General features: G+C 61.8%; 55 protein-coding genes (1 of these 55 only partly in view). 23 read left to right on the top strand and 32 right to left on the bottom strand.

Features of this window, described 5'->3' with window-relative positions; all coding sequences use genetic code 11:
- The 3 genes from EFD56_RS21835 to EFD56_RS21855 form a co-directional block, all read left to right on the top strand.
- A partial coding sequence (locus EFD56_RS21835; RefSeq protein ID WP_164736854.1) for an integrase core domain-containing protein occupies positions 1-343 on the top strand: 343 nt, incomplete at its 5' end.
- 420 nt (positions 344-763) lie between these two features.
- Positions 764-1108, top strand: a complete 345-nt coding sequence (locus EFD56_RS21850) for a DUF883 family protein (protein WP_012484945.1) — start codon at positions 764-766, stop codon at positions 1106-1108.
- A gap of 9 nt (positions 1109-1117) precedes the next feature.
- Positions 1118-1516, top strand: coding sequence for a hypothetical protein (locus EFD56_RS21855; protein WP_004677122.1), 399 nt, complete (start codon positions 1118-1120; stop codon positions 1514-1516).
- Positions 1517-1715: 199 nt separating this feature from the next.
- Here the strand turns inward: EFD56_RS21855 and EFD56_RS21860 are convergent, their stop codons facing one another.
- Positions 1716-2273, bottom strand: coding sequence for an RNA polymerase sigma factor (locus tag EFD56_RS21860; RefSeq protein WP_004677121.1), 558 nt, complete (start codon positions 2271-2273; stop codon positions 1716-1718).
- 10 nt (positions 2274-2283) lie between these two features.
- Positions 2284-2490: a NepR family anti-sigma factor gene (locus EFD56_RS21865; protein WP_012484947.1), complete on the bottom strand. Its 207-nt coding sequence runs from the start codon at positions 2488-2490 to the stop codon at positions 2284-2286.
- 256 nt (positions 2491-2746) lie between these two features.
- On the opposite strand from EFD56_RS21865, the gene EFD56_RS21870 reads away from it, so the two are divergent.
- The 5 genes from EFD56_RS21870 to EFD56_RS21890 all read left to right on the top strand — a co-directional run bounded on the left by EFD56_RS21870 (position 2747) and on the right by EFD56_RS21890 (position 8252).
- Positions 2747-3541, top strand: coding sequence for a response regulator (locus EFD56_RS21870; RefSeq protein ID WP_004677120.1), 795 nt, complete (start codon positions 2747-2749; stop codon positions 3539-3541).
- Between the two features lie 192 nt (positions 3542-3733).
- On the top strand, positions 3734-4729 hold the full coding sequence (locus EFD56_RS21875) for a sensor histidine kinase (RefSeq protein ID WP_037117032.1): 996 nt from the start codon (positions 3734-3736) through the stop codon (positions 4727-4729).
- Between the two features lie 513 nt (positions 4730-5242).
- Positions 5243-6604, top strand: coding sequence for an NAD(P)-dependent oxidoreductase (locus EFD56_RS21880; protein ID WP_126906262.1), 1362 nt, complete (start codon positions 5243-5245; stop codon positions 6602-6604).
- 14 nt (positions 6605-6618) lie between these two features.
- Positions 6619-7932 (top strand): NAD-dependent dihydropyrimidine dehydrogenase subunit PreA, encoded by a 1314-nt coding sequence (gene preA / locus EFD56_RS21885; protein WP_012484950.1) that lies wholly within the window; start codon positions 6619-6621, stop codon positions 7930-7932.
- Positions 7933-8003: 71 nt separating this feature from the next.
- On the top strand, positions 8004-8252 hold the full coding sequence (locus EFD56_RS21890) for an SEC-C metal-binding domain-containing protein (RefSeq protein WP_126906263.1): 249 nt from the start codon (positions 8004-8006) through the stop codon (positions 8250-8252).
- Positions 8253-8353: 101 nt separating this feature from the next.
- On the opposite strand, the gene prfH is transcribed toward EFD56_RS21890, so the two are convergent.
- The 3 genes from prfH to ftrA all read right to left on the bottom strand — a co-directional run bounded on the left by prfH (position 8354) and on the right by ftrA (position 11378).
- Positions 8354-8968, bottom strand: coding sequence for a peptide chain release factor H (gene prfH, locus EFD56_RS21895; RefSeq protein WP_064828274.1), 615 nt, complete (start codon positions 8966-8968; stop codon positions 8354-8356).
- Positions 8955-10178 carry an RNA ligase RtcB family protein gene (locus EFD56_RS21900; protein WP_126906264.1) on the bottom strand — a complete coding sequence of 408 codons (1224 nt, stop codon included), beginning with the start codon at positions 10176-10178 and terminating at the stop codon, positions 8955-8957. Before EFD56_RS21900 ends, prfH begins: the two co-directional genes overlap by 14 nt.
- A gap of 198 nt (positions 10179-10376) precedes the next feature.
- Entirely contained in the window at positions 10377-11378 is a 1002-nt protein-coding gene (gene ftrA, locus EFD56_RS21905; protein WP_064828275.1) for a transcriptional regulator FtrA, read from the bottom strand.
- Between the two features lie 71 nt (positions 11379-11449).
- Between ftrA and EFD56_RS21910 the strand changes: the two genes are divergently transcribed.
- Entirely contained in the window at positions 11450-11860 is a 411-nt protein-coding gene (locus tag EFD56_RS21910; protein ID WP_064828276.1) for a rhodanese-like domain-containing protein, read from the top strand.
- A 39-nt stretch (positions 11861-11899) separates the two neighbouring features.
- On the opposite strand, the gene EFD56_RS21915 is transcribed toward EFD56_RS21910, so the two are convergent.
- Complete coding sequence (locus EFD56_RS21915) at positions 11900-12922, bottom strand: zinc-dependent alcohol dehydrogenase family protein (protein ID WP_126906265.1); 1023 nt, start codon at positions 12920-12922, stop codon at positions 11900-11902.
- A 102-nt stretch (positions 12923-13024) separates the two neighbouring features.
- On the opposite strand from EFD56_RS21915, the gene EFD56_RS21920 reads away from it, so the two are divergent.
- The 3 genes from EFD56_RS21920 (at position 13025) to EFD56_RS21930 (ending at position 17195) form a co-directional block, all read left to right on the top strand.
- Complete coding sequence (locus EFD56_RS21920) at positions 13025-13924, top strand: LysR family transcriptional regulator (RefSeq protein ID WP_004673049.1); 900 nt, start codon at positions 13025-13027, stop codon at positions 13922-13924.
- A gap of 173 nt (positions 13925-14097) precedes the next feature.
- The gene (locus EFD56_RS21925; RefSeq protein WP_183820010.1) at positions 14098-14634 is read left to right on the top strand and encodes a biliverdin-producing heme oxygenase; all 537 of its coding nucleotides are present in this window, start codon (positions 14098-14100) and stop codon (positions 14632-14634) included.
- Positions 14631-17195, top strand: coding sequence for an HWE histidine kinase domain-containing protein (locus EFD56_RS21930; protein WP_126906267.1), 2565 nt, complete (start codon positions 14631-14633; stop codon positions 17193-17195). Before EFD56_RS21925 ends, EFD56_RS21930 begins: the two co-directional genes overlap by 4 nt.
- Positions 17196-17198: 3 nt before the next feature.
- Here the strand turns inward: EFD56_RS21930 and EFD56_RS21935 are convergent, their stop codons facing one another.
- Positions 17199-17849 (bottom strand): TetR family transcriptional regulator C-terminal domain-containing protein, encoded by a 651-nt coding sequence (locus EFD56_RS21935; RefSeq protein ID WP_004673044.1) that lies wholly within the window; start codon positions 17847-17849, stop codon positions 17199-17201.
- Between the two features lie 301 nt (positions 17850-18150).
- Between EFD56_RS21935 and EFD56_RS21940 the strand changes: the two genes are divergently transcribed.
- Genes EFD56_RS21940 through hydA form a run of 3 tightly spaced genes read left to right on the top strand, consistent with a single transcriptional unit; the run spans position 18151 to position 21324 of the window.
- Positions 18151-19407 (top strand): Zn-dependent hydrolase, encoded by a 1257-nt coding sequence (locus EFD56_RS21940; protein WP_037140964.1) that lies wholly within the window; start codon positions 18151-18153, stop codon positions 19405-19407.
- Positions 19404-19862 (top strand): hypothetical protein, encoded by a 459-nt coding sequence (locus EFD56_RS21945; RefSeq protein WP_126906268.1) that lies wholly within the window; start codon positions 19404-19406, stop codon positions 19860-19862. The genes EFD56_RS21940 and EFD56_RS21945 overlap by 4 nt, the downstream gene beginning before the upstream one ends.
- A 4-nt stretch (positions 19863-19866) precedes the next feature.
- Positions 19867-21324, top strand: coding sequence for a dihydropyrimidinase (gene hydA, locus EFD56_RS21950; protein ID WP_126906269.1), 1458 nt, complete (start codon positions 19867-19869; stop codon positions 21322-21324).
- A gap of 57 nt (positions 21325-21381) precedes the next feature.
- Here the strand turns inward: hydA and EFD56_RS21955 are convergent, their stop codons facing one another.
- Positions 21382-21795, bottom strand: a complete 414-nt coding sequence (locus EFD56_RS21955; RefSeq protein ID WP_010004408.1) for a cupin domain-containing protein — start codon at positions 21793-21795, stop codon at positions 21382-21384.
- 94 nt (positions 21796-21889) lie between these two features.
- Between EFD56_RS21955 and EFD56_RS21960 the strand changes: the two genes are divergently transcribed.
- The 6 genes from EFD56_RS21960 to EFD56_RS21990 all read left to right on the top strand — a co-directional run bounded on the left by EFD56_RS21960 (position 21890) and on the right by EFD56_RS21990 (position 30925).
- Positions 21890-22675: an ABC transporter ATP-binding protein gene (locus EFD56_RS21960; protein WP_004673032.1), complete on the top strand. Its 786-nt coding sequence runs from the start codon at positions 21890-21892 to the stop codon at positions 22673-22675.
- Positions 22676-22909: 234 nt separating this feature from the next.
- A complete protein-coding gene (locus tag EFD56_RS21970; protein ID WP_004674000.1) occupies positions 22910-23839 on the top strand; it encodes an ABC transporter permease in 930 nt (309 codons plus the stop codon).
- The gene (locus EFD56_RS21975) at positions 23836-24963 is read left to right on the top strand and encodes an ABC transporter permease (protein WP_064828280.1); all 1128 of its coding nucleotides are present in this window, start codon (positions 23836-23838) and stop codon (positions 24961-24963) included. Before EFD56_RS21970 ends, EFD56_RS21975 begins: the two co-directional genes overlap by 4 nt.
- A gap of 59 nt (positions 24964-25022) precedes the next feature.
- Positions 25023-25994 carry an ABC transporter substrate-binding protein gene (locus EFD56_RS21980; RefSeq protein ID WP_126906271.1) on the top strand — a complete coding sequence of 324 codons (972 nt, stop codon included), beginning with the start codon at positions 25023-25025 and terminating at the stop codon, positions 25992-25994.
- A gap of 398 nt (positions 25995-26392) precedes the next feature.
- The gene (locus EFD56_RS21985) at positions 26393-27583 is read left to right on the top strand and encodes an efflux RND transporter periplasmic adaptor subunit (RefSeq protein ID WP_126906272.1); all 1191 of its coding nucleotides are present in this window, start codon (positions 26393-26395) and stop codon (positions 27581-27583) included.
- A gap of 12 nt (positions 27584-27595) precedes the next feature.
- Entirely contained in the window at positions 27596-30925 is a 3330-nt protein-coding gene (locus tag EFD56_RS21990; protein ID WP_004673996.1) for an efflux RND transporter permease subunit, read from the top strand.
- 101 nt (positions 30926-31026) lie between these two features.
- On the opposite strand, the gene ureG is transcribed toward EFD56_RS21990, so the two are convergent.
- The 19 genes from ureG to EFD56_RS22085 form a co-directional block, all read right to left on the bottom strand.
- Complete coding sequence (gene ureG, locus EFD56_RS21995) at positions 31027-31638, bottom strand: urease accessory protein UreG (RefSeq protein WP_064828281.1); 612 nt, start codon at positions 31636-31638, stop codon at positions 31027-31029.
- Between the two features lie 89 nt (positions 31639-31727).
- A complete protein-coding gene (locus tag EFD56_RS22000) occupies positions 31728-32399 on the bottom strand; it encodes an urease accessory protein UreF (protein ID WP_126906273.1) in 672 nt (223 codons plus the stop codon).
- Positions 32400-32405: 6 nt separating this feature from the next.
- On the bottom strand, positions 32406-32993 hold the full coding sequence (locus tag EFD56_RS22005) for an urease accessory protein UreE (RefSeq protein WP_126906274.1): 588 nt from the start codon (positions 32991-32993) through the stop codon (positions 32406-32408).
- Between the two features lie 84 nt (positions 32994-33077).
- Positions 33078-33938, bottom strand: coding sequence for a GGDEF domain-containing protein (locus EFD56_RS22010; RefSeq protein ID WP_126906275.1), 861 nt, complete (start codon positions 33936-33938; stop codon positions 33078-33080).
- A 325-nt stretch (positions 33939-34263) separates the two neighbouring features.
- The gene (locus tag EFD56_RS22015; protein ID WP_126906276.1) at positions 34264-34935 is read right to left on the bottom strand and encodes a TIGR02117 family protein; all 672 of its coding nucleotides are present in this window, start codon (positions 34933-34935) and stop codon (positions 34264-34266) included.
- Between the two features lie 32 nt (positions 34936-34967).
- Complete coding sequence (gene ureC, locus EFD56_RS22020) at positions 34968-36680, bottom strand: urease subunit alpha (protein ID WP_126906277.1); 1713 nt, start codon at positions 36678-36680, stop codon at positions 34968-34970.
- Positions 36681-36683: 3 nt separating this feature from the next.
- Complete coding sequence (locus EFD56_RS22025) at positions 36684-37307, bottom strand: Urease operon accessory protein (protein WP_183820009.1); 624 nt, start codon at positions 37305-37307, stop codon at positions 36684-36686.
- Positions 37308-37323: 16 nt separating this feature from the next.
- Positions 37324-37731, bottom strand: a complete 408-nt coding sequence (locus EFD56_RS22030; RefSeq protein WP_126906279.1) for a lysozyme inhibitor LprI family protein — start codon at positions 37729-37731, stop codon at positions 37324-37326.
- An 11-nt stretch (positions 37732-37742) separates the two neighbouring features.
- Positions 37743-38048: an urease subunit beta gene (locus tag EFD56_RS22035; protein ID WP_004675639.1), complete on the bottom strand. Its 306-nt coding sequence runs from the start codon at positions 38046-38048 to the stop codon at positions 37743-37745.
- 10 nt (positions 38049-38058) lie between these two features.
- Positions 38059-38310 carry a DUF1272 domain-containing protein gene (locus EFD56_RS22040; RefSeq protein ID WP_012484973.1) on the bottom strand — a complete coding sequence of 84 codons (252 nt, stop codon included), beginning with the start codon at positions 38308-38310 and terminating at the stop codon, positions 38059-38061.
- 9 nt (positions 38311-38319) lie between these two features.
- Positions 38320-38622: an urease subunit gamma gene (locus EFD56_RS22045; RefSeq protein ID WP_007816043.1), complete on the bottom strand. Its 303-nt coding sequence runs from the start codon at positions 38620-38622 to the stop codon at positions 38320-38322.
- 28 nt (positions 38623-38650) lie between these two features.
- The gene (locus EFD56_RS22050) at positions 38651-39472 is read right to left on the bottom strand and encodes an urease accessory protein UreD (RefSeq protein WP_126906280.1); all 822 of its coding nucleotides are present in this window, start codon (positions 39470-39472) and stop codon (positions 38651-38653) included.
- A 150-nt stretch (positions 39473-39622) separates the two neighbouring features.
- Positions 39623-40318: an urea ABC transporter ATP-binding subunit UrtE gene (gene urtE / locus EFD56_RS22055; RefSeq protein ID WP_012484975.1), complete on the bottom strand. Its 696-nt coding sequence runs from the start codon at positions 40316-40318 to the stop codon at positions 39623-39625.
- A gap of 18 nt (positions 40319-40336) precedes the next feature.
- Entirely contained in the window at positions 40337-40855 is a 519-nt protein-coding gene (locus tag EFD56_RS22060; protein WP_012484976.1) for a hypothetical protein, read from the bottom strand.
- A 76-nt stretch (positions 40856-40931) separates the two neighbouring features.
- Positions 40932-41687 carry an urea ABC transporter ATP-binding protein UrtD gene (gene urtD, locus EFD56_RS22065; protein WP_004675649.1) on the bottom strand — a complete coding sequence of 252 codons (756 nt, stop codon included), beginning with the start codon at positions 41685-41687 and terminating at the stop codon, positions 40932-40934.
- Between the two features lie 5 nt (positions 41688-41692).
- Positions 41693-42856 carry an urea ABC transporter permease subunit UrtC gene (urtC, locus tag EFD56_RS22070; RefSeq protein ID WP_126906281.1) on the bottom strand — a complete coding sequence of 388 codons (1164 nt, stop codon included), beginning with the start codon at positions 42854-42856 and terminating at the stop codon, positions 41693-41695.
- A complete protein-coding gene (urtB, locus tag EFD56_RS22075; protein ID WP_126906282.1) occupies positions 42853-44478 on the bottom strand; it encodes an urea ABC transporter permease subunit UrtB in 1626 nt (541 codons plus the stop codon). The genes urtC and urtB overlap by 4 nt, the downstream gene beginning before the upstream one ends.
- A gap of 105 nt (positions 44479-44583) precedes the next feature.
- Entirely contained in the window at positions 44584-45876 is a 1293-nt protein-coding gene (gene urtA / locus EFD56_RS22080; RefSeq protein ID WP_126906283.1) for an urea ABC transporter substrate-binding protein, read from the bottom strand.
- 190 nt (positions 45877-46066) lie between these two features.
- Entirely contained in the window at positions 46067-47971 is a 1905-nt protein-coding gene (locus tag EFD56_RS22085) for an acid phosphatase (RefSeq protein ID WP_126906284.1), read from the bottom strand.
- Positions 47972-48149: 178 nt separating this feature from the next.
- Here EFD56_RS22085 and EFD56_RS22090 point away from each other — a divergent pair, with 178 nt between their 5' ends.
- Positions 48150-51533 carry a hybrid sensor histidine kinase/response regulator gene (locus EFD56_RS22090; protein WP_126906285.1) on the top strand — a complete coding sequence of 1128 codons (3384 nt, stop codon included), beginning with the start codon at positions 48150-48152 and terminating at the stop codon, positions 51531-51533.
- Positions 51526-52443 carry a response regulator transcription factor gene (locus tag EFD56_RS22095; protein WP_126906286.1) on the top strand — a complete coding sequence of 306 codons (918 nt, stop codon included), beginning with the start codon at positions 51526-51528 and terminating at the stop codon, positions 52441-52443. Before EFD56_RS22090 ends, EFD56_RS22095 begins: the two co-directional genes overlap by 8 nt.
- A 297-nt stretch (positions 52444-52740) precedes the next feature.
- On the opposite strand, the gene EFD56_RS22100 is transcribed toward EFD56_RS22095, so the two are convergent.
- From EFD56_RS22100 to livM, 5 genes are all read right to left on the bottom strand, one after another.
- Positions 52741-53862 (bottom strand): branched-chain amino acid ABC transporter substrate-binding protein, encoded by a 1122-nt coding sequence (locus tag EFD56_RS22100; RefSeq protein WP_004675671.1) that lies wholly within the window; start codon positions 53860-53862, stop codon positions 52741-52743.
- Positions 53863-53982: 120 nt separating this feature from the next.
- The gene (locus tag EFD56_RS22105) at positions 53983-54336 is read right to left on the bottom strand and encodes a DUF6867 family protein (protein WP_037141013.1); all 354 of its coding nucleotides are present in this window, start codon (positions 54334-54336) and stop codon (positions 53983-53985) included.
- A gap of 19 nt (positions 54337-54355) precedes the next feature.
- Complete coding sequence (locus EFD56_RS22110; RefSeq protein WP_012484984.1) at positions 54356-55099, bottom strand: ABC transporter ATP-binding protein; 744 nt, start codon at positions 55097-55099, stop codon at positions 54356-54358.
- A complete protein-coding gene (locus EFD56_RS22115; RefSeq protein ID WP_004675679.1) occupies positions 55099-55974 on the bottom strand; it encodes an ABC transporter ATP-binding protein in 876 nt (291 codons plus the stop codon). The genes EFD56_RS22110 and EFD56_RS22115 overlap by 1 nt, the downstream gene beginning before the upstream one ends.
- Positions 55974-56259: the 3' portion of a high-affinity branched-chain amino acid ABC transporter permease LivM gene (livM, locus tag EFD56_RS22120; protein ID WP_004675681.1), read on the bottom strand. The gene runs 1106 nt beyond the window's last position; the window shows 286 of its 1392 coding nt (coding positions 1107-1392); its start codon lies beyond the right edge, outside the window — the gene reads right to left on this strand; its stop codon occupies positions 55974-55976. The genes EFD56_RS22115 and livM overlap by 1 nt, the downstream gene beginning before the upstream one ends.

Below are 56259 nucleotides of genomic sequence, written 5' to 3' on the forward strand. Positions count from 1 at the left end.
CCGAGCTTGTGATCGAAATGCCTTCCAGCACATCTTCGATTGGGTCTGCGACGATCACAGCATCGAGCATCGCCTGACCAAGGTGAAGCATCCCTGGACTAACGGACAGGTCGAACGGATGAACCGAGCGATCAAGGAGGCGACCGTCAAGCGCTTCCACTACGACGATCATGCGCAGTTGAAAAAACATCTGGCCGACTTTATCGACGCCTACAATTTCGGGCACCGGCTCAAGACGTTAAAGGGCCTTACGCCTTACGAGTTCATCTGTAGACGATGGACTTTGGAGCCGGATCGATTCATCATCGACCCCATCCATCAAATGCCGGGACTAAACACCTAGAGCCTTTCCTGGTTAGATTGAAGCATTCTGTTGGCTCAAACGGAGTCGGATGGTCGACCGGCCGGCGCGCGTCGTAGCCCAGCTCTACGGCCAAGCCGGCCGGTCGATCAGCCGGCCCGTTTCAGCCAACCTGAAAGGCCGGGCATCTTTTCGCCAGGATCAGAGGCGATCGGCTCGGACGTACCAGGGGGTACGCCCATCGCCAATCGCCTCTGCCCTGACGAAAACCTGCTCCGGCAGAATGCTTCAATCTAACCAGGAAAGGCTCTAGCTGGCCTGCGCGGCGGAACTTTTGACCGCCCGGCACGTTTTCGGCAGTGATTTGAGTCAATGCCGGGCGGTCTCATCTATGCAACGTACGGTCATGACCCCCGTGCAAAACAGGCGGGCTTGCGCGCGCCCCAGCCAATGGAGACAGCCATGACCTATTCCATTTTTCACTCCGGCCGCAGCCGCCGCAACGGCACCTTCCACAGCTTCGAATCCGGCATCGAGGAACAGATCGAGGCGCTGCGCGACGAGTTGGCGGAACTGACGCGCCTCGTCGGCAAGAGTTCCCGCCATCAGGGCGATAAAATCCGCGGCCAGGCAAGCGCCGGTTATGAGGAACTGCTCGCCCGCAGCGAGGATCTCTTACGCGAATTGCAGCACGGCTACGAGCGCGGCGCGACCGAGATGCGCGAGACCGTGCGCAAACATCCGCTGGCAACGATCGGCGCCGCAGCCGCCTTCGGCCTGGCCATAGCCTTCCTCGCCCGGCGCTGAGGAAGCGCGATGCTGTCGATCCTCAGCCTGCTGACGGGCGCAAGCGTACACCGGACCGTGGCGCGCGCCAAACGCACCAGCATTTTCATTGTGCTCGCCCTGCTCTTCCTCCTCACCGCCTATGCGCTCGCAGTCGCCGCCGGCGCGATCTGGCTCGCCGGCATCTACGGCGCGGTCGGCGCCGCCCTCTTCCTGGCCGCTTGCGCGCTACTGATCGCCATCATCCTGGTGGTGGTGATGGCGATCATCAACGCCCAGGAGAAACGCCGCGCCCGCGAGCGCCGCGCAGCCCTGGAATCACTGGCGGCAGTCGGGCTCGGGCTCGTGCGCGCCCAGCCGCTCCTGACCGCCGGCGTGCTGGCGGCAATCGTCGCGGCCAATCTGGTGGGGTCGAAGCGCGAGGATTGAGGAAGAGGAAAGAAACGGCTCGGAGCTTCTACACCCACATAACTGGACGACTGGGCACGGACGCCCGCGCCACCCACCTCATTCCCGTGCCTGTCACAGGAATGAGGGCCGAGAAGTTGATGGCCGCAACATACCCGCAGCGCACCCCGCTCCGACTCTGCCACACCCGAAGGGCCGCCGGCTCTTCTCAATCATTTTCTCAAAACGCAAACGCCTTCGACGTCAGCGGCGCCGAGGTGGCGTCGGGGCCGAAATCGGCTTCGCCCGAGATCTGCAGCAATTCCTGCAGCCGTTGGCGGGCGCGGTTGACGCGGCTCTTGATGGTGCCGACGGCGCAGCCGCAGATTTCGGCCGCCTCCTCGTAGGAAAAGCCCGAGGCGCCGACGAGGATGATCGCTTCGCGCTGGTCCGGCGGCAGCTGGTCTAGCGCCTTCTTGAAATCCTGCAGATCGAGCGCGCCATATTGCGAGGGGTGCATCGCCATCGATTCGGTAAACAGGCCGTCGCTATCCTGCACCTCGCGGCCGCTCTTACGCATCTGGCTGTAGAGTTCGTTGCGCAGGATCGTAAAGAGCCAGGCCTTCATGTTGGTGCCCATCTCGAAATGATCCTGTTTGGCCCAGGCCTTCATGATGGTGTCTTGAACGAGATCGTCGGCACGATCATGCCGTCCGATCAGAGAAATAGCAAATGCGCGAAGGCTTGGGAGGGCCGCCAGCAGTTCCCGCTTGAAGCTGGGTTGCACTTTATCTTCCATGCGGGCGGTCCTATTCGGCCATCTTGGCGGAAGCCATCATCTCGGCATGGTCGAGCTTTTCGAGAAGATCGAGAAAACGATCGGGGATCGCTTCACCCTGTGCGGCCGCATAAAGCGACCGCAATTTGACACCGATCTGATTGTTCGGGTCCAGGATATCGCTTGCCCGCAGCTCCAGCTTTCGCTGATCGGCTGCTTCCTTCTTGCGTGTGGTCATCAATTCGTCTTCTCGCCGGTTGTCTTGTTGCAGAGGCGTGCACAGCATAATCACGACTTCAACCAGCGACACCGAGGTTTTCGATTATCGATGGTGCCAATGTTTGCCGCGGCGTAGGTCAAAATGCTCGCCCTTTCTTTGTCGGCTGGAATAATGCGGCCCGACGAAAAAAGTTCCTGCCGTTCCGGAACTTTTTTATCAAGATGACGTTAATTGCTCATTGAAGCCAATGCCGGCCTGTATACAGGAGCCATTTATGACACTTTCTACTCGAATTGCGCCGCACCTGCCTTATCTGCGTCGCTATTCCCGCGCGCTGACCGGTACCCAGACTTCAGGTGACGCCTACGTCGCCGCCGTTCTTGAAGCCATCATTGCCGATCTATCGATTTTTCCGGATACGGCGAATGACCGGGTCGCCCTCTACAAACTGTTTACGCAACTATTTGGTTCCACTGCCGTCCAGATTCCGGAACCGACCTCGCCATATGCCTGGGAACAGCGCGCCACCCTCAACCTGTCCAAGGTCTCGCCCGGCGCCCGCCAGGCTTTTCTGCTTGCTTCCGTGGAGAATTTCCGCGTCGCCGAAATCGCAGACATTCTTGAGCTCGATGAACAGGATGTCATGCAGCTGCTCGACAAGGCTTCGCAGGAGATTTCCCGTCAGGTGGCAACCGATATCATGATCATCGAGGACGAGCCGTTGATCGCCATGGATATCGAGCAGATGGTCGAAAGTCTCGGCCACCGCGTTACCGGCATCGCCCGCACCCATGCCGAAGCCGTCGCGCTCTATAACAAGACGAAGCCAAGCATGGTGCTCGCCGATATCCAGCTTGCCGACGGCAGTTCCGGCATCGACGCGGTCAACGACATTCTCAAGACGTCGAGCGTGCCGGTGATCTTCATCACCGCTTTCCCGGAACGGCTTCTGACGGGCGAGCGTCCAGAACCCACTTTCCTTGTCACGAAACCTTTCAACCCCGACATGGTCAAGGCACTGATCAGCCAAGCGCTTTTCTTCAATGAATCGACCAAAGTAGCCGCCTGAGACGCAATTTTCCGCCCTTCGGAACCAAACCATCGAAACAGGCGTTCCGGTGCTGCCGGGACGCGTCGATGGCCTTAACGGTTTTTGCAGCGCTTTGTTCTAGAGTTGGCAGGCAGTTTCTGGAAGGGCGTTCCCTTCAGCGACGTTCACAATGTCACAAGGAAAGGCGGCCGAGTGAATACGACTGAAACATTGTCGGGCACGCCTTTCACCTTCGAAGGCAAAGCCGCAATGATGGAACGGGCGCTCGGCAGCGCCGGTATTTCAATTCTCTGCCAGGACTCCCGGCTTTCGATTTTCTACGCCGAAAATCTGCCGCCTTATTTCGCGGCGCTCTTCATGCCCGGCGGCACTGATGCCGGCCTTTTCGGCGACACCCATGGGCAGTATCTGACAGCGCTGAAACACAAGGTGCTGGAGACCGGTATCCCCAACAATGCCGAAGTCGAGATCGACATCGACGGCGAAATGCGCACTTACGAACTGAAAATCCAGCGCACCGGCGACCGTGGCACGCACGGGCTTCTGTCCGTCATGACTGAGGTCACCGAAAGCCGGCATCGTGAAAAAGTACTGAAATCGCTGCTGCGCGAACTCTCGCACCGCTCGAAGAACCTTCTCGCCATCATTCAGGGCATTGCCACGCAGACGGCGCGAAACACGTTGTCTCTCGACAGCTTCCTCCTGAAATTCCGCGGGCGGCTGCAATCGCTTTCCAATTCCCAGGACCTGATCACGGATTCGAGCTGGCGCGGCGCCTATCTCTTCGAACTCGCCGAAAAGCAGTTCGCCCCCTACTGGCCGGAGACATCGGGCTCCATGCCAATCTACGGCATCAACGCGCATCTGACGCCGAATGCCGCCGTACATCTGGGGCTCGCCCTCCACGAACTCATCGTGAACTCCGCCTCCTATGGCGCAATTGCCGGCGGCGCTGCCTCCATCACGCTCAACTGCCGGGAAGCTGCGATTGGCGACCGAAGGGCGATCGAAATCGCCTGGGCGGAAGTGCTGCAGGATCAGTCGGAGGTCCATGAATTCAGCGACAACAGCTTCGGCCGCACCGTGCTGGAGCGTGTCGTGCCCTCGTCGGTCAACGGCAAAGCGGAACTAAACCTTGTGCCCGGCCGCATCGAATATCGACTGACCATTCCGGAAACCGAATTCGAAATCTTCAAGCGTGTGTGAACAGCGCTAAAGCGCGTCGCGATCTTTCAGATTCGCTCTTTGCGCTTTAGCTCTTTGTTCTGGCGCATGTCGTTTCCGCAAAACCGCTGCACACTTTTGCGCGACATGCTTTAACGACAAACCGCAAAAGAAAAACAGCCGGTGCGAGGGCGGCGCACCGGCTGTCTTCACTCACCGGGAGGGGACCGTGAGTACGTCCGGATAGTGGGTTGGGGGCGCGCATGTTGGGTCGATGCGATCACCATCCGGATATCGCAATAACGACGACATCCAAGTTTGGTTCCCTGCGATCGTAAAAAAATTCCACTTTTTTGAATCTTTTTTCGGAGGCGCTTTCTGGAGCGAACGCGCGAATAGTTCGCAGACCCAAGGTGAGAAAATTTATCATGAGAAAACAGTGATTTGCGCGGGCTCACAAAAGAGCGGCCTTTCAAAATTTTACCGTTTGATAAATTTTTAAACCTGAGTTACGCTTTCCCTCACAGGCCGTTTACCGATAATGAGGGAACTTCAATGGAACGACTGGAAACTGGGATTCATGCTGGTCGGCTTTCGCCCGCCGAGTATGAAGCTAATTTTTCCGATCTTCATCCGCGCCTCGACAATCACGAGGCGCTGGTCGCCGCCGACCGCTGCTACTTCTGTTATGACGCGCCGTGCATGACGGCCTGTCCTACCTCGATCGACATTCCGCTGTTCATCCGGCAGATTTCGACTGGCAATCCGCTCGGCTCGGCAAAGACGATCTTCGACCAGAACATCCTCGGCGGCATGTGTGCCCGCGTCTGTCCCACCGAAGAGCTCTGCGAAAAGGCCTGCGTGCGCAACACCGCCGAAGAGCGGCCCGTCGAGATCGGCCGCCTGCAGCGTTACGCGACCGACGCCGCCATGCAGGCCGGTAAACAGTTCTATGTCAGAGCCGAAGCATCAGGAAAGAGGATCGCCATCGTCGGCGCCGGGCCGGCAGGTCTTGCCGCGGCTCACCGCCTGGCGGTGAAAGGCCATTCCGTCACCATCTACGACGCCAGGGAAAAATCCGGCGGCCTCAACGAATATGGCATCGCCACCTATAAGACGGTCGACGATTTTGCGCAGGCGGAAGTCGATTATGTGCTTTCGGTCGGCGGCATCGATGTCCGCCACGGCGCTCTTCTCGGCCGCGATTTTTCGCTTGCCGACCTGCAGGCGCAATATGATGCCGTCTTCCTCGGTATCGGCCTTGCCGGCGTCAACGCGCTGCGCATCGAGGGCGAGAGCCTTGCGGGCGTCGACGATGCCGTCGATTTCATCGCCGCACTCCGCCAAGCCGAGGACAAGAGCGACATCGCCATCGGCCGCCGCGTCGTCGTTCTCGGCGGCGGCATGACCGCGATCGACGCTGCCGTGCAGGCAAAGCTGCTCGGCGCCGAAGAGGTGACGATCTGTTACCGCCGCGGCAAGGAGCACATGAACGCCTCCGAGTATGAGCAGGATCTGGCAAGCTCCAAAGGCGTCATCATCCGCCATTGGCTGGCGCCGAAATCGATCCTGGCGCAGGACGGCAAGGTCGCCGCGATCGAAGTGGAATACACCAAGCTCGTCGAAGGCCGCCTTGTTGGCACCGGTGAGACCGGCGTGATTGCCGCCGACCAGATCTTCAAGGCGATCGGCCAGACCTTTGAAGCCTCCGGCCTTGGTTCGCTGCGCATGGAATCCGGCCGCATCGCCGTCGACGTCGAAGGTCGCACGTCGCTCGACGGCGTCTGGGCCGGCGGCGACTGCGTCTTCGGCGGCGAGGATCTCACGGTTTCCGCCGTTGCCCACGGCCGCGACGCGGCCGAATCCATCCATCGCACCCTTTCCGCAGCAGCCGCTCCGGCTGTCGCGGTTGCTTGAGGGGAGAGAGAACCATGGCTGATCTCCGCAATAATTTCGTCGGCATCAAATCCCCGAACCCGTTCTGGCTGGCGTCTGCGCCGCCGACTGACAAGGCCTATAACGTCGAGCGCGCCTTCAAGGCCGGCTGGGGCGGCGTGGTCTGGAAAACGCTCGGCGAGGAAGGCCCGCCCGTCGTCAACGTCAACGGCCCCCGCTACGGCGCGATCTGGGGCGCCGACCGCCGCCTGCTCGGCCTCAACAATATCGAGCTCATCACCGACCGCGATCTCTACACCAACCTGCGGGAAATGAAGCAGGTCAAGATGAACTGGCCGGACCGGGCGCTGATCGCCTCGATCATGGTGCCCTGCGAGGAACAGGCCTGGAAGGCGATCCTGCCGCTCGTCGAAGAGACCGGCGCCGATGGCATCGAACTCAATTTCGGCTGTCCGCACGGCATGTCGGAACGCGGCATGGGCTCGGCCGTCGGCCAGGTGCCGGAATATATCGAAATGGTCGTGCGCTGGTGCAAGCAGTACACCCGCATGCCCGTCATCACCAAGCTCACGCCCAACATCACCGATATCCGCCGCCCTGCGCGTGCCGCCAAGGCGGGCGGCACCGACGCCGTCTCGCTGATCAACACGATCAATTCGATCGTCTCCGTCGATCTCGACAATTTCGCCCCCAACCCGACGGTCGGCGGCAAGGGCAGCCATGGCGGCTATTGCGGCCCGGCAGTCAAGCCGATCGCCCTCAATATGGTGGCCGAGATCGCCCGCGATCCTGAGACCTACGGCCTGCCGATCTCGGGCATCGGCGGCATCACCACCTGGCGCGATGCGGCCGAATTCCTCGCGCTCGGCGCCGGCAACGTGCAGGTCTGCACCGCCGCCATGACCTACGGCTTCAAGATCGTGCAGGAAATGATCACGGGCCTCAGCGACTGGATGGACGAAAAGGGTCACAAGACCCTCGACGACATCACCGGCCGCGCCGTGCAGAACGTCACCGACTGGCAATACCTGAACCTCAACTACATCGCCAAGGCGAAGATCGACCAGGACGCCTGCATCAAATGCGGTCGCTGCTACATCGCCTGCGAGGACACCTCGCATCAGGCGATCACCAACGTCGTCAATGGCCTGCGCCACTTCGAGGTGATGGACGAGGAATGCGTCGGCTGCAATCTCTGCGTCAGCGTCTGCCCGGTCGAGAACTGCATCACCATGGAGCAGCTCCCCGCTGGCAGCCTCGACAAGCGCACCGGCAAGGTGGTCGACCCGAACTACGCCAACTGGACGACGCACCCGAACAACCCGATGGCCCGCCAGGCCGCGGAGTGATGGGCCTGCAACGCCGCGGAGAAGTTTAATCCGCGGCGTTGCACTGGGCCCGCAATGGATCTAGGGGGATCATGCTGCGCCATCGCAGCGTGCAACCGAAGAGGAGGCAGCCATGGCTCGCAAATACCTCACCGACTTCAGCTTTTGAGGTCACGTCGAAACGGCGTAAATCCTTCCCATCCGAAGCCCGGGTCAAAAGCGGTTCGCAGATCGTCCATGGCGGTGTCGAACTGATCGAAAAACTCGGCCGCAACGATCCCTGCCCCTGCGGCTCCAGGAGGCGGTTTCAAGAATTGCTGCCTGCAATCCGGCCGCTATGACGGCATCGAACGGGATTACTATTTTTAGAGACCGTGACTGAAGGTGGTGGCGCCCTTACAGAAGGGCGCCGTTTATTATGCGGTTAGAGCGACATATCGGATCACAGCTTGAAAGCCTTGACCTCGTTGCCTCGCTCGATCGTCCGGTTGGCGATAAAGCGTCCGGATTTGGCCGCCTCCTGCTTTTCAGCCTCGATTTGATGCAACATTGCCTCAAGACGCCGAAGCGCCAGCGCCTTGTTGCGATGCTGCGAGCGCTCGTCGCGCGCCGTCACCACGAGACCAGTCGGCCGATGCAGGACGCGCACCGCACTGTCGGTCGTATTCTGGTGCTGGCCGCCGGGTCCGCCGGCCCTCAGCGTCTCGAAACGCAGGTCGGCGGGATCGATCGTCACCTCGCCGCCTTCCGGCCCAGGCTCGATACGCTGAACGGCGACGTACCAGTTCTGTCGCTTGTGACCGGACCGCACCGGACTCTTGAAGGTGAACCTGATCGTGCCGGAATAACCGGCAGCAATCCGCCCCGCCTCCATACCATCGAGGCTGACGATCGCCGACTTCGCGCCATGCTGGTCGGGCATCGGACCGAGGCTGACCTCGAAAGAGCAGCCAAGCCCGATCGCCTCACGTTCGAGGATGCCGAGCAGTGCAGAAAGCGCGATGCGGCACTCGGCCGGACCGTTGCCCGATGTAAGAAGAAGATCAATAGCGCTCATGGCCGCGCCCTCCTTCCCGGCGATGGTCGGGCTTTCGCCGGCGCTGTTCGACCTCCGCCTCATCGACCGCCTTCTTGAAGGTGACGAGCGGCCGCAGGCTGGCAAGCATGGTGATCAGCCCCTCCCTTTCGAGATCGCTCACCACCTGCCCGGCATCCTTATAGGCCGGCGCCGCTTCCTCGACGACGAGGCCGCGGTCGTCGCAGATGGCGATACCACCCCAGGGATTGCGCAGCAGCTGCTCCCTTTCGGACCGATTGCGACCGACACGCCCATGCATGGTGGCGCGATCATATTTGCGGCCGGCGCCATGAGAGATGCTACCAAGCGAACGGCTGACGCCGGCGCTTGCAACAACCAAATGGCTCAGGCTTGCACGCGATCCCGCAATCGGCGCGAGTTCACCGGGGGCCACGGCCGCAGCACCTTTGTAATGCACAAACCCGCGCTCTGAACGACGAACGAGATTGTGCGGGATATCGGCGATGAGACGCAGATCGGCGCGAAGCGACGCAGCCGCCCGAACTGCGACCAGCCGCCGGTTCAGCGATGCCCAGGCAACGCAGCGATCATGGCGCGCAAGCCACGCGGCCCCGGTCTCCGAGCCGGGATCGAGGCCGGCTGCGAGCCCCGAATGAGCAGTCACCGTCTGCGAGAAGACGGCGGCGCCAAGGGAGCGTGAGCCGGAATGGACGAGGAGATAAAGCCCGTAATCGTCGAGACCGGCAGAGCGTCCGCCCTCAGCAAGATCTTCCACCGCCTGCAGCTCGCAGAAATGGTTGCCGCCGCCGATCGTGCCCAAGGCATCGGGCGCGAGGTCGGCGGGCAGACCGGCTTCGGCGAGTCGTTCGCCAGTGTCGCCGATCGCCTGCATCTCAAGCCGGCGAAGCCGCTCGACCGCCTTGTCGATCTTCAGTTTGCGCAACGGCAGATCCAGCCCGAAGAGCGACATGCCGCAGCCGATATCGTTGCCGATCAGCAGCGGGTGCAGCCTCGACGACAGCACGGCGACGCCGGTCGCACCGTATTTGCCGGGGTGCAGATCCGGAAAGGCGGCTATTTCCGATACACCCGGCAGTCGCGACATCTCGTCGAGCTGGTCCAAGGCAGCGCCTTCGTTCCAGGCGGAACTGGAAAAGAAACGATTGATGATCGCCGGATCTGACGCCGGGGTCATCGGGGAGCTTCCGCTCCCGATAGAATTGCCCATGATAATGAACTCTGGATATGAGTAGTCTTCATCGCCGGAAACGGCGATGTTCAACCGGCATCATCAGCCCTTTGGCTGACTTAGGCCGAAACCCTCTCGGGGCGTGCGGAGATATTCGTCATCGTGGCGCTCCCTTTTCCAGAACAATAGAGAGGTCCCCTTAGGCGAAGTGAGACGTAATTGCAAGCATGAGGCGCGCTAACCGCAGAATGATTTCCGATAGGCGCTTGGGCTCGTCCCCAGCCGCCGACGAAAATGATGGCGCATGGTCGCGAGCGTGCCGAAGCCGCTTGATGTCGCGATGTCGTCGAGCGACACGGCAAGCTCCTTCTCCAGGAGATCGCGCGCGTGCCGCAGCCGCTCCTTCAGCAGCCATTCGCCGACACTCTCACCGGTTGTGGCTTCGAAGCGGCGCTGAAAGGTGCGCATGCTCATGCCCGCTCTTTTGGCGAGCAGATTGATCGGCTGCTCCTCGGACAGGCTTTCCCGCATCCACTCGATCAGCGGCCCGAGACGGATGCCCTCGCGCTCTTCCGGCACGGGAGCCGCGATGAACTGCGCCTGCCCGCCCTCACGATGCGGCGGAACGACGAGCCGTCGCGCCACGCTGTTGGCGGCATCCGCGCCGAAATCGCCGCGCACCACATGCAGGCAGAGATCGATGCCGGCGGCACTGCCCGCCGCCGTCAGCAGGCTGCCCTCGTCGATGTAGAGAACGTCGGCATCGAGGCTGATGTCGGGATAACGCGCGGCGATCGAGGCGACGTAGCGCCAGTGCGTGGTCGCCCGCCGTCCGGCCAGCAGACCGGCCGCAGCAAGCACGGCAACGCCGGAGCAGAGCGACATCACCCGCGCACCCCGTCCGTGCGCAGCCCGCAAGGCAGCGATCAGCGGCGCAGGCACCGGCGCGTCGATCGCCCGCCAGCCCGGCACGACGATCAGGTCCGCCTCCTCGAGCACCTCCAGCCCCTTGTCGACGGCAACCGTCAACCCGCCGGCGGCGCGAAGCGGCCCCGGTTCGATGCCGCAGACCGAGAAGCGATACCAGCCCTCGCCCATCTCCGGACGTGGCAGGCCGAAGACCTCGTAGGCGATGCCGAATTCGAAGGTGCAAAGTCCGTCATAGGCAAGGGCTGCGACCAGCGGTGCTTTCGTCTGATGCGGCGATGTGTTTGGCATGATCTTTACGCTGTCGGTCATGATGGCCAATTTCGCAAAGCTCTACCATCGGCGATACCAGGCTGCAATTCCAACACGCAAAGGAAAGACAGATGCCAAGCCCCGTCTCCGAAATACCAGCCGCCGCGCCCGATCTCGCCGCCGCTCACTATGCCGCCAAGCTCGCCTTCGAGACCGATTGCTCCGATGTCCATGCCGCCTTTGCCGGCGCCAAGGTCGATTTCGTTCTCCTCGACGTGCGCTCGCCGGGCCTGTTTGCGCAATCCCACCTGCCGGGCGCGATCAACCTGCCGCACGGCAAGATGACCGCGCACCGCATGTCGGAATGGGCAAGGGACACGCTGTTCGTCGTTTATTGCGCCGGACCCCACTGCAACGGCGCGGATAAGGCCGCTCTCCGCCTCGCCAGGCTCGGCCTGAGGGCGAAGCTGATGATCGGCGGCATGACCGGCTGGGCCGACGAAGGCCTCGCCTTCGAAAGCGGGGCCGTCGCTGCCGAATAGCCGCAAGCTCCCCTCCACGACGCGAGGGGAGCGCATGTTTCAAAACTCGATGACGACCTTGCCGAACGGGCCGCGATAGAGATGATCGAGCGCCTGCGGCAATTCCTCGAAGGCATAACGCTTGTCGATGACAGGCTTCAGCCCGGTCCGGTCGACGGCGCGCACCAGATCTTCCAGCGCCCGACGGTGACCGACCGAAATTCCCTGTACGATGGGCGCCTTCAGAAGGAAGGGCGCCGCCGGCCCCGAGATGTCGAACCCCTCGAACACGCCGATCACCGAGATGCGGCCGTTGACCGCCACGGCCTTCAGCGCCTGGCCGAGATGCGGCCCGCCGACGATCTCAAGCACATGGTCGGCGCCGTAGTCCCCCGTCAGGTGATAGAGCCGCTCCACCCAGTCGCCGTCGTGCCTGTTGATCAGATGATCGGCGCCGAGCGCCGACGCCCGCTCGAGCTTTTCGGTACTGCCTGACGTAATGAAGACCTCGGCGCCATGCGCCTTGGCGATCTGCAGGCCGAAGAGCGCGACGCCGCCGGTTCCCTGCACCAACACCTTGTCGCCGGCTTTCAGCCTGCCGCATTCAATGAGGGCGAACCACGCGGTCAGGCCGGCGCAGGGCAGCGTGCTTGCTTCGGCGGCATCGAGTGTATCAGGCGCACGCGTGAACCACTGCTCGGAAAGCACGGTATGTTCGGACAGCACGCCCGGATAGAAGCCGCCGCGTGTCCGGTAATGTGGAGTGCGGGCCGTGCCCGGCCCCCGGCCCTCGATCCAGTCCGGCGAAAAGGTGGAGATCACCCGGTCTCCGGGTTTGAAGCGCGTCACGTCAGGCCCGACGGCCTCGACCACGCCCGCCATGTCCGAGGCCGGCACGAAGGGAAACTTCAACGGCAGTCCCATGCCGCTCTCCAGCACCAGCCTGTCGCGGAAGTTGAGAGAAACCGCCTGCGTCCGCACCCGGACCATCGTGCCCGACACCTCGGGAATTCGGGCTTCACCGATCTTCAGATCGGCGTCCGGTCCGATCGTCTCGGTCTGCCACTGCCTTGTCATCTGCATCTTTCTGCTCCTTCTCGATTGAGGAGCCGCAGATATATCGTTGAAAATATATCCGCTGTTGCGATATTAAATCGACAGAATGGTGCCGATATGGAAACAAATATGGAGCAACTGAAGGGGATTTCGATCTTCGTCCAGACGGCAGAAGCCGGCGGCTTCTCAGCCGCCGCCGAACGGCTTCACCTTACCCGCTCGGCAGTCAGCAAAACGATCGCAAGGCTCGAACAGCGGCTCGGTGTGCGACTCTTCAACCGCACGACCCGGACCCAAAGCCTGACCGACGAAGGCCGGTTCTTCTATGAGCGCTGCCTGAGAGCCATTGAGGAAATCCGGATCGGCGAGGCCCAGCTCGAATCTGGCAGGCGCGAGGTCCGCGGCAGGCTGCGGGTATCGATGCCGGTGCTGTTCGGACGTCAATGCGCCGCTCCGATCCTGACCCGCCTGCTCGACGATCACCCGGATCTCGAACTCGACTTCTCCTTCAGCGATCGCATCGTCGATCTCCTGGAGGACGGCTTCGATCTTGCCGTCCGCAACGGCCCGCTGAAGGATAATCCCGACCTGATGGCGCGGGCGATCGCCGGGCAGTCCATGACGGTCTGCGCCTCGCCTGCCTATCTGGAGAAATATGGCGCGCCGCAAACGCTCGAGGATCTCGCCCACCATCAGGCTATCGTCTATCGCAGGGGTGACAACGACAGACCCTGGATCTTTCCGGCTGCAGCCGGTCCCCCGCGCGAAATTCTGCCGAAATCGCGGCTGCGGCTCGACGATCTCGCCTCGATAGCAGACGCCGCCGTGGAAGGCCGGGGCCTTGCCTGGCTGACCTGCTGGCTGGTGCGGGACAGGGTCCTGTCAGGTGAGCTCGTGCGGGTTCTGACCGATATGCCGTCCAACATCTTCCAAGCCTATGCCGTGTGGCCGAGATCGCCGGTAATGCTGCCGAAGGTGCGTCTTGCCATCGATATATTGGCGGCAAATCTGCCTCGCCTGATGGATTGAATGGGCTCGCGCTGCCAGTGGCGCTTGCAAGGCCGGGCAGTGGACCGCAGGGCAAAGGAATCCCCCGTTTTTCTATGGGTTTCTCTGGAAATACAGAGATGCTGCAATATATCGCTAGTTCGCGTTCTCTTATAAACGGCATCATCTGCCATATCACCCAGAATACGGTCCGCATGTCACTTCGCAGCGTGCTTCGCGCACAAACAGCAGATTGCCACGCCGAGGTCGACAAGCTTTTCGGCAGGTTCGATCTTTCCAACAGAGAGCATTATCGGACATTTCTGCGCACGCATGCCCGCATCGTGCCAGCCGCCGAATATGCGATCGAGCATGCCGGCACCCGCCGCCTGCTGCCCGACTGGCCGGACCGCAGACGTGCGCCGCTGCTCTTTGCCGATATCCGGGCGCTCGGCGATCAAATGCCGGCGCTGCTTCCGCCGCCGGCACTGGGTTGCGAAGCGGCACTCTGGGGAGCGCTCTACGTGCTCGAAGGCTCCAAGCTCGGCGGCGCCCTGCTTGCCAAGTCCGTGCCGGATCACCTGCCGCGCAGCTATCTCGCGCCGCAAGGGCCAAAGGGCGCCATACGCGCCTTCATGGAGCGCCTCGACGCGAGCGATGTCGGCGATCCCGCGATAGCCGTTTCCGCGGCCCGCAATGTCTTCGAGCTCTTCCTCAAAGCCGCGCAGCTCGAACTGGAAGCCGTCCCATGAGCGGCACACGCGAACCCGTGGATCTCACCAATTGCGACCGCGAGCCGATCCATCAGCTCGGCGCAATCCAGCCCTTCGGCTTTTTGCTGTCGGTATCTTCGGATTGGATCGTCACACGCGCCTCGGTCAACCTTGCCGAGTTTCTGGGCGTGACCCAGGCCGACGCGCTCGGCCGTCCGGCTTCCACACTGATCATGCCCGAAGCGCTTCACACGATCCGCAACAAGCTGACCACCTTGCGCGGCGCCGACGTCGTCGAGCGCGTTTTCGCGATCGCCCTGACGCCCGATCAGTCCAAGTTCGATGTTGCCGTGCACTTCAACGAAAGCCAGGTCATCATCGAAGGCGAACGCTGCCAGGAAGACAGGCGCAATGCCCCTTCGCTCTCCATGCGCAGCATGATGTCCCGCCTCGACCAGGCGGAAACGCTGGAAGCTTTCTTCCGTGAAGGCGCAAGACAGGCGCGCGCCCTGACCGGCTTCGATCGGGTCATGGTCTATCGTTTCGACGAAGGCGGTTCCGGCGAAGTTGTAGCCGAAGCCGCCCGCAGCGGCATCGGCTCGTTCCTGGGACTGCATTATCCCGCTTCCGACATCCCGGTGCAGGCCCGCGCCCTTTATCTGCGCAATCTGTTCCGCATCATTGCCGATGTCGATGCCGTGCCCGTGCCGATCCTTCCGGAACGCGACGAGCACGGCCAGCCGCTCGATCTCTCCATGTCGGTTCTGCGCTCGGTTTCGCCGATCCACATCGAATATCTGAAGAATATGGGCGTCGGCGCTTCGCTCTCCATATCGATCGTCGTGGATGGCAAACTCTGGGGCCTCTTTGCCTGCCATCATTACGAGCCGCGCCTGCCGTCGGCTCAAAGCCGCTCCACCGCAGAACTCTTCGGTCAGATGTTCGCGTCGCGTCTCGAAAGCCGCGAGAGACGGCTGGCGCTCGACTATGAGACCAAGGCGCGCCGCATCGCCGACCGGCTTCTCACCTCCGTCGCCGATAATGCCAGCCTGATCGACGATCCGGCCTGGCTGATCGAGGCGCTCGCCGACGCCATTCCTGCCGACGGCATCGGTGTGTGGATCAACGGACGGCTGGCGCTTGCCGGTATCGGACCAGATAAGAAAAATTTTGCGAGCCTCGTACGCCATCTCAACCGCAACGCCGGCGGGCGGATCTATGCTGTCGACAGGCTTTCGCAAACCTATCCAGGTCTCGAAATCGACGCGGTCGTAGCGGGCATGCTCGCCATCCCGATCTCGCGTTCGCCGCGCGATTATGTCGTGCTCTTCCGTCAGGAATTGGTCCGCACCGTCCGCTGGGGTGGCGTTCCGCACAAGCCGGTGGAATATGGACCCAACGGGCCGCGATTGACGCCGCGCAAGAGCTTCGAAGAGTGGTCGGAATTGGTGCGAGGCCGCTCCCTCCCCTTCACCGAGGCGGAGCAGCGCGTTGCAGAAACGATCCGCGTCACGTTGATCGAAGTGGTTCTCCGCCTGACCGACGAAGCGAGTATGGCGCGCCAGATGGCGAACGAGCGGCAGGAACTGCTGATCGCCGAGCTCAACCACCGCGTCCGCAACATATTGAGCCTGATCACCGGCATCATCCGCCAGTCGCAGGCGACATCGGTCAGCCTCGGCGACTACATCCGCCAGATCGAGGGCCGCGTCCAGTCACTCGCCCGTGCCCATGACCAGATTACTAGGGATCACTGGGCACCTGCTTCGCTTCGGCAATTGCTGCTGGCCGAGACCGCCGCCTATCTTGGCAAAAATGCCCAGCGCATTCAGATGCGCGGCGAGGACGTGCTGCTGGAGCCGCAGGCCTTTTCCACCGCTGCCCTTGTTTTTCACGAGCTGATGACCAACAGCGCCAAATACGGCAGCCTTTCCGGCGCCGGCAGCGGCATGGTCGAACTCGGCTGGTCCCGCGATGATGAAGGCAATCTGCACATTGGCTGGCGCGAAAAGGATGGCCCGCTCGTCACCGAACCCACGCGCCACGGCTTCGGCTCGACGATCATTCGGCGCTCGATTCCTTATGATCTCGGCGGCAAGGCCGAGGTGCGCTACAACGAGGACGGGCTCGAAGCGGATTTCTTCATTCCCGGGCGATATGTTGTCCGCCCAACCAGCGAGCGATCAGATTCGGTACCATTCGGAGCAACGGCGCCCAAGCCTATGGCAGGCGATCGACAACCGCTTTCCGGCCTGAGCGTGCTGCTGGTGGAAAACAACCTGATCATTGCCATGGACGGCGAAGATATTCTGCGCCGGCTCGGCGCCGAAATCGCAACCGTACCGAGCGTTGCCGAGGCAATGGAAATCCTCGCCCACCGGTCCTTCGATCTGGCGCTTCTCGATGTCAATCTCGGTGACGAGACCAGCTTCGGGATTGCCGACCGACTGGCAGCCGATGGTGTGCCCTTCATTTTTGCCACAGGCTATGGGGAGGGCATCGCCCAGGCGCATAGCCATTCGGATGCGCCCGTCTTACAGAAACCCTATACGATGGAAGGTGTGACGGAGGCCCTCGCCCGTCTGCCGCTTCCTAAGTAGACGTCAGCTCTCGGAGTGATCCGGCCGCAGCCCGCCGATGAAGAGCTGTTCCAGAAACCGCGCAGCATCCTCGAAGCGGCCTTCGCCGGCATGTTCCTGTCCCAGTACCGCGCGCACCTGGACGTCGAAGTCAGCATAATGCTGGGTCGTTGACCAGATTGAGAAGATCAGATGATAGGGGTCGCATTTGATGATCTTGCCCGATTTCGCCCAGGCGCGGATGACCTCGGCCTTCTCGTCGACCAGTTCCTTCAGCGGCCCCTTCAGCTCGTCCTCGATATGCGGCGCGCCCTGCAGCACCTCATTGGCAAAGAGCCGGCTTTCACGCGGAAAGTCGCGGGCCATCTCCAGCTTGCGTCTGATATAGCTGCGGATTTCCTCTTCCGGATTGCCTTCTGCGTCGAAGGCGCGCAACGGCTCCAGCCAGGTGTAAAGCACCCGGTCGATCAACGCCCGGTGCATGGCTTCCTTGGTACGAAAGTAATAGAGCAGATTGGGTTTTGACATGCCGGCCACTTCGGCGATCTGGTCGATGGTCGAGCCGCGAAAGCCGCGCGCCGAAAACACGTCGAGCGCCGCTTCCAAAATCTGCTCTTCCTTCTCCTCCTGGATTCGCGTCCGCCTCAGTGTCTTCGCTGCTCTCGGAATAGCCATTGGCTATTGTTTCCCCTTGAAATTCAACTTCTTCGCTCAAGTTTGAGCAGGACAAGCCTGCTGCCGCTTTCTTGAGCAACTGCCCGCATTTTTATCGGCAATTTTCGTGATTTTCGTCTTGAGCCCGGCGGTGGAAGTTGTAATGTTTACCAATCGGTCAAATTATCTGCCAGATGAAAAACAAAGGCAACTGGCGATTTTCCGGCGCTCGACAAAACCAACAAGAGGCGCCGGAAGAGACCATGGGAACAGGCAGGCATGCCCCTTGCATGACTGCCGCAAACAGGTGAGGGCTTGAAAAATGGTGGCAGCACCAGGCGAGAACATGCGCGTCAATGGCGACCGTCTCTGGGACAGTCTCATGGACATGGCGAAGATCGGACCCGGTATCGCGGGCGGCAACAATCGCCAGACGCTGACGGATTCGGATGCCGAGGGACGCAGCCTCTTCAAGACATGGTGCGACGAGGCGGGCCTCACCATGGGCGTCGACCAGATGGGCACGATGTTCGCCACCCGCCCAGGCACCGATCCCAATGCCCTGCCCGTCTATGTCGGCTCGCATCTCGACACCCAGCCGACCGGCGGCAAATATGACGGCGTTCTCGGCGTGCTTGCGGCTCTCGAAGTCGTGCGCACCATGAACGACCTCGGCATCAAAACCAAACATCCGATCGTTGTGACCAACTGGACGAACGAAGAAGGCGCCCGTTTTGCCCCTGCCATGCTGGCCTCGGGTGTCTTCGCCGGCGTCCACAGCCTCGACTTTGCCTATAATCGCCGCGATCCCGAGGGCAATCTATTTGGCGACGAACTGAAGCGCATCGGCTGGGTCGGCGACGAAGAGGTCGGCGCCCGCAAGATGCATGCCTATTTCGAATATCACATCGAACAAGGCCCGATCCTCGAGGCCGAGGACAAGCAGATCGGCGTCGTCACCCACTGTCAGGGTCTCTGGTGGCTGGAATTCACCCTGACCGGCAAGGAAGCCCATACCGGCTCGACGCCGATGAACATGCGCGTCAATGCCGGCCTTGCCATGTCGCGCATCCTGGAAATGGTGCAGGGTGTCGCGATGGCCGAACAGCCGGGCGCCGTCGGCGGCGTCGGCCAGGTCTTCTTCTCGCCAAACTCCCGCAACGTGTTGCCGGGCAAGGTCGTCTTCACCGTCGATATCCGCTCGCCCGACAAGGGCAAGCTCGACCGCATGCGGGCAAAGATCGAGGCGGAAGCGCCTGGCATCTGCGATGCGCTCGGCGTCGGCTGTTCCATCGAGGCGATCGGCCATTTCGCCCCCGTCACCTTCGACGAAAAGCTTGTCACCGCGGTCCGCTCCGCTGCCGAACGCCTCGGCTACAGCCACATGAACCTCATCTCCGGGGCCGGCCACGACGCCTGCTGGGCCGCCAAGGTCGCGCCTGCGACGATGGTCATGTGCCCCTGCGTCGGCGGCCTCTCGCACAACGAAGCGGAAGAGATTTCCAAAGAATGGGCGACGGCGGGCGCAGATGTGCTGTTCCATGCGGTGGTGGAGACGGCGGAGATCGTCGCCGAATGAACCTTCCACCGCCGTATCTAGCTTGTGCAGTTGTCGGTTGGACTGCGTTAGTGGGTGTATCTGACGTCTTTGGCGCAACGAGCAACGATGCGGGCGTAAGACAGCTTGGAAATGTAAGAGAAAATCAGGAAGTTCACATTGCGCCAGCTGATTTTTGTACTCGTAACCAAACGTTGGAGCTGATGATAGCCAATCCGGCGTTGTCAGATAAAAGATCATTGACACCAGCCACAATCATGCGTGAAGGCGACTCCGTTACAGTTATTCTTCAGGACAATAGCGACGTACGGAATACGAGGGACGCCGTTCAGAAATTGAACCTGTTCATTATCAAAAGCCTAAACCGGGGTCGTCTCACGTTACAAACGTGGAAAGTCAAAGGTATAACTCTGAGAGGCCTTCACATTATTAAGCGTCCTGATGGTCAACCGGATTTCGACTTTAAGAAGGACTAGGATCATGAGCACCACAGTCATCAAGAACGGCACCATCGTCACGGCCGACCTCACCTATAAGGCTGACGTCAAGATCGACGGCGGCAAGATCGTCGAGATCGGCCCGAACCTCTCGGGCGACGAGACGCTCGACGCCTCGGGCTGCTATGTCATGCCGGGTGGTATCGACCCGCACACCCATCTCGAAATGCCTTTCATGGGCACCTATTCCTCCGACGATTTCGAGAGCGGTACGCGCGCGGCCCTTTCCGGAGGCACGACGATGGTGGTCGATTTCGCCCTTCCCGCCCCGGGCCAGTCGCTGCTCGAAGCGCTGACCATGTGGGACAACAAATCGACCCGCGCCAATTGCGACTATTCCTTCCATATGGCCGTCACCTGGTGGAGCGAGCAGGTCTTCAAGGAGATGGAGACCATCGTTCGCGACAAGGGCATCAACACCTTCAAGCATTTCATGGCCTACAAAGGCGCGCTGATGGTCGATGACGACGAGATGTTCGCCTCCTTCCAGCGCTGCGCCGAACTCGGCGCCCTGCCGCTGGTGCACGCCGAAAACGGCGACGTCGTCGCGTCGATGTCGGCAAAGCTGCTCGCCGAGGGCAATAACGGCCCCGAGGCGCATGCCTATTCCCGCCCCGCCGAAGTCGAGGGCGAGGCCACCAACCGCGCTATCATGATTGCCGACATGGCCGGCTGCCCTGTTTATATCGTCCATACCTCCTGCGAACAGGCGCACGAGGCGATCAGGCGCGCCCGCGCAAAGGGCATGCGCGTCTATGGCGAGCCGCTGATCCAGCATCTGACGCTCGACGAGAGCGAATATTCCAATCCCGACTGGGATCACGCCGCCCGCCGGGTGATGTCGCCGCCCTTCCGCAGCAAGCAGCATCAGGACAGCCTCTGGGCCGGGCTTGCCTCCGGTTCGCTGCAGGTGGTCGCCACCGACCATTGCGCCTTCACGACGGCGCAGAAACGTTTTGGCGTCGGCGACTTCACCAAGATCCCGAACGGCACCGGCGGCCTCGAAGACCGCATGCCGATGCTCTGGACGCACGGCGTCAACACCGGCCGGCTGACGATGAACGAATTCGTCGCCGTCACCTCGACCAACATCGCCAAGATCCTCAACATCTATCCGAAAAAGGGCGCAATCCTCGTCGGCGCCGATGCCGATATCGTCGTCTGGGACCCGAAGCGGTCCAAGACCATCTCGTCCAAGAACCAGCAGTCGGCGATCGACTACAACGTCTTCGAGGGCAAGGAAGTGACCGGCCTGCCGCGCTACACCCTGACACGCGGCGTTGTCGCCATCGAGGAAAGCACCATCAAGACCCAGGAAGGTCATGGCGAATTCGTCCGCCGCGAGCCGGTAACAGCCGTCAGCAAGGCGCTCTCCACCTGGAAGGAGATCACCTCGCCCCGCAAGGTGGAACGCACAGGCATCCCGGCAACAGGCGTGTGACATGGCGCGCGACGATATGGCCATCAACCGGGGAACGGCGCCTCTATGCGGATGACTTCACGCCGGCACCAGCGCGTCCAGTTCCGGCAGAAGCACGACGCTTTCCTGCTCGTTCGGGTCGGTGCGCGCGATGACCGCTGTGCACGGCGTGCTGCTGAGGTTTGCCGGCATGTGCGGCACGCCGGCCGGTATATAGAAAAGTTCGCCGGCATGGACAACGATGTGATGCTCGAGCCGGTCGCCGTACCAGGTATGGGCCTCGCCGGAGAGCATGTAGATCGCCGTCTCGTGCGCCTCATGCAGATGCGCTTTGGCGCGCACGCCGGGCGGGATCGTCAGCAGATGCATGCAAATCCCTTTGGCGCCGACCGTCTCGGCGGCGATCCCTTCGAAATAGCTCAGTCCCTGCTTGCCGTCATAGGCATGTTTGGGGCGAACGATGTGGCAGGTGGGTTGTGATGTCGCGTCCATTCTCTTCCTCCATGAAATGTGCCGCCGGCAAGGCCTGTGGCGATGGTAACACGCAAACCGCCTCCCCGCGGCGAAAACAAGAACGGTCGCATTGATGCAAGCACCCTCCGTCGTATCCGCCAAGGATCTCTGTCTCACCTACCAGGCGAATGACGGCCCGGTGAATGCGCTGAGCGATGTCAATCTCGATGTCCGCAAGGGCGACTTCGTCTCTTTCATCGGCCCGTCCGGCTGCGGCAAGACGACTTTCCTGCGCGTCATCGCCGATCTCGAAAAGAGCACCTCCGGCGAAATCTCGATCAACGGCATGACGCCGGAAGAAGCCCGCAAGGCCCGTGCCTACGGCTATGTCTTCCAGGCGCCGGCGCTCCTGCCCTGGCGGGTCATCGAAGACAATATCGCCCTGCCGCTGGAGATTATGGGTTATCGTGGCGCTGATCGCACGCGGCGGATCGCCGAAGCGCTCGATCTTGTCGGCCTCTCCGGCTTCGAGAAGAAGTTCCCTTGGCAGCTTTCCGGCGGCATGCAACAGCGCGCCTCGATCGCCCGCGCGCTCGCCTTCGACGCTGACCTGCTGTTGATGGACGAACCCTTCGGCGCATTGGACGAGATCGTCCGCGACCATTTGAACGAAGAGCTGCTGAAACTCTGGGCGCGTACCAACAAGACGATCTGCTTCGTCACCCATTCCATCCCCGAGGCCGTCTATCTCTCCACCAAGATCGTGGTGATGTCGCCGCGCCCGGGCCGCGTCACCGATGTGATCGACTCGACGCTGCCGGCCGAACGCCCGCTCGATATCCGCGACACCCCGGAATTCCTGGAGATCGCCCATCGCGTTCGCGAAGGGCTGAGGACGGGGCATAGCCATGAGGTTTAGGCGGTTGAGTTCCGGGCTTACCTCCCTCTGCCCTGCCGGGCATCTCCCCCACAAGGGCGGAGATCGATATGCCGAAACGGCTTCTCCAATCAATGAAAGGCGCCTGATCCAGCACGGGAGCGGTGGGGAGCGACACGCTATCCTCTTGCCGATCTCCCCCCTTGTGGGGGAGATGCCCGGCAGGGCAGAGGGGGGTGGCTACGCATTCGACGCCAGCAAATTGGGGCGGTCGCTATGAAACCCGATACCCTCAAAAACAAGATTGTTCCCGTCACCACCATCCTGCTCGTCCTCATCGCCATCTGGTATGTCGCCGCGGTCCTGATGAACGCGCCGTTCCAGCGCGACATGGACAGCCGCGCCGGGGTCACACCGACGACGCTCGAATTCATCGGCAAGACGCTGGCGCAGCCGAAGCCGATCCTGCCGGCGCCGCACCAGGTGGCGCAGAACGTCTACGAGAATACCGTGCTGCGCAGCCTTTCGAGCAATCGCAGCCTCGTCTATCACAGCTGGGTGACGCTCTCCTCCACCCTGCTCGGTTTCGGATTCGGTATGCTGCTCGGCATCCTTCTTGCGGTGCTGATCGTTCACAATCGCGCTATGGACCGATCGTTGATGCCCTGGCTGGTGGCGAGCCAGACCATTCCGATCCTTGCCATCGCGCCGATGATCGTCATTATCTCCTATAATGTGCTGACCGGCGACAATGCGCTGGCCCACCTCCTCAACCTCGATTCCGACGCCTCCCGTCTGGTCTCCAAGGCGCTGATCTCCACCTACCTCTCCTTCTTCCCTGTCGCCGTCGGCATGGTGAAGGGATTGCGGTCGCCCGAGATCATGCATCTCGATCTGATGCGCACCTATTATGCGAGCCCAATGCAGACTTTTTGGAAATTGCGTGTCCCGGCCTCGATCCCCTTCCTCTTCACCTCGATGAAGGTCGCGATTGCCGCAAGCCTGGTCGGCGCTATCGTCGGCGAGCTGCCGACCGGGGCCACCGCCGGCATCGGTTCGAAGCTGCTTGCCGGCTCCTATTACAGCCAGACTATCGATATCTGGGCGGCCTTGGTCGCCGGATCGCTGCTGGCGGGTATCCTGGTTGCAATCGTCGGCCTTGCCGCCAAGATCGTCGACCGCGCCATGGGCGGGAGGCCGGCATGAGACACCTGACCTTCTCCTGGCAGGGCGTGACCGCCCTCCTCCTCTGCCTTGCAGCGCTGATCACCCTGCCGCTGCTGGCCGAGGGGGCGGCACGGCCCTTCACCGATGGCACGGCGAGCCTCGTCTTCATCATCGTCGCCGCCGCCGCACTGCTGTCCTTCGCGCCACAGCCGCTGGCCTACCGCGCCACCGTGCTGTTCATCGGCGCCCATGGCGCCGCCTGGATGCTGCTGTCCACCCTCTCCGGCAACGAGGGCATGGCGACGCGGGCTTTCTTCCTGCTGCTCTTCGCTTGCTGGCTGCTGGCTTGGCGATGTGTCACCGAGCTATCGAAACAGCAGCCCGTCACCGCCTTCGGCAAATCGGCGCTGCAACTGCTGATCCCGGCAATTTTCGGCGCCTGGATCCTCATCCTCTGGGAGGCGGCAACGCGCGGCGCCGGCATTCCCTTCATCATCCTGCCGCCACCAAGCGCCATCGGCACCCGTATCATGGCTTCCCTGCCGATCCTCGGCGACGACATCAGACAGACCATCTTCAAGGCGGTATTGATCGGCTATATCATCGGCTGCCTTAGCGGCTTCATCGTCGCGGTGCTGGCCGATCGCGTCGCCTTCCTGCGCCGCGGCCTGCTGCCGATCGGCAACATGGTCTCAGCCCTGCCGATCATCGGCATCGCCCCCGTCATGGTCATGTGGTTCGGCTTCGACTGGCCGTCGAAGGCCGCAGTCGTCATCATCATGACCTTCTTCCCGATGCTGGTGAACACCGTCGCCGGCCTTGCCGCCTCCGGCAGCATGGAACGCGACCTGATGCGCACCTATGCCTCGAACGACTGGCAGACGCTGCTGAAGCTCAAGCTTCCGGCGGCCATGCCCTTCATTTTCAACGCACTGAAGATCAACTCGACGCTGGCGCTGATTGGTGCCATCGTTGCCGAATTCTTCGGGACGCCGATCGTCGGCATGGGCTTTCGCATCTCCACCGAGATCGGCCGCATGAATGTCGACATGGTTTGGGCGGAAATCGCCGTTGCGGCGCTGGCCGGCTCGATTTTCTATGGCATCATCGCCCTGACGGAACGGGCGGTGACATTCTGGCATCCGTCTATCCGTGGTGGCTAGGCGCGCACGGGCCTCGCAAATGGGGTTCGGGCATAACTTCAGAGGGTAAGGAAAAGAAAATGAAAAAGTTGATGGTTGCAATGATGGCGAGCGCCATGACGCTGGCCGCCGCGCACGCGATGGCCGCCGACAAGGTCGTGCTGCAGTTGAAATGGGTGACGCAGGGCCAGTTCGGCGGTTACTACGTCGCTAAGGACAAGGGCTTTTACAAGGAAGAGGGCCTGGACGTCGACATTAAGCCGGGCGGTCCCGATATCGCCCCCGAACAGGTGATCGCCGGCGGCGGCGCCGATGTCATCGTCGACTGGATGGGCGGCGCTCTCGTTGCCCGCGAGAAGGGTGTTCCGCTCGTCAACATCGCCCAGCCCTATCAGAAGTCGGGCCTGGAAATGATCTGCCGCAAGGACGGCCCTGTTAAAACCGAGGCCGACTTCAAGGGGCATACGCTCGGTGTCTGGTTCTTCGGCAACGAGTATCCCTTCTTCGCCTGGATGAACAAGCTCGGCCTCTCCACCGAAGGCGGCCCGAACGGCGTCACCGTGCTGAAGCAGAGCTTCGACGTGCAGCCGCTCGTCCAGAAGCAGGCCGACTGCATCTCCGTCATGACCTATAATGAATACTGGCAGGCGATCGATGCCGGCTTCAAGCCGGAGGAACTGACGGTCTTCAACTATACCGCGATGGGCAACGACCTCCTGGAAGACGGCCTCTACGCGATGGAAGACAAGCTGAAGGATCCGGCCTTCAAGGAGAAAATGGTCAAGTTCGTCCGCGCCTCGATGAAGGGCTGGAAGTACGCGACCCAAAACCCTGATGAAGCTGCCGAGATCGTCATGGACAATGGCGGCCAGGACGAGAACCACCAGAAGCGCATGATGGGCGAAGTCGCCAAGCTCGTCGGCGACGGCTCCGGCAAGCTGGACGAAGCGCTCTATGCCCGCACAGCAAAGGCGCTGCTCGACCAGAAGATTATCAGCAAGGAGCCTTCGGGCGCCTGGACGCACGACATTACCGACGCTGCTTCCAAGTAATCGCGGCAACATTGCAGGGCGAACGCGCGGAGAAGGTCTCCGCGCGTTTCATATTTTTCCTGCTTTCATAAAAAAACACCGGGCAGCTGTCGCATTTGTCCGGCGTCAAACGTCATTCGGGTAGAGCCAGGATCAATCATCGTCATGCTCGCATAACCCTTCGGTGATTGATTCAGGTTCTGATGGTAATTATTATCGGCTCATGGGGAATTGTTTTCTGCCGGGCTTGCATATCGAGCAAATCGATACCAATTAGAAGCCGATTTGCCGGCGAGGGATGAAGACGGCAATGATGTGCGGATACCCTTGAGAATGCAGGAAAGGCAGTGGCCTGGTCGCGAGCTGAAGGACAGACGCGCGAGTTCGGCCAACCTTGTTACAAGATTGGACGACGACGCATGGCACGCAGGCCGAACGGATTTTTAGGTGCATCCACCCTTTTTGCAGCGGCACTGGCTGCATCCACCGCATTTTCGCAGGAAGCGCCGGTCGCAAAACCGCAGCAGAACCTGCCGGCCATCGTCGTTACCACAGCGACAAACCGCACTCTCGTCGACCGTGTCATCGGCACCGGAACGGTCAAGCCCGTCGAGGAGGTCTATATCCAACCGCAGGTCGAGGGACTGTCGATCCGCACGCTGAAAGCCGATGTTGGCGACAAGGTTCAGGCCGATAGCACGCTGGCGACCCTGAACGATGATGCGTTGGTATTAGAGAAAAGCCAGATGATGGCGACGAAGGCCAAAGGCGAGGCAAGCCTTGCTCAGCTGCGCGCCCAACTCATCGAAGCCCAGGCCAACGCCGAACAGGCCAGGCAGCAACAGGCCCGCGCTCAGGAAATGGGCAAGAAGGGTACCGTTTCCACCGCCCAGGTCGAACAGGCCGATGCGACCGCCGCCGCCGCCAATGCCCGCGTCGTTTCCGCCGAGCAGGCGATCGAAGTCGCCGAAGCCGATCTCAAGGTCTTCGACAGCCAGATCGCCGATGCGGATCTGAAGCTTGCCCGCACTGACGTGAAGACGCCGGTCGCCGGCACGATCGCGGCCAAGAACGCCAAGGTCGGCGCCATTGCCGCCGGCAACGGCGATCCGCTGTTCACCCTCATCCGCGACGGCGATATCGAGCTTGTCGCCGAAGTCGCCGAAAGTGACATCGTCAGGATCATGGCCGGCCAGAAGGCGACGATTTCGCTGTCCGGCAGCCGCGAGAAGCTCTCCGGCGCCGTGCGCCTGGTGTCGCCGACCGTCGATCCCACCACCCGCCTCGGCCTCGTGCATATCTCGATCGACGATGACAGCAAGGCGCGCTCCGGCATGTATGGCAGCGCTGAAATCGTCGTGCGCGAGACACAAGGCGTATCTCTTCCCCTGACCGCGGTCCTGACGGGCAATGAAGGCTCATCGGCCCGCAAGGTCGAGGACGGTGTGGTAAAATTCGCCAAGATCGAGACCGGCATCCAGGACGGCGCCTATGTCGAGATCGTTCGGGGATTGAAGAGCGGCGATGAGGTCGTGGCCAAAGCGGGTGCTTATGTCCGCGACGGCGACCACATCACGCCGGTGCGTGAACAGCCCGCGGCTTCCAACTAAAGAGACCATTCGATGAATTTTTCAGCCTGGTCCATTCGAAACCCGATCGCGCCGCTGCTCGCCTTCTGCCTGTTGATATTCATCGGCATCCAGTCCTTCAACACGCTGCCGATCACCCGCTTCCCGAACATCGACGTGCCGCTGGTTTCGATCAGCGTGACGCAGAGCGGCGCTTCGCCGGCCGAACTGGAAATGCAGGTGACGAAGGAGATCGAAGACGCGATCGCCTCGATCACCGGCATCGACGAAATCCAGTCGACGGTGACCGACGGCAGCTCGCAGACCAACGTCATGTTCCGCATGGAAGTGCCGACGGAACAGGCCGTGCAGGACGTCAAGGATGCGATCGATCGCATCCGCAGCGACCTGCCGGCGACAGCCGAAACGCCGATCGTCACCAAAGTCGATGTCGAAGGTCAGGCAATCCAGACCTTCGCGGTGTCGTCGCCCGACATGTCGCTGGAAGAACTCTCCTGGTTCGTCGACGATACGATCAAGCGCGCGCTGCAGGGCCAGGCCGGCATCGGTCGCGTCGATCGCTACGGCGGCGCCGAGCGTGAAGTGCGCATCGAGCTCACCCCCGCCAAACTCGATGCCCATGGCATCACCGCCGCAAGCGTGAACCAGCAGCTGCGCGGCACCAACGTCGACCTCGGCTCCGGCCGCGGCCAGGTGGCGGGCAGCGAACAGGCGATCCGCGTTCTCGGCGACGCCCGCAATGTCGCCGAACTCGCCGACACGACGATCGCGCTGCCGAACGGCCGTTTCGTCAAGCTGTCCGACCTCGGCGTCATCAAGGACACTTATGAGGAGCCGAAATCCTTCTCGCGCTTCAACGACACGCCTGTTGTCACATTCGGTGTCTTCCGTTCGAAGGGCGCCAGCGAGGTCAGCGTCGCCGAAACCGTGGCGCAGAGCCTCGACAAGGTCAGAGCCGACAACCCGAATGTGAAGATCGAGATGATCGACGATTCGGTTTATTTCACCTACGGCAATTACGAAGCCGCCATCCATACGCTGCTCGAAGGCGCGCTGCTCGCCGTCATCGTCGTCCTGCTGTTCCTCCGGAACTGGCGTGCGACGCTGATCTCGGCGATCGCCCTCCCCCTCTCCGCGATCCCGACCTTCTGGGTCATGGACATGATGGGCTTCTCGCTAAACCTCGTCAGCTTCCTTGCCTTGACGCTGGCAACCGGCATCCTCGTCGACGATGCAATCGTCGAAATCGAAAACATCGCCCGCCACATCAAGATGGGCAAGACGCCCTATCGGGCGGCGATCGAGGCGGCTGATGAAATCGGCCTCGCCGTCATCGCCACCACTTTCACCATCATCGCCGTCTTCGTGCCGGTTTCCTTCATGCCCGGCATTCCCGGCCAGTACTTCATCCAGTTCGGCCTGACCGTCGCTTTCTCCGTCTTCTTCTCGCTGATGGTGGCGCGCCTGATCACGCCGATGATGGCCGCCTATCTCATGCGCGCCGAGGATGGCGTCGACGACCATCATGACAATGACGGCCTGCTGATGAAGGGCTATACGCGCCTTGTCACCGGCACGACTCGCAAGTGGTATTGGCGTTATACGACGTTGATTGTGGCCCTCCTCTTCACGGTTGGTTCGGTCATATCGCTATTCATGTTCGTGCCAGGCAGCTTCCTGCCGCCGGAAGACGCCTCGCGTATCGTTCTCTCCGTCGAACTGCCGCCGAATGCGCGGCTTGACGACACCGAGAAGACGACCGATGCGATCTATGACAGGGTCAAGGACATCAACGGCGTCGAAAGCGTCTTCGTACTCGGAGGCGCATCGCCGAAGGGCGAACTCGAACTGCGCCGCGCGACGATCACGCTCGCGCTCGACAAGCTCGACCAGTCGTTGGTCAAGAAGGTGGTCAACGATGTGCTCGGCCGCATCCCGGTCATCGGCCCGATGCTGCCGAAGGTCGAAGTTCACGGCCGTGAACGTCCTCAATGGGACATTGAAAAGGAAGTCTTCGCCAAGCTGCGCGATATTCCCGACGTCCATATCCTCAAGCTCAACGACCGCGGCGAACGCGACCTCTCCTTCAACTTCCTTTCCAAGAACGAGAAGGACCTGAACGACGCCGTCGGCATCCTGGAATCCAAGCTGCGCGCCGATCCGTTGCTGGCAAACGTCAGCGCCGACGGCGCCCTGCCCCGTCCGGAACTGCAGGTCTACCCGCGCAAGGACGAGGCCGCCCGCCTCGGCATCACGCCGCAACAGATTTCCGAAACGATCCGCGTCGCCACCATCGGCGATGTGGATGCGGCCCTTGCCAAGATCTCGCTCGACGATCGCCAGATCCCGATCCGGGTGCAGGCAGCACTCGACATGCGCCGCGACCTCGCGGCCATCCGGGCGTTGAAGATCCAGACCGCCAGCGGCGGCACCGTTCCGCTCGCAAGCGTCGCCAATATCGACTATTCGGAAGGCGTAAGCTCGATCAAGCGCAACAACCGCAACCGCGTCGTCGCGATCGGCTCCGACCTGCCGCAGGGCGTGGCGCTCGACACGGCCTCGGCCCGCTTCCGCGAAATCGTCAAGGCCGCCAACATTCCGGCCTCCGTCCACCTTGCCGAAAGCGGCGATACCAAGGTTCAGACCGAGATGCAGCAGAGCTTCGTCAACGCCATGTTGATGGGTCTTCTGCTGGTGCTGACGGTGCTTATCCTGCTCTTCAAGGACGTGATCCAGCCCTTCACCATCCTATTCTCGCTGCCGCTTGCCATCGGTGGCGTCGCGGCGGCTCTGATCATCACCAGCAATCCGCTGTCGATGCCGGTCATGATCGGCATTCTGATGCTGATGGGGATCGTCACCAAGAACGCCATCCTGCTCGTCGATTTTGCGATCGAGATGCGCCATCAGGGCATGGCCCGTGTCGAGGCCATGGTCGAAGCCGGCCGCAAGCGTGCCCGGCCGATCATCATGACTTCGATCGCCATGTCAGCGGGCATGCTGCCGTCGGCGCTCGGTGTCGGCGAAGGTGGCTCGTTCCGCGCGCCGATGGCAATCGCCGTGATCGGCGGCATCATCGTCTCGACGGTGCTGTCGCTCGTCGTCGTGCCGTCCTTCTTCCTGATCATGGACGACCTGTCCCGCCTGCTCGGCTGGATGTTCGGCCGTCTGGTCGGCCGGAAGGACCAGGAGGACCTGCCGCTGTCGCGCGAGGATCTCACCCGCGTTACCCGCGAGAACCGGAGCGACATCGATGCGCTGGACGAGCGTCTGACCGCGATCGAAAAGCCGGAAGGCAAGCGCAAGAGTTCCACCGGCAAGGACACGAACGTACTCCGCTTACCGCCGTTTGCGGCGGAGTGAAGAAAGCCAAGAAAACAAACGGGCCGGGAGCGAACTCCCGGCCCGTTTTCTTTTTTTGCTCTTGTCGCGGCCGGCGATTTCGAGCGGCTGCGGGATGACCGTCAGAGCCCGCCCTGTTCCCTGAGGAAACTGACGATCGAATTAACGCCGTCGCCCCGCTTCATGTCGGAAAAGACGAAGGGGCGTGAGGCGCGCATGCGCGTCGCATCCCGGTCCATCACGTCGAGATCGGCGCCGACATGAGGCGCGAGGTCCTTCTTGTTGATGACGAGCAGGTCCGAACGGGTGATGCCGGGCCCGCCCTTGCGCGGGATTTCCTCGCCCTGGCAGACGGAGATGACATAGATGGTGATGTCGGCGAGATCGGGTGAAAAGGTCGCCGCCAGATTGTCACCGCCGGACTCGATGAAGACGACGTCGAGATCGGGAAAGCGTTCGTTCAGGCTGGCGATCGCCTGAAGATTGATCGTCGCATCCTCACGAATGGCAGTGTGCGGGCAGCCGCCGGTCTCCACGCCGACGATGCGGTCGGACGGCAAAGCCTGCATCCGTACCAGCGCCTCGGCATCCTCGGTCGTATAGATGTCGTTGGTGACGACGGCGACCGAATAATCGTCGCGCATCGCCTTGCAGAGCTTTTCCGTCAGCGCCGTTTTGCCCGAGCCGACCGGCCCGCCAATGCCGACGCGCAGGGGTCCGTTTCTTGATTTCATGTGTTTCACTCCAATCGAGCCGGATGATAGCGACGGCGGCGGCGCGCGCCACCGTCAAATGGCGCAGTTTCCGCGGTTAATTGACGTCCTCACGAGCGAAACAACCGCGTCGTCTGAGTCTCGTGGCGCAGGCTGGCGATATCGGCCTGCACGGTAGCCGAGCCGAGCTCGTCGAGTGTCGACGCTGCCGCCCGCCGGGCAACCTCCACGATATGCTCTTCAAGGCCGGCCAGCACGGCAACGCCATCCCGCTGCCCCGCCACGCCAAGACGGATGCCTGACGAAACCGCTTGCGAGGCATAGGCGTGCAGGAAGGCCGCGAGCACTTTCTCAAGCCCTATGCCGTGCGCGCCCGCAACCGCTCCGACGGCGACGGGATAAGCGGCCTTGCCGGGAAGCCTCTCGAACACCTCATCCGGCCAGGCCCGCGCTGCCGCGAGAAAGGCGTCACCGAGCAGCATGGTTTCCTGGTGGCGCTCACGCGACCCGGCAAGGGCCTCGGCGAGAGCGGCAATCTCGGCAAGGAACGCGGGGCTCGCCTGTTGCCTGTGGCTCTCAGCCAGCAGCACCGCGTCGTTCCAGACCGAACCATGGCTGATCAATGTGGCGATCCAGGCGGCAAGCGAGGCCGCATCGATGACGAGCCCATCGGCCGTCGCCCGTTCCAGCCCGCCCGAATAGGCAAAACCGCCAATCGGAAAGGCCGGCGAGAGCCACGCCGTCAGGCGCAGCAAGGCCTGCAACTCGCGATCCCCGGTCATTGTGCTTCAATCGTGCTTGTGGCCGTGATGATGCCCGTGGTCATGATCGTGGTCGCAGCTGTGATCATGCTGGTGGTCATGGCCGTGTGCGTGACCGTGATCATGATCATGGTTGTGACCGTGATCATGGGCGGCCTGACCGTGATCATGCGAATGCCCGCCATGGGAATGATAGGCGCCGCGCGCAGGCTGGAAGGGCTCATTGATCTCAAGCACGGTGGCGCCGAGCCCCTGCAGCATGTTGCGAATGACATGATCGCGCAGGATGACGATGCGGTCCTCCTCGATCTGGGCGGCAAGATGACGGTTGCCGAGATGCCAAGCAAGCTCGACGAGATGCGTGCGGTCGTGTCCGCGAATTTCGAAGAGTTTCTCGTCGGCAGCCAGAATCTCGATCAGTTCCCCATCTTCGCGCACCAGCAGGTCGCCATTGGCGAAGAGCACCGGGTCCTTGAGATCGAGCATGACCATCTCGCCATTTTCCAGATGCAGCAGCTTGCGGCGCAGATGGCGCAGATCGTGCGGCAGCTTGACCTGGGCGGTCGGATGGGAGGACGGGGTACCGGCGGGAATATAGGAAGTGACGCGCTGCATGATAGGTCCGTTTTGCTGAGACGAGCACGCAAAATAGCCTTTCCCGGCGCAAGCACCAATGGCCTTTTGCTCAGGTCAGGACTTTTATATCCCGTAAGCCTGCATCACGTTGTCGCTCTCAGCTCCCCTGCCCTTGGCATCGAAGCAGTTATCGGCGAGCCCGTGCCAGGCATGATGCAGGCCTTCCCTTTCGTGCACGACGCGATTGCGCCCGAGCGCCTTGGCGAGATAGAGCGCCCGGTCCGCCGAGGCATACACCGCCTGCTTGCTGCGCCCGGCAGCGAGATCGGCAACGCCGCCGGAAACAGTGATGCGGATATCGTGCCCGTCGGCCGCGATCGCGCCGCCTGCGATCCGGGCGCGCACGCCTTCGATGCGCTTCAGCCGCGCCTCCAGCTCGCCGGAGACGATGACGCCGAATTCCTCTCCACCCAGCCGTGCAACGACGGACATGTCGTCGAAAGCGGATCTGAGCATGGCCGAGACCGCAGTGATGACGGCATCGCCGCAGGCATGGCCGAAACGGTCGTTGATCGCTTTGAAGCGGTCGACGTCGAAAATGACAAGCGAGGCATTGCCCTCGGCTTTGTCGAGCGCCTCGGTGAAGGCGCGACGGTTCAAGAGGCCGGAGAGCGTATCCGTGCGGCTCAGCTTTTCGAACTCCGCCCGCGAAAGCGTCAACTCATGCATGGTAAATCCAGCGGCCAGGGACAGCATGCCGCAAACGGTGCCGCCGACAAGCCAGGAAAAAGCGGCGCCGAAGCCGATCGCATACCAAAGGGTCATCGGCAGCAGCCCGAAAAAACCGAGTGGCGGTATCGTCAGCGCGAGGATGACGCCCGAGAGAATGACAGCAACAAAGCTCATCCTCAGCGCAAAGAGATAGACGTTCCTGCGATATTGAAAATCGCCGAAACCGGCCTGCAGCGACATCCAGCTTCTCATGAGAATCGACCTTCCTGCCCGGCGTTGCACGGCATTGATAAGAGCCCAATTGCTGCGGGTGTGTTAATCAACTCGTTAAAAATCGAGCGGCTTTAGACGATTTGTCTGAATGATTTTTTCTAGCAGGGGATGCAAACATCGATTCCCTGAATCGGACAGGATTCCTGAGCGCCTATGTCACTGACATAACTTTTTTGGGGAAAAATAAGCATCTGTTCCAGAATGGCTTACCTGTGGATAATCTGGGCCTTGCGATCGATTTCTACAACCATATGGAGAGTAGCATTCACAACTCCGTTTACATGCGCTGTGGTCGGCAACTGCGTCAATTGTAGACACCGGACGATAACCGCAATGATTGTGGAAGCGGATTCCATAAGCCGGTTCGAAGCCCAGCCGAGCGGAGTGCTGCGGCAGTCCAGGTGTTGCAGCCGAAGAGGGCATTGAAATAGCCCTTGGCCTCGAAGAACCGGTCGATCTCGCCGTAACCTGCATCCGGGATCGGCGCGATCTCCCCGTTGTTGCGAACAAAGCTGTCCGAGATGAAGCCACGCAGCCGCGCCAATTGTTCGTCACTGATATCGAAGGCGGTCACGGCCGGCTGCGGCTCGGTGATATGGCCGGCGAGATCCACATGCAGCACCGAACGATCGATCGTCAGAGCCCGCAGGACCGGCAGCGGCCTCAGCTCCGCCCAGGTCGGCGTTTCCAGATAGAAGGCGCGGCCGCCCCAGCCGACGACGAGCCATTCCGCGTTCGGATGGCCGAGCGGAAAGCCGGGATCGTCGAGGAAGGAAAAGGCGGCCCGCGTTTCCTCGTCGAGCGGAATGGCGATATCGGTATGGATCGGTCCCGACAGAAGCAGAATCCGATGGGTCGCCGCCGAGGACGACGCCTTGACCGGGGCAATCAGCGGCCGGGGAATCAAAGTTCCGCCCGCTGCCAGAGCAATGAGCAGGACCGTGATCCGCAACAGCCAGCGGATGCCTGATTTCATCGGAACCGACCGGCGCGCACGGATGATCGGACCTAAAACAGGAAATAACGCTGCGCCATCGGCAGCACCGTCGCCGGTTCGCAGGTCAGCAGTTCGCCATTCGCCCTGACTTCATAGGTCTCCGGATCGACTTCGATCTCCGGCGTCAGGTGGTTATGGATCATCGATGCCTTGGAGATGCCGCCGCGCGTATTCTTCACCGCCACCAGTTCCTTGGCGACTCCGAGCCTGCCTTTCAGGCCGGCATCGAGCGAGGCCTGGCTGACGAAGGTGACGGAAGAATTGGTGAGGCTCTTGCCGTAGGAGGCAAACATCGGCCGGTAGTGTACCGGCTGCGGCGTCGGGATCGAGGCGTTCGGATCGCCCATCGGTGCTGCCGCGATCGAGCCGCCGAGCAGCACCATGTCGGGCTTCACGCCGAAGAAGGCCGGATTCCAGAGCACGAGGTCGGCGCGCTTGCCGATCTCGATCGAACCGATCTCATGGCTGAGGCCATGGGCGATCGCCGGGTTGATCGTGTATTTGGCGATGTAGCGGCGAACGCGGAAATTGTCGTTATCGCCCTTTTCCTCCTTCAGCCGGCCGCGTTGGCGCTTCATCTTGTCGGCCGTCTGCCAGGTGCGGATCGCCACCTCGCCGACGCGGCCCATGGCCTGGCTGTCGGACGAGATGATCGAGAAGGCGCCGATATCGTGCAGGATATCTTCAGCGGCGATCGTCTCCTTGCGGATGCGGCTTTCCGCAAAGGCGATATCCTCGGGGATCGACGGTGACAAATGATGGCAGACCATCAGCATGTCGAGATGCTCGGCAATCGTATTGACCGTATAGGGCCGCGTCGGATTGGTCGACGACGGTATGACGTTCGGCTGACCGCAGATCTTGATGATGTCGGGTGCGTGCCCGCCACCCGCCCCTTCGGTGTGGAAGGCATGGATGGTGCGGCCCTTGATGGCGCCGATCGTATCTTCGACGAAGCCGCTTTCGTTCAGCGTATCTGTGTGGATCATCACCTGCACGTCATAGTCGTCGGCAACCGACAGGCAGCAGTCGATGGCACCAGGCGTCGTGCCCCAGTCCTCATGCAGTTTGAGCGAGGTGGCGCCGGCAAGCACCATCTCGGTCAAAGCCCCCGGCAGCGAGGCATTGCCCTTGCCGGCAAAAGCGAGGTTCATCGGGAAAGCATCGGCCGCCTCGATCATGCGCGCGATATGCCAGGGGCCGGGCGTGCAGGTGGTGGCAAGCGTGCCGTGCGCAGGACCCGTGCCGCCGCCGAGCATGCAGGTCATGCCCGACATCAGCGCTTCCTCGATCTGCTGCGGCGCGATGAAATGAATATGGCTGTCCATGCCGCCAGCGGTGACGATCTTCCCCTCGCCGGCGATCGCCTCGGTGCCCGGGCCGACGATGATGTTGACGCCGGGCTGCATATCGGGATTGCCTGCCTTGCCGATCGCAGCGATGCGCCCGTTCTTCAGCCCGATATCGGCCTTGTAGATGCCCGTGTGGTCGATGATTACGGCATTGGTGATGACGGTATCGACCGCGCCGTCCGCCCGTGTCACCTGGCTCTGGCCCATGCCGTCGCGGATCACCTTGCCGCCGCCGAACTTCACCTCCTCGCCATAGGTGGTGAAATCCTTCTCGATCTCGATGAAGAGCTCCGTATCGGCAAGGCGCACCTTGTCGCCGGTGGTCGGTCCGAACATGCCGGCATAGGCGGCGCGCGAGATCTTATAGGGCATCCATCAGGCTCCGTAGGAGGAAGAGACAAGCATTTTTCCGCCGAGCCGCCTGAGGCGACCCGCGGCAATATAACTATCGACAAGCTGTCGTTCGGCGGCAAACGGGTGCCATTCCCAGCCGACGTGACCGAAGCCGGCCAACATCACCTCGGCTCCGGGAAATTTGCTCAGCACTTCGGCAATGACGATCATGCCGCTGCTCGGCACGACATAAGGCGCAGGCGCAAAGGCCGAGAGCGACGCATCGACGGCCTCGTGGATCGACGTGTCGATGACGACATGCATCTTGCCGGTCTCCGCGCAGAAGGCGCTGAACGCATCGGTATAGTCGTCGCAGAAATCGTCGAGATCAGGATGCGAGACCGCAAGCGGCGCCCGCATCGCGGCGAATTTATCGGGATCGCGCACGCTCCAGATTTCGCGCGCCGATTTGACGCCGGGATGGGTCCGCCACTCACGCGAACCGAGCATCGCCTTTGCCGGACGGCCGGTATTGCAGACCGCGACGGCATCCGTGCGGCTGCCGCCGGCGCCATAGGAGCGGCAATCGTTGAAGCGGACGACAAAATCTGCGGCATCGATGATGCCTGCCTCTCCCTCACCGACCTCGCCATTGCCGACGATCACGATCTTCCCGATCACCTTAGTTGCCCATCGTTTCTTCGAGCTCTTTCAGCTCTTTGGTGCGCTTGTCCGTCTCTTCCGCCAGGCATCCGGCAACCAGCATCGGCTCCATCGTGCCACCGCGGGCCTGAAAGCCGAAGGCGTCGCATTGGGCGTCGCGATAGTCGATCCAGGCACGCTGCGCTTTCACCAGCGCCTTTTCCGCGCCCTTCATGTCGCCGTCGAGATCCTTGTCGATCGCCGCCATGGCGGCGCGGGTCTTCTTGTATTGCTCGTTCAGCGCCTTGTCGGCAGCATCGTGACGCGCCACCTCGCAAGAGGTCATGTCCGATTGCGTCTTGGGGTTCTGGCAATCGATATCCTGAGCGGAGACGTGACCTGCCGTCAGCAGCATCGCCGCCCCGATGAGGAGGATATTCAAACGCATGCATCCCCCCGTTAAAGCTTGCCCATCACCAGCTGACGGAAACCATAGACCTCCCGCTTGCCGGCAAGCGGGATCAGCGTCACGGAACGCGTCTGACCCGGTTCGAAGCGCACGGCCGTTCCAGCTGGAATATCGAGCCGCTTGCCGTGCGCGGCCGCGCGGTCGAAGGAGAGGCCGGCATTGGTCTCGGCGAAATGATAGTGGCTGCCGACCTGCACCGGCCGATCGCCGGTATTGGATACCTCAAGCGTCACCGTCGGCGCGCCGGCATTCAGTTCGATGTCGCCGCTGGCGGCAATGATTTCGCCCGGAATCATCTCGTTCTCCTTAAGCTGCCCGGGGTGCGCAGCCCTCGGCCTTCAGCACGCGTTTCGTCGACGCCGGGTGTTTGGCGAGCATCGCTGCCGGGCGGATGGGTCTGGCAACGAGATTGCCGCCGCAATTCGGGCAGGCGCCCTTCAGCACATTGTCCACGCAATCGGCGCAGAAGGTGCATTCATAGGTGCAGATCCGCGCCTCCATGCTCTCCGGCGGCAAATCCTTGTCGCAGCACTCGCAATTGGGTCTGAGTTCCAGCATTCTATTTCCTCACCTGATCGGTTCGTGCACGGTAACGAGCTTGGTGCCATCGGGGAATGTCGCCTCGACCTGCACGTCGTGGATCATCTCGGCAATGCCTTCCATCACCTGATCGCGGCTAATCACATGGGCGCCGGCCTCCATCAGTTCGGCGACAGGGCGGCCGTCGCGGGCGCCTTCGACGACGAAGTCGCTGATCAGCGCGATCGCTTCGGGATAGTTCAGCTTGACGCCGCGCTCGAGCCGCCGCCGCGCCACCATCGCCGCCATTGATATCAGCAGCTTGTCTTTTTCTCTCGGAGTGAGGTTCATTGCTTGCCCATCTGCTTGATGCTTAGCTTTAGAGATTCCAGACTTTCGGCACAGGCGCACCATTGCGCAAGACGGAAATAACCGGGATCAGGATTTTTCTCAGCGTGAAGCCGTCAGCCGCAGCAAGGCGTACGATCAGCTTGTTGCTCCAGGCGCTTGCGCCGCCCATCGCCCCCTCAAGGAGGGGCCGGACCCTGCCGAGATAGGCCTCCGCCAGCGGCCCGGCATAAAGCAGCGTCGCGAAGGCAACTTGCCCGCCGAGCACCGCCTGGCGCGCCGAAAGCGCCGCCACACCCTCGGAAAGCCTGAGCTCCTCGGCATGAATCAGCCGGCCCGAGCGTTGGATGCGCCAGCGGTCGCGAAAGAGACCCCTGTCTACCGTCTCGCCCATGGCCTTGCGGCCGAGCAGCACGGCTTCGACGGCCAGGAATTCGGCGCTCTCGTCGAGGTCGACATCAAGGCGGCGGAAGAGCGCCGCCCGGTCGAACAGGATCGTTTCCTGCGGCAGCCAGTCGACGCGCGCCCCCGCCCCCGCTTCGATGCGGGTCGTCACCTCGGCGACGCCGGCCGAGGCCTTGTAGATCTTTTCGCAGGCTTGGGTGGTGACGTCGATCTTGGTGCCGGCGCCGGCAACGACGCTCCAGTCCATCCGGTCGCCGCCGGTCAGCCCGCCAGCGGTGTTGATGATGACGGCCTCCATCGAGGCGTCGAACGTATCCGGCAGGCGGATCTTCGCCGCCCCCTCCTGATAGAGCTGGCGGAGACGCGTGCGGCCGTCGAGCAGCTTTGCCGCCAGATGTCCGCGTCCCTCCGCTCTTTGCGGTCTCGTGCCGGCCGCCGCAATCGTCATGTCGTCCTCTTCAGTCGCGCCATCGGCTTTTATCAATCGCGCGGATGATGGAAAGCAAGCAATTCCCATGCCGCCCGAGGAATGCCCGCGGCCCGCAGGGGAGACCGGCGAAGCGTTGCAACCCCTGCCGTAAAAAACGGCATCTGCCGGTCAAACGGTCAGGTGACGACGAGCCTCCGGCGTATCGAGGCTTTCGGCAAGTCCTTCATGCACGATCTCGCCGCGGTCCATGATATAGACGTAATCGGCAAGCTCCCGGCAGAAGTCGAGATATTGCTCGACGAGCAGGATCGCCATGCCGGTGGAATCACGCAGGTAACGGATCGCCCGGCCGATATCCTTGATGATCGACGGCTGGATGCCCTCGGTCGGCTCGTCGAGTACGAGAATCCTCGGCCGCGTCACCATGGCGCGTCCGATCGCCAGCTGTTGCTGCTGCCCGCCGGAAAGATCGCCGCCCCGACGCGAGAGCATCGACTTCAGCACCGGGAAGAGGCTGAAGATGTCATCGGGGATGTTGCGGTCGCGGCGGCCGAGCGGTGCAAAGCCGGTTTCGAGATTTTCTTTCACCGTCAGCAACGGAAAGATTTCGCGTCCCTGCGGCACGTAGCCGATGCCCTGCTTGGCCCGGGCAAAGGGCGGCAGGCCATTCAGCCTTGTATCGTTGAAGGTGACGGTGCCGGCCGACAGCGGATGCTGGCCGGTCACGGCGCGCAAAAGCGAACTCTTGCCGACGCCGTTGCGCCCGAGCACGCAGGTAATCTTGCCCATCTCCGCTTTGATCGAGATGCCGCGCAGCGCCTGCGCAGCGCCATAATGCAGATTTGCGTTTTCGACTGTCAGCATCCCTTCACCCATTCCCCATCAGTTCATCAGTGTGCGCCTCAGCGTCTGCAAGGCGTGCTCCTGTTCGTTTGTTCTTTCGCCGCCGGCCGCGGCCACGTCCTCGGCAATGCCGATCAGTTGCTGGCGCTCCTGCATGTCGAGCGCCTTTAACCAAAGATCCCGGAACCGGCGGATCGGATCTTCGGGACTGGTGACGTTCTTCGACGCCCACTCACCGAAAACCAGAACCTCTTCCATGTCGCCCGGCCGGATGATGCCTTTCATGCGATTGCGGACGACGTCTCTCGCAGCGTCGAGATGGATTGGCTTTTCCTTGGCGAGGCAGAAGAAGAAGGCCACCGCCGCAATCGCCGGATCGGCGATTGACGCCAGCGGCGCTGCCGCTGCCTGCTTTCGTAATTTTCCGCGCTTATAGACGCCCCGCATGCGCTCGACGGAATCGATGATCTCGCTTCCCGCCTCACGCATCATTTTCAAACGCCAATACCAAACGGCCGCGCCGCTGATCGCTACGACCAGAATGCCGAGAAAAGCCATGATGAAGCCCCACAATAAACCCCACCCGTTTTAGAGCGTTTTCTCTTGTCGGGTTCAAGCCTCTAAGTTGCATTGATCACCGCCCCAGATAGTTCTCGATCACCTTGGGATCGGAGCTGACGAAATCGATAGATCCCTCGGCCAGCACTGAGCCTTCCGCAAGGCAGGTCACCTTGACGCCGAGGTCGCGGATGAAGCCCATATCGTGCTCGACGACGACGACCGAGCGGGTCTTGGCAATGTCCTTGAGCAGGATCGCCGTCTCCGCCGTTTCCGCGTCGGTCATACCGGCCACCGGCTCGTCGACGAGCAGCAGCTTCGGCTCCTGCGCCAGCAGCATGCCGATCTCCAGCCACTGCTTCTGCCCGTGCGAGAGGTTGGCGGCCAATTCGTCGCGCCGGTGCGTCAGCCGCACCGTCTCGAGGATCTCCTCGATCCGTGCCTTGTCCTCGCCCGAAAGCCGGTAGAACAGCGTCGAAAACACCGAGCGGCGGCGATTCAGCGCCAGCTCCAGATTGTCCCAGACCGTATGGCTCTCGAAGACAGTCGGCTTCTGGAATTTGCGGCCGATGCCGAGCTCAGCGATATCTGCTTCGTCCTTCTTGGTGAGGTCGATGGTGCCATTGAAGAACACCTCGCCCTCATCGGGCCGGGTCTTGCCGGTGATGATATCCATCATTGTCGTCTTGCCGGCGCCGTTCGGGCCGATGATGGCGCGAAGCTCGCCCGGCTCGATAACGATCGAGAGCGAATTCAGCGCCTTGAAGCCGTCGAAGGAAACGGAGACGCCGCTGAGATAAAGCACGCTGTTGGGTTTGACGTCGGGGATCATGGCGCCTACTCCGCTGCCTGGATTTTCGGCTCGATGCCATCTTCCCGCGCCGCCGCTGGTGCAGCTTCGGCAACGGGTTTCCGACTGGCGAGATAATGCGCGATCGTGCCGACCACGCCCTTCGGCAGGAACAGCGTGACGGCGACGAAGAGGCCGCCGAGCGCAAACAGCCAGAACTCCGGGAAGAGGCCGGTGAAGATCGTCTTGCCGCCATTGACGAGGATCGCGCCGATGATCGGCCCGATCAGCGTCCCTCGCCCGCCGACAGCCGTCCAGATGACGACTTCGATCGAGTTGGCGGGCGCGAATTCGCCCGGATTGATGATGCCGACCTGCGGCACGTAGAGCGCGCCTGCTATGCCCGCCATCATTGCCGAGACGACGAAGGTGAAGAGTTTGAAATTCTCGACGCGGTAGCCAAGGAAGCGCGTGCGGCTTTCCGCATCTCGCACGCCGACCAGCACCTTGCCGAACTTCGAGCGCACGATGGCCGAGGCGATTGTCAGCGACAGCGCGAGGAAAATCGCGGTCGCGGCAAAGAGGCTGGCGCGCGTGCCGTCCGCCTGAATGTTGAAGCCGAGGATATCCTTGAAATCGGTCATGCCGTTATTGCCGCCGAAGCCCATGTCGTTACGGAAGAAGGCAAGCAGCAGAGCATAGGTCATCGCTTGGGTGATGATCGAGAGGTAGACGCCGTTGACGCGGGAGCGGAAGGCAAACCAGCCGAAGACGAAGGCGAGCAGGCCCGGTACGGCGAGCACCATCAGCGCCGCGAACCAGAAGTGGTCGAAGCCGTACCAGAACCAGGGCAGCTCCTTCCAGTTCAGGAACACCATGAAGTCGGGCAGCACAGGATCGCCGTAAACGCCGCGCGAGCCGATCTGGCGCATCAGATACATGCCCATCGCATAACCGCCGAGCGCGAAGAAGGCGCCGTGGCCGAGCGAGAGGATGCCGCAGAAACCCCAGACGAGATCGAGCGCCAACGCCAGCAGCGCATAGGTCAGATACTTGCCGAACAGCGCCATGATATAGGTCGGGATGTGCAGCGGATGGCTCGGGCCGGTCGCAAGGTTCAAGACGGGCACCACAATGGCGACCGCCAGCAGCAGCGCGACGGCGACAGAGATCCTGCGATCGAGAGACCGGAGAAGGAAGGCCGTTATCATGCTTCCACCGCCCTTCCTTTGAGTGCGAAGAGCCCGCGCGGACGCTTCTGGATGAAGAGAATGATGAGGACGAGCACCAGGATCTTGCCGAGCACGGCGCCGGCGAAGGGCTCGAGGAACTTGTTGACGACGCCGAGCGACAAGGCGCCGACCAGCGTGCCCCAGAGATTGCCGACGCCACCGAAGACGACGACCATGAAGCTGTCGATGATGTAGTTCTGGCCGAGGTTCGGCGAGACGTTGTCGATCTGCGAGAGCGCCACACCCGCCATGCCGGCAATGCCGGAGCCGAGCGCGAAGGTGAAGGCGTCGACCCAGCCGGTGCGAATGCCCATCGATGAGGCCATGCGCCGGTTCTGCGTCACCGCCCGCATCTGCAGCCCGAAGGCGGAGCGCTTGAGCAGCATCAGCAGCGCCAGGAATACCACAAGCGAAAAGACGATGATCCAGAGCCGGTTCCAGGTGATGACCAACCCGCCGAAATCGAATGCGCCGGACATCCAGCTCGGATTGCGGACTTCGCGATTGGTCGGGCCGAAATAGCTGCGGATTGCCTGCTGCAGGATCAGCGACACGCCCCAGGTGGCGAGAAGCGTTTCCAGCGGCCGGCCGTAGAGATAGCGGATCACCGAACGTTCGATCACCAGGCCGACGAGGCCGGTGAAGAGGAAGGCGGCCGGCACCGCGAAGGCCAGCGAATAATCGGCGAGCGAGGGAAAGGCCGAGGCGATGGTTTCCTGCACCACATAGGTCGTATAGGCGCCGATCATCACCATCTCGCCATGCGCCATGTTGATGACGCCCATGACGCCGAAGGTGATGGCTAGGCCGATGGCCGCAAGCAGCAGCACCGAGCCGAGCGACAGGCCGTACCAGACGTTCTGGACGATATCCCAGAGTGCGAGATCGCGGTTGATCGTATTGATCTCGGCCTGGATCGCCGGTTTCAGATCGTCAGGCGCGGTCGTCATCGCCGTCGACAGGATCGTCAGCGCATCGCGGCCGCCGCGCGCGGCGATCGTATCGATCGCGGCCTTCTTCTCCTCGATGCCGGCGTCGCTCTTCAGCACCATCACGGCGCGCGCCGCTTCCATCGTGTTTTTGATCTCACCGTCCTTCTCGGCTGACAGAGCCGAATTCAGCAGATCGAGATTGGTGGGATCAGCATCCTTGAGCATGCCCTCGGCAGCAGCGAGCCGCGCGGAACGATCCGGGCTCAGCAGCGTCAGCTGGCTCATCATCGTCGTGATGGTCGTGCGCAGCGCATTGTTGATCTTGACCTTCGACATCATGTCGGGATCGAGGTCGGCGACCGCCTCGCCGGTGATCGGATCGGAATAAGTCGGTTCGTCCTCCGTGCCGCCCTGCACGAGCACAGGACCGCCTTCCGAATTGACGTAGAGCTGGCCGTCGCTCAGTTGCTGCAGGATGCGGCTGACACGCGAATCCCCGGAAGCGACAAGCGCCCGGATGGCCGCCTCGCGTTCGGGAAAGCCGCCGACGCCGAGCGCATCGACAAGGGCATGCACATCGTCCTGGGCGCGAAGGCCGGCCATCGGAAGCGTCAGCCCCGAAAACATCAGGCACAATGTCAGAAGAAAAATCTTGATGGCGCGAAACATCGCTCTCTCGCCTCGATGGTCATCGGCCTTTCGGCGCAGCGGTAAGGACGAGCTTCCGCCCGGATCAGGTCCGGACGGAAGTCTTCTGTCGACGGAACAAGTGTGTCAGGAACCCTTGCCGCCGCACTTGCCGGTTGCGACGTTGAAGTTGCCGCAGTTGAGGGGCTTGCGCCAATCGGAGATCAGGTCCTTCGAGTCCGGCAGATAATCCGACCATTCGTCGCCGACGACGGCAGGCGTCTGCTGGACGATCTCGAACTGGCCGTCGGCCTGGATTTCGCCGATCAGCACCGGCTTGGTGATGTGATGGTTCGGCATGACGGTCGCATAACCGCCGGAGAGGTTCGGCACGGTGACGCCGATGATGTTGTCGAGAACGGCATCCGTATTGGTGGTGCCGGCGGCCTCGACGGCCTTCACCCAGGCGTTGAAACCGATATAGGCTGCTTCCATCGGGTCATTGGTCACGCGCTTGTCGTTCTTGGTGAACGCATGCCATTCCTTGATGAACTTCTTGTTGGCCGGGCTTTCGACCGACTCGAAGTAGTTCCAGGCGGCGAGATGGCCGACGAGCGGCTTGGTGTCCAGACCGGCCAGCTCTTCTTCGCCGACCGAGAAGGCGACGACCGGGATGTCTGTTGCCTTGATGCCCTGATTGCCGAGTTCCTTGTAGAAGGGCACGTTGGCATCGCCGTTGATGGTGGAGACGACGGCGGTCTTCTTGCCGGCCGAGCCGAATTCCTTGATGTTGGCGACTTCCGTCTGCCAGTCGGAGAAGCCGAAGGGCGTGTAGTTGACGAGAATGTCTTCCTTCGGGATGCCCTTGGATTCGAGATAGGCTGCAAGGATCTTGTTGGTCGTACGGGGATAGACGTAGTCGGTGCCTTCGAGCACGAAGCGCTTCACCCCCTCGGTTTTCATCAGGTAATCGACAGCCGGGATCGCCTGCTGGTTCGGCGCCGCACCGGTATAGAAGATGTTGCGCGAGGATTCCTCGCCTTCATACTGGACGGGGTAGAAAAGCAGCGAGTTCAGTTCTTCGAAAACCGGCAGGACGGATTTGCGCGAGGACGACGTCCAGCAGCCGAACACGGCGGCGACCTTGTCCTTTTCGATTAGCTCGCGGGCCTTTTCGGCAAAGAGCGGCCAGTCGGAGGCCGGATCGACGACGACGGCTTCGAGCTTCTTGCCGAGAAGGCCGCCCTTCTTGTTCTGCTCGTCGATGAGCATCAGCATGGCGTCTTTCAGCGTGGTTTCGGAAATTGCCATCGTGCCGGAGAGCGAATGCAGCACGCCGACCTTGATCGTATCGTCGGCAGCAACTGCACCATGGAAGGCGGCCGACGCCGCCATGACGGCGCCGAGCGCAGCGCCGGTTAGAATGGATTTGAGATTCATTTGGTTGATCCCCTCTCTTGTTCCGCAACAGGCCTGAAACGGAAGTGAACTGTTGCCGAGGGGACTATCGGGTGCTGCAGCGCGAAAACACATACGCAAAATGACGTAGGCCAGGGGGTCAAATGCGCAGGCCGAAAAAGCAAAGGGCATCCCCGCAGCCGGGGATGCCCTCTCGCTTCGCGACGAAAAATCAGCCGTCGATTGTCAGAGTAACCGCGGTCGGGCCGTAGGAGAGGCTCGCCCTGTGGCCGGAGATCGTGAACTTGCCGAAGCTGCCGGTGATGCTGCTAGCCTTCAGGATCTCGATCTTCGTCCCGGGCGCCGGGACAAAGCCATGGGCAAGCGTGACGTCGATGTCGCCGGCGAGGGCCGCTTTACCAGCGACGACAAGCGTGCCGGCGCCGTTCGCGCCGAGCGCCAGCTTTGCCGTTGCATTGGCGGACTGCTGATAATCGCCGCCCACGGCCACCGGCTTATCGGCCGCCACGACGAACGAACCGCCATTGACCATCAGCCCGCCAGTGCCGAAGGCCGAGGGCGAGCCGGCAACCAGCGCCCCCTCTTCCAGCACGGTGCCGCCGGCATAGGTGTTGGCGCCGGAAAGGCCGAGAATGCCGCTGCCGCGCTTCACCAGCTTGCCCTTGCCGCCGATGTCGTTGCGCCAGGTATCGATCGCATTGAAGCCGCCCTTTGCCGCATCCATCGTCACGGTCACGTCCTGATCGAAGGCGCCATATCCGTCGGCGGCAGCAAATAGGTTGAGGCGACCGTAACCCTCCGCGTCGTCGAGGAGCGGATAGCCCGAGGCGATCTCCGTTGTGCCAAGCACCTCGCGGCGCTGTTCGCCGTCGAGATAGGGAAGACGCGTTTCGAGAAGCGCTTCGGCGCCCTGCGGCACGCGGGCCAGCCTATCGGTCGGATGAATCGTCGGCATGCCATAGCTCAGGCGCTGCAGTACATAGGCGCGGTTGGCATCATGATCGGCGAAACGGTCTGCGGCAAGCGGCGCTGTATGGGCGGCAACTTCGAGCGCGCCTGCATCCTGGACACCCGATTTGGCGATCAGCCACGATTGTGCCTGCGCGTAAGCGTCACGCTTCAGCGCGGCATTGTCGGTCTTGTTCAGGTTATAGACGACGGTGGCGGTGCCGAGCATCCGGCCGCCCATCACGTCGAGCGGAGAATGCATGCCGGCAAGGATGCGGTCTTCACCCATTTCGCTGGCGCGCGTGATCATTTCCTGAAAACGCTGCGGTACGAGATAGGCCATGGCAAGCGCATCCCGCCAGGCTTCCGCCGTATGTCCGCTTGGGAACCCGCCATCCTCGACCGGCTTGCCGCTCTTGGCAGGCTCCAGCGTCGGGACGACGGATACGTCCTGGCTCCAGCGGTATGGACGGCCATATTTGAAATAGCGCTTGGCAGGTTCCGTCGAACCGTCGCCGCTTGCGGCATTGATGAAGTCGATGGCGAGGCCCATGTCCGGGTTGGCATCGGTCTTGTTTTCGGTGTCCGGCTTGCTGCCGGCGCCGCGATTATTGCCCTTGTCGTCATATTTGACCGTCGTCGCGTCGGCCGCCACCTCGGTGATCGTGGTGGTCTGCTTGGAGCCGGCCTTCCAGGCATCGGTCAGCGGGCCGAGGCCGTCGACGATGCTGGCATTCTTGCCGCGCCGGTCGTCGAGATAGGCGGCAACAGCCTGCTCGGCTGTCCGCGCCTTGGTCGCCTTGACGACATAGGCGATGTTCGCATCATGGACGCGCTTGTTGACGATCTGGCCGTCAGTCTTGCTGAAGGGAATGCCGTCCCAATCCGTCTTGGCGACCGCCGGGCAATTGTCCTTGGTCGGTGCTTCAACGCCGGCGTCGACAAACGGCGTGCGCGGGGTCCAGACTTCCAGGAAGCCGGAGAGAAGGTGAACGGCGGCATTGGTGTCCACCGTCGAGAAGCAGGCATCACCGCGTTTGTTGGTGTTTCCGGCCTCGACATAAGGCGCTTTCGCCGCCGTGGCCTGCTCGGCGCCGGCGAGCGACGGCACGATCGAAACGAGGCAGACGAGAGCGGTGCTCAGGCGGAAAAGGCTTGAAGCAGACATGGATGATACCTGAAATGGTTGGAGGAACGGCGGGAGAGTTAGAGGGCTAGTGTGACAGAGCGGCTTCAAAAATATGGCAGTTCAATGAATCTGCCAGTGCTCCGCCCCTTGCCTTTCTGACCCATCCCGCCAAAACTGTTCCGAGACGATAGGCCAACCGGAATGCCGGAAGGAAGACATGGCAGCGCGCCAACGCATCATTCCGGTAAGACGCGAATATAATCGCTGGGTCGCCAACCAGACGCTGGAAGATTATGCGCTGCGTTTTACCGCAAAGAGCGCCCGCCACTTCTCCTCCCAGCGCATCGCGCAGACGGCAATCGGTGCGATCTCCTTCCTGGCGCTCGAGGCGATCGGCGGCGCCATCACCCTTTCCTACGGCACCACAAACGCCTTTTATGCCATTATCGTCGCCAGCATCGCCATGCTGGCGATCGGCCTGCCGATCAGCCGCTACGCCATTCGCCACGGCGTCGATATCGATCTGCTGACGCGCGGCGCCGGTTTCGGCTACATCGGCTCGACCATCACCTCGCTGATCTATGCGAGCTTCACCTTCATGCTGTTTGCGATCGAGGCCTCGATCATGTCCGGCGCGTTGGAGCTGACGCTCGGCATTCCACTCTGGATCGGCTATATCGTCAGCGCCGTCATGGTGATCCCGCTGGTGACGCACGGCGTGCGGCTGATCAGCAAGTTCCAGCTGATGACCCAGCCCTTCTGGATCGTGCTGAATATCCTGCCGTTCCTCTTCATCGCCTTCATGGACTGGGAAAAATTCGATCTCTGGCGTGCCTTTGCCGGCATCCGCCAAACGTCCGGCCCGCCAGGCACCGTTGCCGCGTTCGATCTGGTGCAATTCGGGGCAGCCTCGGCGGTCATCCTGGCGCTGATGTCACAGATCGGCGAACAGGCCGATTTCCTCCGCTTCCTGCCGCCGGAACCGCGGCGCAAGTGGCGCCATCGCCTGGCCGTCTTCCTTGCCGGACCCGGCTGGGTCGTCATTGGCGCGCCGAAACTGCTTGCCGGCTCCTTCCTGGTGGTGCTGACCCTCGCCTCGGGCGTGCCCGTCGATCGCGCCGCCGACCCGGCGCAGATGTATCTGACTGCCTTCGGCTACATGGTCCCCTGGCACAATGCCGCGCTGCTGCTGATGGCCGCCTTCGTCGTCGTCTCGCAGTTGAAGATCAACGTGATGAATGCCTATGCCGGCTCGCTTGCCTGGTCGAACTTCTTCTCGCGGTTGACCCACAGCCATCCCGGCCGCGTCATCTGGCTGGTCTTCAACGTCGCGATCGCCCTGCTCTTGATGGAGCTCGGCATCTACCAGCTGCTGGAGGAGACGCTCGGCATCTTTTCGATCATCGCCATGGCCTGGCTGTGCACGATCTTCGCCGATCTCTTCATCAACAAGCCGCTGGGGCTCGCACCTCCCGGCATAGAATTCAAGCGCGCCCATCTCTACGACATCAATCCGGTCGGCCTCGGCGCCATGGCGCTGTCGGCAACGGTGTCGCTGATCGCTCATTTCGGCGCCTTCGGCCCGCTCGCCGCCTCGCTTGCCCCCTATATCACCCTTGTCGTCGCGCTCATCGCTTCGCCGGCACTCGCCTTTGTGACGAAAGGCAAGTTCTATCTCGCCCGCAAGCCGCGCCAGAGCTGGAAGAACCTGACGAACATCACCTGCTCCGTTTGCGAGCACCCTTTCGAGCCGGAAGATATGGCATGGTGCCCGGCCTATGCCGCGCCGATCTGTTCGCTCTGCTGCTCGCTCGACAGCCGCTGCCACGACATGTGCAAGCCGGCTGCCCGTTTCAATGCGCAGGTCGGCACCGTCGCCAAAGTCCTGCTGCCGGAAACCATTCTGGGCAAGTTGACGACCCGCCTCGGCCGCTACGGCATCGCCGTCGTTCTGGCCCTGGCCGCCATCGGCGCGATCCTGGCGATGATCGCCCATCAGGTCGCCGCCGCCTCCCCCGAGACGGCCGAGGTGGTCAACCGCACCATCCTGGTCGTCTTCTTCGTCTTTTCGGTGATATCGGGCGTCGTCTGCTGGTTCTATGTGCTCGCCCATGACAGCCGCGTCGTCGCCGAGGAGGAATCGTCGCGCCAGAACACCCTGCTGCTCAAGGAAATCGCCGCCCACAAGAAGACCGACGCCGCCTTGCAGAACGCCAAGGAGACGGCCGAAGCTGCCAACCGCGCCAAGAGCCGCTATGTCGTCGGCCTCAGCCATGAGCTGCGCACGCCACTGAACGCCGTCCTGGGTTATGCCCAGATCCTCGAGCGCGACGACACCATCCCTGCGCCGCGCCAATCCTCGATCAAGGTCATCCGCCGCAGCGCCGAGCATCTTTCCGGACTGATCGACGGCCTGCTCGACATCTCCAAGATCGAGGCCGGCCGCCTGCAGGTCTATTCCAACGAGATCAACATCCAGGATTTCCTCGACCAGATCGTCGAGATGTTTCGCCCGCAGGCGCAGGCGAAGGGGCTCGCATTCGGCCATCGACGCTCGCCGACCCTGCCGCAATTCGTCCGCACGGATGAAAAACGGCTGCGCCAGATCCTCGTCAACCTGCTCTCCAATGCCATCAAGTTTACCGATCAGGGCAGCGTCACCTTCGATGTCGGCTATCGCAGCCAGGTGGCGACCTTCACCGTTGCCGATACCGGCCGCGGCATCACCGAGAAAGACCTGCCCCGCATCTACGAACCCTTCCAGCGCGGCGAGGCCGAAAGCGTACGGCCGATGCCGGGTCTCGGGCTCGGTCTCACCATCACCCGGCTGCTGACCAACACGCTCGGCGGCGAGATTTCGGTCTCGAGCGTGAGGGACGAGGGCTCGACCTTTCGCGTGCGGCTGATGCTGTCGGCCGTCATGCGCGCTGCCGCCCCGCCACAGGAAAAACGTATCGTCGGGTATGACGGCCCGCGCCGCACGATCGTCGTCGTCGACGACAATGAGGATCACCGCGAGATGATGCGCGAAATCCTGGCGCCGCTCGATTTCATCGTGCTGACGGCGGCCGGCGGCGCCGAATGCCTGACGCTGATCGACGGCATCATACCGGATCTCTTTCTCGTCGATATCCTGATGCCCGGCATGAACGGCTGGCAACTCGTCTCACGCCTGCGCGAGGCCGGCCAGACGGCGCCGATGGTGATGCTTTCGGCCAATATCGGCGACGCAGCGGTCTTGAGCGACAGCGACGACAGCCACAATGATGCAATAGGCAAACCGGTCGACATCCGTCAGCTGCGCGACAAGCTCGCTTTGCATCTCGGCCTGAAATGGATCTATGCCGACGCCACGCCCGCCGTTCCTGTCAGGATTGAAGCACCGTTGTTGAGCCCTGGCGCTGCCCATGTGCAGGAATTGCTGCGGCTGGGCGAGATCGGTTACATCAGGGGCATAGAAGCCAAGCTTTCGGACCTTGCCAAGGCGGAGGCAAATCGGCCATTCACCGAGGCTCTTCGACCTTATGTCGCCGCCTTCGATCTGACCGGCTTCATGACCTTCCTGCACGACTTCGACGAAAAGGTGGAATCCATTGGCTGAGCCGGCCCTGCCCCGCGACATCGTTCTGCTTGTCGATGACTCGCCCGAAGCGCTCGGCTTCCTGACCGATGCGCTCGAGCAATCCGGCTTTGCCGTGCTGATCGCCACATCGGGCACGGCAGCACTCGGCATCGTCGAGCGCATCACGCCCGATCTCATCCTGCTCGACGCCGTCATGCCCGCCATGGACGGCTTCGAGACCTGCCGCAGGTTGAAGGCGAATGCCGCAGTGGCGCAGGTGCCTGTCATCTTCATGACAGGCCTGACCGAAACCGAACATGTCGTGCATGCGCTGGAATCGGGCGGCGTCGATTATCTCAGCAAACCGATCAATATCGACGAGCTGCGCGCCCGCATTCGCGTCCATCTCAGAAATGCCCGCTCGACCCAGAGCGCCCGCGTCGCCCTCGATGCCGCCGGACGCCATCTGCTGGCGGTCAAGAGCGACGGCGCGATCCATTGGTCGACGCCGCAGGCAACGCGCCTTGCCAACGCCGCCATGGGCAGCGACGACGGCATGGAAATCGTCGTCCACCATATCGCCGGCTGGATGCGCGACCGCGTTGCTGCAGCGCGCGACGGCATCATCTCGATCGCCCATGCCGGCCAGGCGGCATTGCAGCTCGCCTTCCTCGGCGCGATCGGCCCCGACGAATATCTCTTCCGCCTCACCGCTGCCAATCAGCGCAGTGACGACGAGGTGCTGCGCCAGCGCTTCTCGCTCACCCAGCGCGAATCCGAAGTGCTGCTCTGGATCGCCAAGGGCAAGCCCAACCGCGACATCGGCGAAATTCTGGGGCTATCGGCGCGCACCGTGAACAAGCATCTCGAACAGATCTACGTGAAGCTTGGTGTCGAAAACCGCGCATCGGCCGCCGTGAAAGCGACGCATGTGCTGCACGAAATGTGAGCGAGAGCATGATGCCGAAAAGTGTGAGCGGTTTTCGGACGACATCATGCTCTAACTCTTTAATTAGAACAGGATTCAGATTTTAGTCCGACCGGACCCTAAAATCATCCTGTTCTAGTCGGCGGCATGGGATAGCCGCTGCCGAAATTGCCGAGGATTTTCGCGACGGCCTGGATCGGACAGCCCCTTCGGCAACAGATCAGCGGCACTGCCGTAGACGGACATTGAACTTCCATAAACAAAGAAGCCCGGTCGGAACCGGGCTTCGATCTCATCTCCCGAAAAGGGAAGTCAGGCTTACATGCCCTGCGGAACGTAGGTGTACTTGCCGTCCGCGCCCTTCTTCCATTCGTACATGATGTAGCCAGGAATTTTCGGGTCGCCCTTTTCGTCGAACGAAATGTCGCCGAGAACCGTCGGGAACGGACCCTTTTCCTTCATGGCCGTGGCAACGGCTTCAGGATCCACCGAACCGGCAGCCTTGGCAGCACCGGCGATCGCCTGCATCGCAGCATAGGAGTAGAGCGTGTAGGCTTCCGGGTTGAAGCCGGCGGTCTTGAACTTCTCGACGAGTTCCTTGTTGGCCGGGTTCAGCGTCGGGTCGGGACCGAAGGTGTTGAGCGTACCGGCAACGGCGTCACCAGCGATCGAGGCCAGTTCGTTCGAAACGATACCGTCACCCGAAACCAGCGTTGCCTTCAGGCCCTGGTCGGCAGCCTGACGGATGATGAGACCGGCTTCGGTGTGCAGGCCGCCCCAATAGATGATCGAGACGCCAGCTTCCTTCATCTTGGCGATGAGGGCCGAGAAGTCCTTGTCGCCGACGTTGATGCCTTCGTACATGACTTCGGTAAGGCCGGCAGCGTTCATGGCCTTCTTGGTTTCGTCGGCAAGGCCCTGACCGTACGGGGTCTTGTCGTGAACGACGGCGATCTTGGCATCCTTGAAGTGGTCGGCAAGATACTTGCCGGCGATGGCGCCCTGCTGGTCGTCACGGCCGCAGGTGCGGAACGTGTTCCAGAGACCGCGCTCGGTGAACTTCGGGTTGGTAGCAGCCGGGGTAATTTCGAGAATGCCGTTTTCGGCATAGACTTCCGAAGCCGGGATGGAAACGCCCGAGTTGAAGTGACCGATGACGAACTTGACGCCGTCGGCAACGAACTTGTTGGCGACCGAGATGCCCTGCTTCGGATCGGAAACGTCGTCGCCGAGTTCGATCTTGATCTGCTCGCCGTTGATGCCGCCGGCTGCGTTGATGTCGGCAGCTGCCTGCTCGGCACCCTTCTGAAGCTGAGCGCCGAAAGCGGCGTTCGGGCCGGTCAGCGGACCAGCGACAGCGATGAGAACGTCGGCCCGTGCGACGCCGCTGAAGGCGACCATCGCCGTCAGGGCCACCGCCGACAGAAGAGACTTCTTCATATTGTTACTCCCAATTTTTGGGCGGGTTCCGGTCCAAGGCCCGACGCATTACCCACCATTGACTACGCCAGGAAAGAGGTTCCACTCTGGAGGCAATTCATGCCTAGTTTCAACGGACTGTCAATGTTTGTCCTTCCACGAAAACGCGGAAGTTTTTTCGTACAGCCAGTAATAGTTGTTGACCATCTGGTTGGTGCGGCGAAAGCGGAAGCCGGCGGTCGAGAAGACCAGCAGCGTCACGAAATCGATGCCGTAATAGAGGGCGCTGAGCATCGGCCCGTTGAACAGGGCATGGTGGAGAAACTGCATCGCCCAGGCGAGCAGGAAGGTGTAGACGACCGCCAGCGGATAATTATTCCAGCCGTCTGCAACCGCCTTGCCGGCCCGCCAGGCCGTCCAGAAGCCGATCAGCACGACAAGGGCGCGAATGACGAGACGGACGCTGTCATCGCTTTCGAAGAAAAGTCCCTGCATCTCAAACTCTCCCTTCGAGCTAGTGTCTTCCGCCTTCGAGATAGGCGGCGCGGACCTCGGGATTGGCGAGCAGTTCCTTGCCGGAGCCGCTCATCGTCACCTTGCCGTTCACCATCACGTAGGCGCGATGCGAAAGCCTGAGCGCCGCGAAGGCATTCTGCTCGACCAGGAACACAGTGAGGCCTTCCTGCTCATTGAGCTTGCGGATCGCCTCGAAAATGCCCTTGACGATCAGCGGCGCGAGGCCAAGCGAAGGTTCGTCGAGCAGCAAGAGCTTCGGACGCGCCATCAGGGCGCGGCCGATCGACAGCATCTGCTGTTCGCCGCCCGAAAGCGTGCCGCCGCGCTGGGCGTGACGTTCCTTGAGACGCGGGAAGAGCGTAAAGATCTTCTCGACGTCCTCGGCGAAGTATTTGAGATTGTCGAGGCCGGCGCCCATCTGAAGGTTTTCCAGCACCGTCATGCGCGGGAAGATGCGGCGTCCCTCAGGCGACTGCGCGATGCGCAGGCGCGCAATCTCGTGTGTCGGCATCTTGGTGATATCGCGGCCCTCAAAGACGACCGCGCCCTTGCGAGCCTGTGGGCTGCCGCAGATCGTCATCATCAGCGTCGACTTGCCGGCGCCGTTGGCGCCGATCAGGCTGACGATCTCGCCCTTGTTGACTTGGACATCGATGCCGGCCAGTGCACGGATATTGCCATAATAGGTTTCGACGCCGTTCACCTGAAGGAGCGGTTGACCCGTCATTACTTCGTCGCCCATCAGTTTGCGCCTCCTTCGAGCTGCTCGACGGTTGCGATCACCTCTTCCACTTCCTCATCCTCGACACCGAGATAGGCCGCGATGACCTTCGGATCGTGCTTCACGTGATCCGGCGTGCCATCGGAAATCTTCTGGCCGTATTCGAGGACGACGACGTGGTCGGAGATTTCCATGACAACCGACATGTCGTGCTCGATGAGCAGAATGGAGGTTCCGGTTTCGGCGCGGATGTTCTGCAACAGCGCATTCAGCGTTGCCGATTCCCTTGGGTTGAGACCTGCCGCCGGCTCGTCCAGGCAAAGCAGTTCCGGGCCCGTGCACATGGCGCGCGCGATCTCCAGGCGCCGCTGGGCGCCATAGGGCAAATCGCCGGCCGGATCGTCGGCGCGGTCGATGAGGTCGGCCTTTTCAAGCCAATGGCGCGCGAGCTCGATGGCGGCGGAGGCCTCTCGCCGATAAGGACCGATGCCGATGAGGCCGAGGATCGTATAACCCGATGCCTGCATCAGCTTGTTGTGCTGGGCGACCAGCAGGTTTTCGAGAACGGTCAGGCCGGAAAACAGCCGGATGTTCTGGAAGGTACGCGCCACCTTGGCTTCCTTGGTGATGCGAAAGTCCGGCAGACGCTCCAGAAGATACTGTTTACCGTTCTTCTGATTGAGCGTGATCATCCCCATCGTCGGCTTATAGAAGCCGGTGATGCAGTTGAAGACAGTGGTCTTGCCGGCACCGTTCGGCCCGATCAGCGCGGTGATGTCGCCGCGCTTGGCTTCGAAGGAGAAGTCGTTGATGGCCATCAGGCCGCCGAACTTCATCGACAGGTGCTCGACCTTGAGCAGCGTATCGCTCGACATGGTGTTGGTAACCGGGCTCATCAACCATGGCCCTCCTTGGTAAAGCTTCCGGATATGGCCTTGCGCTCTTTGAGGAAGGCGGTCGGTTCACGCGAGCCGACGAAACCGCGCGGCTTGAACAGCATGACGACGACCATGGCAAGGCCGAAGAGCAGCATGCGGTAGAGTTCCGGCGTGAAGTCCGGCCCGAAGACCGCTTTCAGGAAGTCCATTTCGCGCAGCGCCTCGGTGCCGCCGACCATGACGATCGCAGCAATGGCAATGCCGGTCAGCGAACCCATCCCGCCGAGAACGACGATAGCGAGA

Origin of the sequence: Rhizobium phaseoli (assembly GCF_003985125.1) — a bacterium.
GTDB classification, from domain to species: Bacteria; Pseudomonadota; Alphaproteobacteria; order Rhizobiales; family Rhizobiaceae; genus Rhizobium; species Rhizobium phaseoli.

What these genes read in the sequence shown, in the direction of transcription:
- EFD56_RS21850 (WP_012484945.1), top strand. Translation starts at nt 764, where the DNA reads ATGACCTATTCCATTTTTCACTCCGGCCGCAGCCGCCGCAACGGCACC.
- EFD56_RS21855 (WP_004677122.1), top strand. Translation starts at nt 1,118, where the DNA reads ATGCTGTCGATCCTCAGCCTGCTGACGGGCGCAAGCGTACACCGGACC.
- EFD56_RS21860 (WP_004677121.1), bottom strand. Translation starts at nt 2,273, where the DNA reads ATGGAAGATAAAGTGCAACCCAGCTTCAAGCGGGAACTGCTGGCGGCC.
- EFD56_RS21865 (WP_012484947.1), bottom strand. Translation starts at nt 2,490, where the DNA reads ATGACCACACGCAAGAAGGAAGCAGCCGATCAGCGAAAGCTGGAGCTG.
- EFD56_RS21870 (WP_004677120.1), top strand. Translation starts at nt 2,747, where the DNA reads ATGACACTTTCTACTCGAATTGCGCCGCACCTGCCTTATCTGCGTCGC.
- EFD56_RS21880 (WP_126906262.1), top strand. Translation starts at nt 5,243, where the DNA reads ATGGAACGACTGGAAACTGGGATTCATGCTGGTCGGCTTTCGCCCGCC.
- preA (WP_012484950.1), top strand. Translation starts at nt 6,619, where the DNA reads ATGGCTGATCTCCGCAATAATTTCGTCGGCATCAAATCCCCGAACCCG.
- EFD56_RS21890 (WP_126906263.1), top strand. Translation starts at nt 8,004, where the DNA reads ATGCTGCGCCATCGCAGCGTGCAACCGAAGAGGAGGCAGCCATGGCTC.
- prfH (WP_064828274.1), bottom strand. Translation starts at nt 8,968, where the DNA reads ATGAGCGCTATTGATCTTCTTCTTACATCGGGCAACGGTCCGGCCGAG.
- EFD56_RS21900 (WP_126906264.1), bottom strand. Translation starts at nt 10,178, where the DNA reads ATGGGCAATTCTATCGGGAGCGGAAGCTCCCCGATGACCCCGGCGTCA.
- ftrA (WP_064828275.1), bottom strand. Translation starts at nt 11,378, where the DNA reads ATGACCGACAGCGTAAAGATCATGCCAAACACATCGCCGCATCAGACG.
- EFD56_RS21910 (WP_064828276.1), top strand. Translation starts at nt 11,450, where the DNA reads ATGCCAAGCCCCGTCTCCGAAATACCAGCCGCCGCGCCCGATCTCGCC.
- EFD56_RS21915 (WP_126906265.1), bottom strand. Translation starts at nt 12,922, where the DNA reads ATGCAGATGACAAGGCAGTGGCAGACCGAGACGATCGGACCGGACGCC.
- EFD56_RS21920 (WP_004673049.1), top strand. Translation starts at nt 13,025, where the DNA reads ATGGAGCAACTGAAGGGGATTTCGATCTTCGTCCAGACGGCAGAAGCC.
- EFD56_RS21925 (WP_183820010.1), top strand. Translation starts at nt 14,098, where the DNA reads ATGTCACTTCGCAGCGTGCTTCGCGCACAAACAGCAGATTGCCACGCC.
- EFD56_RS21930 (WP_126906267.1), top strand. Translation starts at nt 14,631, where the DNA reads ATGAGCGGCACACGCGAACCCGTGGATCTCACCAATTGCGACCGCGAG.
- EFD56_RS21935 (WP_004673044.1), bottom strand. Translation starts at nt 17,849, where the DNA reads ATGGCTATTCCGAGAGCAGCGAAGACACTGAGGCGGACGCGAATCCAG.
- EFD56_RS21940 (WP_037140964.1), top strand. Translation starts at nt 18,151, where the DNA reads ATGGTGGCAGCACCAGGCGAGAACATGCGCGTCAATGGCGACCGTCTC.
- EFD56_RS21945 (WP_126906268.1), top strand. Translation starts at nt 19,404, where the DNA reads ATGAACCTTCCACCGCCGTATCTAGCTTGTGCAGTTGTCGGTTGGACT.
- hydA (WP_126906269.1), top strand. Translation starts at nt 19,867, where the DNA reads ATGAGCACCACAGTCATCAAGAACGGCACCATCGTCACGGCCGACCTC.
- EFD56_RS21955 (WP_010004408.1), bottom strand. Translation starts at nt 21,795, where the DNA reads ATGGACGCGACATCACAACCCACCTGCCACATCGTTCGCCCCAAACAT.
- EFD56_RS21960 (WP_004673032.1), top strand. Translation starts at nt 21,890, where the DNA reads ATGCAAGCACCCTCCGTCGTATCCGCCAAGGATCTCTGTCTCACCTAC.
- EFD56_RS21970 (WP_004674000.1), top strand. Translation starts at nt 22,910, where the DNA reads ATGAAACCCGATACCCTCAAAAACAAGATTGTTCCCGTCACCACCATC.
- EFD56_RS21975 (WP_064828280.1), top strand. Translation starts at nt 23,836, where the DNA reads ATGAGACACCTGACCTTCTCCTGGCAGGGCGTGACCGCCCTCCTCCTC.
- EFD56_RS21980 (WP_126906271.1), top strand. Translation starts at nt 25,023, where the DNA reads ATGAAAAAGTTGATGGTTGCAATGATGGCGAGCGCCATGACGCTGGCC.
- EFD56_RS21985 (WP_126906272.1), top strand. Translation starts at nt 26,393, where the DNA reads ATGGCACGCAGGCCGAACGGATTTTTAGGTGCATCCACCCTTTTTGCA.
- EFD56_RS21990 (WP_004673996.1), top strand. Translation starts at nt 27,596, where the DNA reads ATGAATTTTTCAGCCTGGTCCATTCGAAACCCGATCGCGCCGCTGCTC.
- ureG (WP_064828281.1), bottom strand. Translation starts at nt 31,638, where the DNA reads ATGAAATCAAGAAACGGACCCCTGCGCGTCGGCATTGGCGGGCCGGTC.
- EFD56_RS22000 (WP_126906273.1), bottom strand. Translation starts at nt 32,399, where the DNA reads ATGACCGGGGATCGCGAGTTGCAGGCCTTGCTGCGCCTGACGGCGTGG.
- EFD56_RS22005 (WP_126906274.1), bottom strand. Translation starts at nt 32,993, where the DNA reads ATGCAGCGCGTCACTTCCTATATTCCCGCCGGTACCCCGTCCTCCCAT.
- EFD56_RS22010 (WP_126906275.1), bottom strand. Translation starts at nt 33,938, where the DNA reads ATGAGAAGCTGGATGTCGCTGCAGGCCGGTTTCGGCGATTTTCAATAT.
- EFD56_RS22015 (WP_126906276.1), bottom strand. Translation starts at nt 34,935, where the DNA reads ATGAAATCAGGCATCCGCTGGCTGTTGCGGATCACGGTCCTGCTCATT.
- ureC (WP_126906277.1), bottom strand. Translation starts at nt 36,680, where the DNA reads ATGCCCTATAAGATCTCGCGCGCCGCCTATGCCGGCATGTTCGGACCG.
- EFD56_RS22030 (WP_126906279.1), bottom strand. Translation starts at nt 37,731, where the DNA reads ATGCGTTTGAATATCCTCCTCATCGGGGCGGCGATGCTGCTGACGGCA.
- EFD56_RS22035 (WP_004675639.1), bottom strand. Translation starts at nt 38,048, where the DNA reads ATGATTCCGGGCGAAATCATTGCCGCCAGCGGCGACATCGAACTGAAT.
- EFD56_RS22040 (WP_012484973.1), bottom strand. Translation starts at nt 38,310, where the DNA reads ATGCTGGAACTCAGACCCAATTGCGAGTGCTGCGACAAGGATTTGCCG.
- EFD56_RS22045 (WP_007816043.1), bottom strand. Translation starts at nt 38,622, where the DNA reads ATGAACCTCACTCCGAGAGAAAAAGACAAGCTGCTGATATCAATGGCG.
- EFD56_RS22050 (WP_126906280.1), bottom strand. Translation starts at nt 39,472, where the DNA reads ATGACGATTGCGGCGGCCGGCACGAGACCGCAAAGAGCGGAGGGACGC.
- urtE (WP_012484975.1), bottom strand. Translation starts at nt 40,318, where the DNA reads ATGCTGACAGTCGAAAACGCAAATCTGCATTATGGCGCTGCGCAGGCG.
- EFD56_RS22060 (WP_012484976.1), bottom strand. Translation starts at nt 40,855, where the DNA reads ATGGCTTTTCTCGGCATTCTGGTCGTAGCGATCAGCGGCGCGGCCGTT.
- urtD (WP_004675649.1), bottom strand. Translation starts at nt 41,687, where the DNA reads ATGATCCCCGACGTCAAACCCAACAGCGTGCTTTATCTCAGCGGCGTC.
- urtC (WP_126906281.1), bottom strand. Translation starts at nt 42,856, where the DNA reads ATGATAACGGCCTTCCTTCTCCGGTCTCTCGATCGCAGGATCTCTGTC.
- urtB (WP_126906282.1), bottom strand. Translation starts at nt 44,478, where the DNA reads ATGTTTCGCGCCATCAAGATTTTTCTTCTGACATTGTGCCTGATGTTT.
- urtA (WP_126906283.1), bottom strand. Translation starts at nt 45,876, where the DNA reads ATGAATCTCAAATCCATTCTAACCGGCGCTGCGCTCGGCGCCGTCATG.
- EFD56_RS22085 (WP_126906284.1), bottom strand. Translation starts at nt 47,971, where the DNA reads ATGTCTGCTTCAAGCCTTTTCCGCCTGAGCACCGCTCTCGTCTGCCTC.
- EFD56_RS22090 (WP_126906285.1), top strand. Translation starts at nt 48,150, where the DNA reads ATGGCAGCGCGCCAACGCATCATTCCGGTAAGACGCGAATATAATCGC.
- EFD56_RS22100 (WP_004675671.1), bottom strand. Translation starts at nt 53,862, where the DNA reads ATGAAGAAGTCTCTTCTGTCGGCGGTGGCCCTGACGGCGATGGTCGCC.
- EFD56_RS22105 (WP_037141013.1), bottom strand. Translation starts at nt 54,336, where the DNA reads ATGCAGGGACTTTTCTTCGAAAGCGATGACAGCGTCCGTCTCGTCATT.
- EFD56_RS22110 (WP_012484984.1), bottom strand. Translation starts at nt 55,099, where the DNA reads ATGGGCGACGAAGTAATGACGGGTCAACCGCTCCTTCAGGTGAACGGC.
- EFD56_RS22115 (WP_004675679.1), bottom strand. Translation starts at nt 55,974, where the DNA reads ATGAGCCCGGTTACCAACACCATGTCGAGCGATACGCTGCTCAAGGTC.